This is a genomic window from Kitasatospora sp. NPDC029312 (genome assembly GCF_055569215.1).
Genome location: NZ_JBVHXY010000003.1, coordinates 214,902 through 271,785, shown reverse-complemented (window position 1 = coordinate 271,785; position 56,884 = coordinate 214,902). Strand labels below are relative to the sequence as shown.

Sequence of the window (56,884 nt, the reverse complement as noted above, 5' to 3'; positions counted from 1 at the left end):
GGGGGCCCCACTTTCTCCCTCCCCAACAGGACCCCCGAAGAAAAGAGGGGACGGTGTGGTCACCCAACCGGGGGGGGGGGGGGGGGGGGGGGGGGGGGGGGGGGGGAGCCCCCCCCCCCCCCGGGCCGGCCACCCTCGTACCCGCACGCGCACGCACCACCCGGCCGTCACCTCACGACGATGGAGAGAGCAGCGCCCATGGCCCGCGACCTCACCCCCGGCACCGTGTACCGCAGCGGCCGGCTGAGGGTGTACCTCGGTTCCGCCCCGGGGGTCGGCAAGACCTACCGGATGCTGGACGAGGCCCGGCGCAGACAGCAGCGCGGGGCCGACGTCGTGGTCGGCTACGTCGAGTGCCACGGCCGCCGCCACACCGAGGCCATGCTGGCCGGCCTGGAGATCCTGCCGAGGGCCCGCCGCTCCTACCGGGGCGCCGAGTTCGAGGAGATGGACCTCGACGCGGTGCTCGCCCGCCGCCCGTCCGTGGTGGTGGTCGACGAACTGGCGCACACCAACATTCCCGGCGGCCGGCACGCCAAGCGCTGGCAGGACGTCGAGGAACTGTTGGCCGCCGGGATCGACGTCATCACCACCGTCAACGTCCAGCACCTGGAATCGCTGAACGACGTCGTCCAGAAGATCACCGGCATCCCGCAGCGCGAGACCGTCCCGGACGAGGTGGTCCGCCGGGCCGACCAGATCGAACTCGTCGACATGGCCCCGCAGGCGCTGCGCCGCCGCATGGCCCACGGCAACGTCTACAAAGCGGAGAAGGTGGACGCCGCGCTCTCCAACTACTTCCGGGTCGGCAACCTCACCGCCCTGCGCGAACTCGCCCTGCTCTGGGTCGCCGGGCGCGTGGACGAGGGCCTGCGCGACTACCGGGCCGACCACGACATCGACCGGGTCTGGGAGACCCGCGAACGCGTCGTGGTCGCCCTCACCGGCGGCCCCGAGGGCGAGACCCTGATCCGCCGCGCCGCCCGGATCGCCGACCGCACCGCCGGCGGTGACCTGCTGGCCGTCCACGTCTCCCGCAGCGACGGCCTGGCCGGCGCCTCCTCCGGCGCCCTCGCCCAGCAACGACAGCTGGTCGAGACCCTCGGCGGCAGCTACCACGTGGTGGTCGGCGACGACATCCCCACCGCGCTGCTCGTCTTCGCCCGCGCCCACGACGCCACCCAACTGGTGCTCGGCACCAGCCGCCGTGGCCGGATCAACCGCTTCCTCACCGGCCCCGGCACCGGCCAGACCACCGTCGACGCCTCCGAGGACATCGACGTCCACATGGTCACCCACGAGTTCACCGGCCGCGGCCGGCTGCCAGCGCTCGGCCGCCGCCACTCCAGGCGCCGCACCATCGTCGGCTACCTGGCCGGGTTCGTGCTGCCCTGGCTCCTCACCGCCGTGCTCTCCCAGGTGCACGCCACCGTCAACCTCACCACCGACGCCCTGATCTTCCAGCTCGGCGTGGTCATCGTCGCCCTGCTCGGCGGCGCCGTGTCCGCGCTGCTGGCCGCCGTCATCGCCTCGGTGCTGCTGAACTACTACTTCATCCCGCCGGTGCACAGCCTGACCATCGGCGAGACCAACAACATCGTCTCCCTGGTGGTCTTCGCCGCCATCGCGCTCGCCGTCTCCACCGTGGTCGACCACGCCGGCCGGCTCACCACCCGGGCCGCCCGGGCCACCGCCGAGGCCGAGACCCTCTCCACCCTGGCCGGCAGCGTGCTGCGCGGCGCCGACGCGCTGCCCGCCCTGATGGAGAAGTCCCGCACGGCCTTCGGCATGCGGACCGTCGCACTGCTCTCCCGCACCGGCGGCGAGGTGCTCGCCCACAGCGAAGCCGCACACCCGGACGACGGCGACGGACCGAACGAGACCACCGAGGTGCCGGTCGGCGCCGACGCCCTGCTGGTGCTCACCGGCCGCCGGCTGCCCGCCGCCGACCAACGCGTGCTCACCGCCTTCGCCGCCCACGTCGGCGCCGCACTGGAACGCGACCGGCTGGCCGTGGCCGCCGCCGAGGTCGAGCCGATCAAGGCCGCCGACCGGATGCGCACCGCCCTGCTCGCCGCCGTCAGCCACGACCTGCGCACCCCGCTCGCCGCCGCCCGCGCCTCGGTCGGCTCGCTGCGCAGCCCCGACGTCGAGTTCTCCCCCGACGACCAGTCCGAACTCCTCGCCACCGCCGACGAATCGCTGGCCAAGCTCACCCGCCTGGTGGACAACCTGCTCGACATGAGCCGCCTCCAGGCCGGCGCCCTCACCCTGCACCTCACCGAGACCCACGTGGACGAGATCCTGCCCAGGGCGCTCGACAGCCTCCCCGACCCGTACCCGCGGATCCGGCCGCCGGACCTCACCGTCGACCTCGACGAGGGCACCCCACCGGTGCTCGCCGACCCGCCGCTGCTGGAACGCGTCCTCGCCAACGTCATCACCAACGCGCTGCGCCACAACGCGCCCGGCGCCCCCGTCGTGGTCACCGCCAGCCACCACGCCGACCAGGTCGAGATCCGGGTGATCGACCGCGGCCCCGGCATCGCCCCCGAGGACCGCGACCGGGTCTTCCTGCCCTTCCAGCGGCTCGGCGACACCGACAACACCACCGGGGTCGGCCTCGGGCTCGCCCTCTCCCGCGGCCTCGCCGAGGCGATGGGCGGCAGCCTGGAGGTCGAGGACACCCCGGGGGGCGGCACCACCATGCTGCTCACCCTGCCCGCCGCCACCGAACCGGCCGCACCCGCGGAGGAGCCGCCGAACCATGAGTGAACGAGACGCCCGAGACGCCCGAGACGGCTGGGATGCACAGGACGGCTGGGACGGACAGGGCGGCTGGGATGGCCGAGACGTCCGGGACGAGTCCGGCGAGCGGGCGGCCGACCGGCGCGAGGTCCTGATCGTCGACGACGAACCGGCCCTGCTGCGCACCCTGCGGATCAACCTCAGCGCCCGCCGGTACGCCGTCCGCACCGCCGCCGGCGGCGCCGAGGCGCTCGACCGGGCCGCCTCCTCGGCCCCGGACGCCGTCCTGCTCGACCTCGGACTGCCCGACATCGACGGCATGGACGTACTGCGCGGCCTGCGCACCCGCAGCGCGGTGCCGATCATCGTGCTCTCCGGCCGGGCCGACGCCGCCGACCGGATCGGCGCCCTGGACGCGGGCGCCGACGACTACCTCACCAAGCCGTTCCTGATGGACGAACTCCTGGCCCGGCTGCGCGCGGTGCTCCGCCGCCCGTCGGGCGGGGTCCCGCTGAGCCGACCGGTGATCGGGGACCACACCGTCGACCTCGGGGCCACCGTGGTGACGGGCCCGGCCGGCCCGGTGCGGCTCACCCCGACCGAGTGGCGGATCCTCAGCCTGCTGCTCGCCAACCCCGGCCGGCTGGTGTCCGGACGGCAGATCCTGCGGGAGGTGTGGGGCCCGGCCCAGGAGGCGCGCGGCAACTACCTGCGGGTCTATCTGGCCGGCCTGCGCCGGAAGTTGGAGCGCGACCCGGCCCGCCCGCGCCATCTGATCACCGAGCCGGGGATCGGCTACCGCTACGTGCCGTGAGGCGTCAACGAACCGTCAACAGCGTCCGGCTGAGCGATAGGAGGATGTCAAGGACGGCCTGCCGGGGTGTTCCGGGGGCGTAGCGTCGATGCCGAACGAGCGGTCCTGCTCCGTGTGGGGGAGGCCGGGGCCGCTCCAGCCGCCGCCCGAGGCGGCCGGCAGGTGGGGAAAGGGGCGCGCGACGCACGTTGCGCGCCCCTTGGCCGTCCTCGGTGCCGGCCTCAGCCGTCCGCGCCACCCGACTGCCGGGGAAGCGCCAGTGCCACCGTGTCCGCGAACTCCCGTACCGCGCTGGTCCGGCTGACCACCCGGCCGCTGTGCACCACCAGCCGGCTGTGCCCGCCCGCGAGCGCCCCGGCCAGGCTGTCCCCGCGCACCGCCAGCAGCTCCGCGGGGAAGCCCGCGTCCACCCGGACCGGCGGCAGCCCGAGCAGTCCCCGGGCCTGGTTCGCCACCGCGTCGTACGCCTCCTCCGGGTCCAACTCCCCGCCCGCCGCGAGCAGATAGGCCGACTCCAGCGGATCGGCCCGGCCGACCGGATTGGACTGGTCCCGCAGCGCGCCGCTGCCCGCCGCCAGCGGCACCCGGGCCGAGGCCAACTCCCTTACCAGACCGGGCCGCAGACCGGTCGCCCGGCCCTCCAGCCCGGTGCAGCCGCCGTTCTGTGGCAGGCAGATCACCCGAACCCCGCTGGTCGCCAGCACGGTGGAGGCGCCCCGGGGTAGTGCTCCGCACGGGCCGAGCGCCACCCGTGGCCGCAGCGGCGCCAATGCACCCGTCAACCGGGCCAGTTGGGCGGCGTCGGCGGCCGTGGTGTGGAGGTCCACCGGGCAGTCCAGCTCCCGGGCGGCCTCCAGCAGCAGCTGCACATAGCCGGCCGGGTCCGGGTCCAGCTCGGGGCAGCCGCCTGCCGCCGTGGCGCCCAGTTTGAGCGCCTCGCGCAGCTGCGCCCGCCCGTCCGCGCCGGCCCGGCCGGTGAGCAGCCTGGGCATCGCCACCGCCTGGAGCTCGGCGAGGCCCCGGAGCGCCTGCCGGGCGGTGAGCACCGCCTCCAGTCGGCTCAGTCCGTGCACGTCGCCGATCCGGACGTGGGTGCGCTGGGCGGTGGCGCCGTAGCCGAGCGAGGTGAGCGCGGCCTCGGTGACCCGTCGGGTGAGGTCGGAGGGGGTCTCCGACGGTGGGGTGGGCAGGGCGGCGGAGAAGGCGGCGTCGTAGTGCGCGTGCGCCTCGGCGGGGGCCGGGAGCAGCAGGTAGCCCTTGAGGTCGATCCGGGCGCCGGTGGTGACGGTGGGCGCGCCGGGCAGGGCGGGCAACGGACCGAGGCTGCCGACGGTGCCGACCGCCTGGATCCGGTCGCCGCTGATCCGGACGTCCACCACCCGTCCGTCGGCCAGCCGGGCGCCGGTGAGCAGCAGGACCGGGCCGTGCCCGAGCGGGTTGGCCGCCGGGCCGGGCCCGGAGTGCGGCCCGTCGGCGGCTTCGCTGTCCATCGCCGGCTCCTCTCGCGCTGGGCAGTGGGGTCCGGTGGGATCGACCGCGGGATCGACCCCGGCGGGGATCGGCCGGGGTCCCGACCAATGAGGGTCGAGCCTATGGCGAGTGGTGGCGGGGCGCCGGGAGGCGGGCAATAGTCGTATCGGCTCGGGGCGTGGGCTTCGCGGGCCGGTCGAACGTCCGGCCTTGGATCGACTGCCCGTGCACCTCGCCGACCTGCGGTCTTCGCCGCGGGATACGGATTTCACCTCTGGGCGCGGAACGTGTAATCTCTTCCTCGTTCGCCCCTATAGCTCAGTCGGTAGAGCGTCTCCATGGTAAGGAGAAGGTCTGCGGTTCGATTCCGCATGGGGGCTCTGGTGAGAAGTGGTCAGCTCCGGCTGTGCTGCGGATCACTGTGGCGGTGTAGCTCAGTTGGTAGAGCAAGCGGCTCATAATCGCTGTGTCACCGGTTCAAGTCCGGTCACCGCTACCCCGCGTAGTCGGTCGGGAGATCGCACTCCCGGTCGGCTACTCTTGTCGTGTTCTTATTCGTTGTCCAAGGAAGGCACTCCCGTGGCTGCCACCGATGTCCGCCCGAAGATCACGCTGGCCTGCGTGGAGTGCAAGGAGCGGAACTACATCACCAAGAAGAACCGGCGTAACGACCCGGACCGTCTTGAGATGAAGAAGCACTGCCCCCGCTGCAACTCGCACACCGCGCACCGCGAGACCCGCTGACCCTGTCGCAGGGCGTCGGGCCTGTGTGAAACCAGGTCATCTGCTCCGGGCCGCATCCCTCAACGGGGGTGCGGCCCGGAGCTTTTTTCGTATCCACCCCGCGTTTCGAGGAGCTGCCATGGCGCTCGACCCCTCCTTCATCGGGCGTAGTTACCCGCCCACCGAGCCGTACGAGGTCGGCCGGGAGAAGATCCGCGAGTTCGCGATCGCGATCGGGGACGCCAACCCCGCGTACACCGACGCGGAGGCGGCGAAGGCCTTCGGCCACCGGGACGTGATCGCCCCGCCGACCTTCCCGTTCGTGATCACCTACCGCGCGGCCGGCCAGGTGGTCGAGGACCCGGAGCTGGGTCTGGACTACAGCCGGGTGGTGCACGGTGACCAGAAGTTCGTCTACACCCGCCCGGTGCAGGCCGGCGACCGGCTGACGGTCGCGGTCACCATCGACAACATCAAGTCGCTGGCGGGCAATGACGTGCTCACGGTGCGTGGTGAGGTGGCGGACGAGAGCGGCGAGCACGTTGTGACGTCCATCATGACGCTGGTGGCCCGGGCCGCCGACGAGGCGGGGGAGTGAGCGGCATGGCGGTCAACTACGACGAGGTCGAGGTCGGCACCGAGCTGCCGGCGCAGTCCTTCCCGGTGACCCGCGCCACGCTGGTGCAGTACGCGGGCGCCTCGGGCGACTTCAACCCGATCCACTGGAACGAGAAGTTCGCGCTGGAGGTCGGCCTGCCGGACGTCATCGCGCACGGCATGTTCACCATGGCCGAGGCGATCCGGGTGGTCACCGACTGGGTCGGCGACCCGGCCGCGGTGGTCGAGTACGGGGTCCGGTTCGTCCGCCCGGTGCCGGTGCCGAACGACGGTGTCGGCGCGGTGATCGAGGTCTCCGCCAAGGTCGCCAAGAAGCTGGACGACCGCCGGGTACAGGTCGACCTGCTGGCCACCACCGGCGGGCAGAAGGTGCTCGGGATGTCCAAGGCGGTCGTGCGGCTCGTCTGAGCCGCGGTCTTCCGCCGGCCGGCCGCCCCGGGGCCCGTTCGACGGGCTCGCGGGGCGGCTTCCGCCCTTGCCGGGATAGTGATTGGTCACTAAACCCGTCGGCGGCTACACCCCCCAGGAGGCGGGCATCCGGATGCTGCCGTGGACGGGCATGCCGCCGACGGTCGCGCCGATCGCCGGCGTCCTGGCCGACCGGTTCGGCGGCCGCCCGATCGTGGTCACCGGGCTGGTCCTCCAGGGCCTCGGCCTCGCGCTGTACGGGGCGATCACCGGCTCCCACGCCCACTACGAGTACGGCCCGGTGGTGCCCGCCGTGGTGCTCTGCGGCATCGGCATGTCGCTGTACTTCACCCCGACCGCCGGAGAACGAGCCGGCCAAGGCCTGAGGTCGAACGGAGCCGCTTCCCGGACGGCCCCCCGGAGGGCCTTCCCACGGGAAGCGGCTCCCCGCCGTCCCCGTACGCTGGTGGGCGTGCTGGTAGAAAACGACGCCCCCCTCGCCCCGCTGACCACGCTCCGGCTCGGCGGCCCGGCCCGCCGCCTGGTGACGGCCCACACCGACGACGAGGTGATCGCCGCCGTCCGCGAGGCGGACGCGGCCGGTGAGCCGCTGCTCGTCCTCGGCGGCGGCTCCAACCTGGTGATCGGCGACGCCGGCTTCCCCGGCACGGTCCTGCGGATCGCCACCACCGGCTTCGCCCTGGACGGCACCGTGCTGGAGCTGGCGGCCGGCGAGGTGTGGTCGGAGGCGGTCACCCGCACCGTGCGCGCGCACGGCCTGGCCGGCATCGAGTTCCTGGCCGGCATCCCCGGCTCGGCCGGTGCCACCCCCGTGCAGAACGTCGGCGCGTACGGCCAGGAGGTCGCCCAGACGATCACCGAGGTTGTCGCGTACGACCGCACCGCCGACCAGGTGGTCACCCTGACGAACGCCGAGTGCGTGTTCTCCTACCGCCACAGCCGCTTCAAGGCCAGCCCGGACCGCTACGTGGTGCTGCGGGTGCGGTTCGCCCTGGCGGACCACGCCGGGTTCTCCACCCCGGTCAAGTACGCCGAGGTGGCCCGGCACTTCGGCGTCGAGCAGGGCGAGCGGGTGCCGCTGGCGGAGGCGTACGAGGCGGTGCTGCGGCTGCGCTCCGGCAAGGGCATGGTGCTGGACCCGGCGGACCACGACACCTGGTCGGCCGGCTCCTTCTTCACCAACCCGGTGCTCACTGCCGCGCAGTACGAGTCCTTCCGCACCCGCCCGGGCGCCGAGAACGCCCCCGCCTACCCCGCGCCGGAGGGCTGCACCAAGACCTCGGCCGCGTGGCTGATCGACAAGGCGGGCTTCGGCAAGGGCTACGGCAGCGGCCCGGCGACGCTCTCCACCAAGCACACCCTGGCGCTCACCAACCGGGGCTCGGCCACCGCCGAGGACCTGCTGGCGCTGGCCCGGGAGATCCGGGACGGGGTCAGGGAGGCCTTCGGGGTGGAGCTCGTGAACGAGCCGGTGATGGTCGGCGTCAAGCTCTAAAGCCCGGGGGCGGTGGCGTGGGCGTCCGCCAGCCAGCCGTCGATGTCCGCGAGCAGCTCCTTGCGGACGGCTTCCGGCGCGCGCGAGCCGCGCACCGACTGCCGTGCCAGCTCGGCGAGTTCGGCGTCGCTGAAGCCCAGCACGCGACGGGCCAGGTCGTACTGGTCGGCGAGCCGGCTGCCGAACAGCAGCGGGTCGTCCGCGCCGAGCGCCAGCGGCACCCCGGCGTCGAACAACCGGCGCAGCGGGACGTCCTCGGGGCGCTCGTAGACGCCGAGCGAGACGTTGGAGGAGGGGCAGACCTCGCAGGTGATCTGCCGGTCCGCCAGCCTGGCCATCAGTCGCGGGTCCTCGGCGGCCCGCACACCGTGGCCGATCCGGCCGGCGCCCAGGTCGTCCAGGCAGTCCCGGACGGACTCCGGCCCGGCCAGCTCGCCGCCGTGCGGGGCGGCCAGCAGCCCGCCCTTGCGGGCGATGGCGAAGGCCCGGTCGAAGTCCCGGGCCAGGCCGCGCCGCTCGTCGTTGGAGAGGCCGAAGCCGACCACCCCGTGGTCGGCGTACCGGACGGCGAGCCGGGCCAGTGTCCTGGCGTCCATCGGGGACTTCATCCGGTTCGCCGCGACCAGCACCCGGATGCCCACCCCGGTGGCGGCGGCGGCGTGCTCCACCGCGTCCAGGATCAGTTCCAGCGCGGGGATCAGCCCGCCCAGCCGTGGTGCGTAGGACGTCGGATCGACCTGGATCTCCAGCCAGCGGGAGCCGTCCCGCTTCTCGTCCTCCGCCGTCTCCAGGACCAGCCGGCGGATGTCCGACTCGTCCCGGAGCACGGAGCGGGCGGTGTCGTACAGGCGCTGGAAGCGGAACCAGCCGCGCTCGTCGGTGGCCCGCAACCGGGGCGGCTCGGCGGAGCTGAGCGCCTCCGGCAGCCGGACGCCGTGCTTGGCGGCCAGCTCCAGCAGGGTGGCGGGCCGCATCGAGCCGGTGAAGTGCAGGTGCAGGTGGGCCTTCGGGAGGCCCCTGACGTCTCGCGGGTTCAACAGGCGTTCCATTCGCCGATACTGCCGTATGCGGCCCCCAAACGGGAACCGCCCCCTTCCCGTCCCCCGAAGGGGTGAAAGGGGGCGGTGCGCCGGGTGAATCCCGTACGTCGGATTGACGTCCCTACCGGCGCCACTCCGGGAGCGGAGCTCAGTCGCGGGCCTCGCCGAGCAGCTTCTGGATCCGGCTGACGCCCTCGACCAGGTCGGCGTCGCCGAGCGCGTAGGAGAGCCGCAGGTAGCCGGGGGTGCCGAAGGCCTCGCCGGGGACGACCGCGACCTCGGCCTCGTCCAGGATCAGGGCGGCCAGCTCGCCGGAGGTCTGCGGGCGCTTGCCGCGGATCTCCTTGCCCAGGAGGCCCTTGACCGACGGGTAGGCGTAGAACGCGCCCTCGGGCTCGGGGCAGTAGACGCCCTCGATCTCGTTGAGCATCCGCACGATGGTCTTGCGGCGGCGGTCGAAGGCGGTGCGCATCTCGGCCACCGCGTCCAGGTCGCCCGCGACGGCGGCCAGCGCGGCGCGCTGGGCGACGTTGGAGACGTTCGAGGTGGCGTGCGACTGCAGGTTGGTGGCGGCCTTGATCACGTCCTTGGGGCCGATCACCCAGCCCACCCGCCAGCCGGTCATCGCGTAGGTCTTGGCGACGCCGTTGACCACGATGCACTTGTCGGCCAGCTCGGGCAGCAGGGCCGGCAGCGAGGTGAAGGTGGCGTCGCCGTAGACCAGGTGCTCGTAGATCTCGTCGGTGAGCACCCACAGGCCGTGCTCCAGCGCCCAGCGGCCGATCGCCTCGGCCTCGGCCTCGGTGTACACCGCGCCGGTCGGGTTGGACGGCGACACGAAGAGCACCACCTTGGTGTTCTCGGTGCGGGCGGCCTCCAGCTGCTCGACCGAGACCTTGTAACCGGTGGTCTCGTCGGACACGACCTCCACCGGGACGCCGCCGGCCAGCTGGACCGACTCCGGGTAGGTGGTCCAGTACGGGGCCGGGATGATGACCTCGTCGCCCGGGTCCAGGATCGCGGCGAAGGCCTCGTAGATCGCCTGCTTGCCGCCGTTGGTGACCAGCACCTGGGAGGCGTCCACCTCGTAGCCGGAGTCGCGCAGCGTCTTCGCGGCGATCGCGGCCTTCAGCTCGGGCAGGCCACCCGCCGGGGTGTAACGGTGGTTCTTCGGGTCGCGGCAGGCCTCGACGGCCGCCTCGACGATGTAGTCCGGCGTGGGGAAGTCGGGCTCGCCGGCACCGAAGCCGATCACCGGACGGCCGGCCGCCTTGAGGGCCTTGGCCTTGGCGTCCACGGCGAGGGTCGCGGACTCGGCGATCGCACCGATCCGGGCGGAGACCCGGCGGTCGGCGGGGCGGATGGACTGGTCGGGCTGCGGGGTGGAAGCGCTCATGCCTGCATCGTCGCAGAACCGGGACGGACCGGGCATCGCGGTTTCAGCATCCGTACGGCCCCGTCCGCATCCCGGCCGACGACGATCCGCCGGTGACGCCCGCGCCCGGCCGCAGATCCGTCGGGCGGGGCGCGGTCGTGGAAGAAGAGGTTCGACCAAACACCCCTGGACCACGTACACTCGCTGCTCGACGGCCCACCGAAAACGACCGGAGCTTTCACCGCCTGTACGGACGGCGGGGGGAGATGCGGTAGGTTGGTCGCCACAGGAGCCGCGAGGTTCTGTAGGGCAATAGCTCAATTGGTAGAGCACCGGTCTCCAAAACCGGCGGTTGGGGGTTCGAGTCCCTCTTGCCCTGCTGCTTGATCCGTTATCAGCCCGTTCGCTCCACAGAGCGAGCGGGCTTGATGCGGAGAGGGCACCGATCAGCACCGCTTAAGCCGACCGCTCGTGCCTCAAACGGGTACGCAGGTGATGTTGGCCGGACCCGGATTCAGGTGAGGACGAGTGACGGAGACCACGGGCTCCACCGCAACGCCTGAGAGCGGCAACCCCGAGGGGACCGACGGCGCCGCCGAGACCACGCCCGTCGAGGGCGGCAAGTCCGGCAAGAAGAAGTCCGGCAAGCGGGCCAAGAAGGGCCTGTTCGCCCGGATCGGCCTGTTCTACCGCCAGATCATCGCGGAGCTGCGCAAGGTCGTCTGGCCCACCCGGAGCGAGCTCACCAACTACACCGCCGTCGTGGTGACCTTCGTCGTGGTCGTGATGGGCTTCGTCTACGGCCTCGACTACGGCTTCGCCAAGCTGAGCCTGTTGGTCTTCGGCTGATCCGGCCGCCCCAGCTCCGAAACGACTCCCGACCCGGGCCGAATCCTCGGCCCGGGTCGAGCTGTCGGCGGTGGACGTACGCGCGCGTACCGTGGACTCGGTACTGTTGAAGTCTCCGAGGCCTGTCCTGGCGCCCGCGCGAGCGGCCGCTCGCCGGTCCGGTTTCGGAGCGCGCCACCTTCACCATCTCCAGGAAAGAAGCAGCCACCGTGTCTGAGTCCCCCCTGTACGACGCCGACGAGACCGTCCGCGAGGCGGATGTCGCCGCCGAGCTGGACGCGGCCGAGCTGGCTGACGACGCCGACTCCGCCGAGCAGATCGTGGACGCCTCGGACAGCGACGAGGACGAGGCCGAGGCGTACGACGAGGCCGAGGCCGGCGAGCCGGCCGAGGAGGCCGCGCTGCACGTGGAGGGCGACGAGGAGCCCGCCGCCGGCGAGCCGGTCGCCGGGGAGTCCCTCGAGGAGCCCGCCGAGGCCGAGGTCGAGGCGGAGCCCGAGGTCGAGGTCGACCCCGTCGCCAAGTTCCGCGAGGACCTGCGCTTCATGCCGGGCGAGTGGTACGTGATCCACACCTACGCCGGCTACGAGAACCGGGTGAAGCAGAACCTGGAGCAGCGCGCCGTCTCGCTGAACGTCGAGGAGTACATCTTCCAGGCCGAGGTGCCGCAGGAGGAGGTCGTCCAGATCAAGAACGGCGACCGCAAGACCATCCGCCAGAACAAGCTCCCCGGCTACGTCCTGGTGCGCATGGACCTCACCCCCGAGTCCTGGGGCGTCGTCCGGAACACCCCGGGTGTCACCGGCTTCGTCGGCAACGCCTACGACCCGTACCCGCTGACCCTGGACGAGGTCGTCAAGATGCTCGCCCCGGACGTCGAGCGCCAGGCCGCCAAGGAGGCCGGCAAGCCGTCGCCGGTCAAGCCGAGCGAGATCCAGGTGCTGGACTTCGAGGTCGGCGACTCGGTCACCGTCACCGACGGTCCGTTCGCGACCCTCCAGGCGACCATCAACGAGATCAACCCCGACTCGAAGAAGGTCAAGGGCCTGGTCGAGATCTTCGGCCGGGAGACCCCGGTCGAGCTCTCCTTCGACCAGATCCAGAAGAACTAGCCCAGTCTTCGGATCCGGGGCGGGGCCGAGGGCCCTGCCCCGGATCCGTTTTGGTCCAGCGGCGCGAACGCGTTAGCCTGGTCCGATGTGTGTGCTGGCGGCCGGGTGTCGCCCCGGTTCCGCACGCACCAGCAATCACCTCTCGGAAGGACCCGGAGAGACATGCCTCCCAAGAAGAAGAAGGTCACGGGGCTTATCAAGCTCCAGATCAACGCCGGTGCGGCCAACCCGGCGCCGCCGGTCGGCCCCGCGCTGGGCCAGCACGGCGTCAACATCATGGAGTTCTGCAAGGCCTACAACGCCGCGACCGAGTCGCAGCGCGGCATGATCGTGCCGGTGGAGATCACGGTCTACGAGGACCGTTCCTTCACCTTCATCACGAAGACGCCGCCGGCCGCGCGCCTCATCCTGAAGGCCGCCGGCGTGGACAAGGGCTCCAGCGAGCCGCACAAGACCAAGGTCGCCAAGCTCACCAGCGCCCAGGTCCGCGAGATCGCCACCACCAAGATGCCCGACCTCAACGCCAACGACCTGGACGCGGCGGAGAAGATCATCGCCGGCACCGCCCGGTCGATGGGCATCACCGTCGAGGGCTGATCCCCCCGTCCCGTCAGGGGCAAATCGGCTCAGCCGTCCCTGTGGTAGGGCCTGCGCAGGCCCGTGACACCACAACTCCAATCACCATTCAGGAGCAGCAGTGAAGCGCAGCAAGGCTCTGAAGGCCGCGGACGCCAAGGTCGACCGCGAGCGCCTTTACGCCCCCCTCGAGGCCGTCCGCCTCGCCAAGGCGACCAGCACCACCAAGTTCGACGGCACCGTTGAGGTCGCCATGCGTCTGGGCGTCGACCCGCGCAAGGCCGACCAGATGGTCCGCAGCACCGTGATCCTCCCGCACGGCACCGGTAAGACCGCTCGGGTCCTGGTCTTCGCGACCGGCGAGCGTGCCGAGGCCGCGCGTGCTGCGGGTGCCGACATCGTCGGTGCCGACGAGCTGATCGACGAGGTCGCGAAGGGCAAGCTGGACTTCGACGCCGTCGTCGCCACCCCGGACCTCATGGGCAAGGTCGGCCGCCTCGGCCGCGTGCTCGGTCCCCGTGGTCTGATGCCGAACCCGAAGACCGGCACCGTGACCCCGGACGTCGCCAAGGCTGTCAACGACATCAAGGGCGGCAAGATCGAGTTCCGCGTCGACAAGCACTCGAACCTGCACTTCATCATCGGTAAGGTCTCCTTCACCGACGAGCAGCTGGTCGAGAACTACGCCGCCGCGCTGGACGAGGTGCTCCGCGCCAAGCCGTCCGCCGCCAAGGGCCGCTACATCAAGAAGACCGCGTTCTCGACCACCATGGGCCCCGGTGTCCTGGTGGACCCGAACCGCACCCGCAACCTCCTCGTCGAGGAGGACCCGGCCGCGGTCTGAGCGCCAGCGCTCTGAAGCAGTCCGCACGGCGGGCCCGTACCCCCTTCACCGGGGGTGCGGGCCCGCCGTCGTTGTGGGGCCGCCGAAACGGTTGCCGGATCGGGACACGGACGAATGGGAACGTTTGCCCGAGCCGTCGTACGCTCTGCCGGTCAGATCATGTGGGGAACCTGTGACCGCAGGAGTGTGCCGTGCCGTCCGCCCTTCGCCCCGCCGCGCTCGCGGCGGCCCTGCTGCTGCTCGGCACCGTCACCGGCTGCAGCGTCCTGGCCGTCCCCGGCACCGCCGTCCCCGGTGAGCCGGCGCCGGTGCCGCCCAAGCAGGTGGTGCTCACGGCCGCCCAGGCGCTGGACGACGCCGGCGGCGCCCGGATCGACGTGGTGCGGGAGGGGCCGGACGGCAAGCGCACCGCCGGCGGCACCCTGGCCTGGGGCGACCGGGACGAGGCCGAGCTGACCGTCACCGACGAGCTGGGCGCCGGACGGCTGACCCTCCGGGACGGCGCGATCGACCTCTCCTACCAGGGCGGCGCGGACAAGCACGCGGACCGCGCCACCGCCGAGTCGCTCGACCCGGCGGCCGGCGGCGACCCGGACGGCTACGCCGGCGGCTGGACCACCGCGCTGATCACCGACCCGGGCAGCCGGGCGTACGCGATCGCCCAGACCGGCCGGCTCGGCTCGCTCGGCGGCGAGCAGCTGGACGGGGTGACCGTCGCCCACTACCGGGGCTCCGCGCCGGTGGCCGAACTCTTCGACGCCGAACGGGAGCTGAGCCCGCAGCGGCTCGCCGCGACGGTCGACTGGTACCGGCAGCGCGGGGTGGCGGAGATCGACTACGACCTCTGGATCGGGCCCGGCCAGCGGTTGCTGAGGCTGCGTGAGACGGTCCGCGGCAGTGCCGGAACCACGGTGACCACGACCGATGTCTCAGCCTCCGGTGCAGGGGGCGCGACCACCGCCGCGGCCGGGTGACGGGAGCGGGATATCCGGTGCGGAGCGGACCCGGGCATCCGTTAGAGTCCGCGTGAGAAGAAGCTGAGGATCGGCTCTTCCGAAGAACAGATCTCAACGGGGGGTACCTTCCATGCGCGCTGCGCGCCTCGCCTCGACCGTCGCCACCGCCGCGGTCCTGCTGGCCGCCCTCACCGCCTGCGGCGGCAGCAAGGGCAACGGCGCCAAGAGCGCCGACACCAAGAGCGCCGAGGCCAAGGACCCGGGCTCGCTGGCGGCCGCGCTGACCGGCGACCCGAAGGCCGCGCTGGCCGCCGCCGCCCTGGTGATGCAGAAGGCCGGCAACGGCAAGGTCACCATGACCTCGCCGGACAGCTCCAACCCCAGCGGTGCCGGCACCGCCGACTGGAAGGACCCGGGCAAGGTGTCCGTGGACCTGTCCAGCGACATGGAGGGCAAGAAGCTCAAGATCCGGGTGATCGGGACCGACGCCTACCTCGGCGGCGACGACACCGCCGCCCCGGCCCTCGGCGGCAAGCACTGGGTCAAGGTGCCCTCCTCCGAGGAGATGGGCGGCACCTTCCTGGTGGTGGGCCAGATGATGAACCCCGTCGCCCAGCTCACCGTCGCCGGCCAGAGCGGCAAGCTGAGCAAGGTCGGCCAGGAGACCGTGGACGGCGTCCAGACCACCCACCTGCGGGCGGTCGAGGACACCTCGGTCCTGGTGGCCGGGATGACCTCGCTCTCGGCCGAGCAGCGCCAGTCCGTCCAGAAGTCGCTGGAGGAGGACGGCAAGACCCTCACCATCGACTTCTGGCTGAACGGCAAGCAGGAGCTCGTGAAGTACCAGGAGTTCGGCGACACCAACGGCGAGTCGAAGGCCGTCACCGTCGCCTACTCGGACCTCGGCAAGGGCGCGAAGATCGAGGCGCCCGCCGCCGGCGACCTGGGCTCCGAGGCGGACCTGCTCAAGCTGCTCGGCTGACGCAGGGCCACCGGCCCGCCCGCACCGACAACCGGCTGACGCCCCGGGCGCACCACGCGCCCGGGGGTTCTCGAGGGGGGAACCCATGGCTGGAACCCGCAAGACCGCCGTAGCCGTCGTGCTCGCCGCACTGGCGCTGACCGCGACAGCCTGCAACAACGACGACAGCAAGACCGCCGCCCCGGCGGCCCCGGCCGCGCCGAGCGCGGCCTCCGCCGCGAACACCCCGTCCGCCGCGCCGACCTCCGCCGCCCCGGCCAAGGTGAGCCCGGCGGCCTACCTGGAACAGGTCACCCAGAAGACCAGCGCCGCCAAGTCGGCCAAGGTCACCGAGGCGATCACGATCGGCCCGATCGCCATGAAGGGCGCCGGCGCGATCTCCTGGGCCGACGGCCTCCAGGGCGAGCTCACGATGGACATGTCCGGCTCCGCCATGGGCCAGGCCATCGCGAAGATCACCGGTAGCGAGTCCGCGCCGTACCGCTTCGCCAAGGACGGCATGTACCTGCGCCTCGGCGGCGAGGCGGTGGACGCGCTGGGCGGCCGCCACTGGATGCACTACAGCCAGGCCGACCAGGCCAAGGCCACCGGCGGCGGCTCCCAACAGCTCAAGGACGCGGACCCGGTCGAGGGCGTGCGGGCACTGATCGCCACCGGCAAGGTGACGGAGGTCGGCCAGGAGACCGTGGCCGGCAAGGCCACCACCCACTACTCCGGTGTGCTCGACCTCAACGACATCACCGCGGCGGCCGGCAAGGGCATGACCCAGCAGCAGCTCGACCAGCTCAAGGACAAGCTGACGACCGCCGGCATCAGCAAGGAGACGATCGACGTCTGGGTCGACGCCGACCAGCTGGTCGTCCAGCGCACCGAGACGGGCGACACCAAGGCCGGCGCGTTCAAGGCCTCCGTCCTCTACTCGGACTACGGCCTGGCGGTCGACACCACCGTGCCGGACCCGTCCGACACCGTGGAGGCGTCCGACCTGCAGAAGCTCGCGGGCGGCGCGAGCTGACCACGGCCGGACGTACGGCGTTCCGGACGCGGTCGAATCGCTGAGGTTTCCCCAGGGGGCCACCACCCCCTGGTCCCGGTCCGGATGGCAAGGTGGCCGGGTGAGAGAGGAACGGACGATGGCGGGACGGCAGCGGCTGGCGGCGCTGGCCGCCGTCGCCGTGCTCGCGGCCGGGCTGGCCGGGTGCGGCGGGGGCGGCGGCGCCGCCGGGACGCCCTCCGGCAGCCCGACCTCCGCCGACGCCCCGTCGACCGGTACGACCCCGAGCGGCCCGGCCAAACCGACCGACCGGTCGCCGCACGGGGTGCTGCTCTCCGCCGAGCTGACCATGCAGACCGCCCGCCGGGCCAAGGTCACCTACCGGCTGGGCGCGGGCGCCGGCTCCGGCCCGCTGTTCTGGGCGCCCAAGACGGCGCTGCAGATCAAGCGCTCCACCCCGGCCGACGCCGAGCAGCTGATCGTCGTGGACACCACCGCCTACCAGGGCGGCGACGCCGCGACCGCTGCCCGCAACGGCGGCCGGCACTGGGAGCGCTTCTCCGTCCCGCCCGGACCGGACGGCCACAAGGAGGTCCCGTACGCGGGGCTGATCGACCTGTTGAACCCGGTCGAGGCACTGGCGGCGGCCACCGCCGACGGCGTGGACCCGACCTTCGTCGGCGAGGAGAAGTACGAGGACTCGACCGTCGAGCACTACCGGGTGACCACCACCGCCGAGAGGTACGCGGCCGCCCAGACCCAGCTGAGCCAGGCCCGCCGGGACGGCCTGCGGGCCGCCCTCGCGCCGGGCGGCTCGCTCTCGCTCACCGTGGACCTCTGGCTGAACGACAAGGACCAGCTGGTCCGGCTCCAGCGCACCGGCACCGGGGACAGCGGCCGGGCCGACGACTCGGTGCTCTACACGGACCTCGCCGGGCCGCTGCTCTCGGCCCAGGCCCCGGCCGAGACCGACACCGTGGACACCGGGGTCCGGACGGTCTCCCCGCTGGCCCGCTGACCGGCCCGCCGGCCCGCCCGGTGTTCACCCGTCCGAGGGCGATTTGCGCCGTACGAGCGAGTCCGGCTACTGTGGCGGAAGCCAAAGACCGCTGGTTGTCACCGTGCGCCCGTCAGGGAGCCGGTGGCCGAAGGATCTGTGCTTAGCGCAGGCAGCCCGCGCAGGTGTGTTTGGAGCTTGGACTTCCGGGTCCCGCGTTCGCGTGGTCGCCCGTCGAGGTCGTGAAGAGCCCCGTGCGCCCCTGCGCACCGGGGCTCGTTGCATTTCGCAGGAGCTTTCCTTCCGTCCCGGCCGGTTCGAGGCGTGAATGGTCGACTTTCGCGGTCGGCCGGACTTCGACATCACGGAAGGAGGCGTAAGCCTATGGCCAGGCCCGACAAGGCTGCCGCCGTCGCCGAGATCACGGACAAGTTCCGTGGCTCCGCCGCGGCGCTGCTGACCGAGTACCGCGGTCTCTCGGTGAAGCAGGTCAAGACCCTGCGTCGCTCGCTCGGCGACAACGCCGAGTACGCCGTGGTGAAGAACACGCTGACCAAGATCGCGGCCAATGAGGCCGGGATCTCCGAGCTCGACGACCTGTTCAACGGTCCGACGGCTGTCGCCTTCGTCACCGGTGACCCGGTGGAGTCGGCGAAGGCTCTGCGTGACTTCGCCAAGGAGAACCCCGCTCTCATCATCAAGGGCGGTGTCCTTGACGGCAAGGCGCTGTCCGCCGATGAGATCAAGAAGCTCGCGGACCTCGAGTCCCGCGAGGTGCTGCTCGCCAAGCTGGCGGGTGCCCTGAAGGCCAAGCAGTCCCAGGCTGCCGCGCTCTTCCAGGCCCTCCCGTCGAAGCTCGTCCGCACCGTGGACGCGCTGCGCGACAAGGTCGAGCAGGGCGGTGCCGGTACGCCGGCTCCCGCCGCCGAGGACGCGGCCGCCGAGTAGTTCGGCAGGCTCACGCCTCGCTGCGGGCCCGTACGCCCGCCAACCCGTACATCCGGCACCACCTGCCGATTTAGTGGAAGGACGCCAATCATGGCGAAGCTGTCCCAGGACGAGCTGCTCGCGCAGTTCGAGGAGCTCACCCTCATCGAGCTCGCTGCCTTCGTGAAGGCCTTCGAGGAGAAGTTCGACGTCACCGCCGCCGCCCCGGTCGCCGTGGCCGCCGCCGGCGTTGCCGGCCCGGCCGCCGAGGCCGAGGCCGAGCAGGACGAGTTCGACGTCATCCTCGAGGGTGCTGGCGACAAGAAGATCCAGGTCATCAAGGAGGTGCGCACCCTGACCTCCCTCGGCCTGAAGGAGGCCAAGGACCTCGTTGACACCGCTGGTGCCAAGGTTCTCGAGAAGGTCGCCAAGGACGTTGCCGAGAAGGCCAAGGCTGCCCTCGAGGGCGCCGGCGCCAAGGTCACCGTCAAGTGATCCCGCGCCCCCGCTGAGGGGGCTCAGGGCCGGGCCGATCACCCTTGCGGGTGGTCGGCCCGGCCTTTTGGCGTTCCGGGGCCGGCCGGAACCACCGGTGTGGCCGATCGCGCACTCGGCAGCGTCGGCGGTGAGGAGTATGGTGATCACCGTCGTCGACGGTGGCCCCCACCACGGCTTCTGTAACGCCCGAGGGGTTCCGGCCGATAGACGGGTCGAGGTCCGCACCGCCGGCGGGCCCTTGACGAACCCGGCGAGGCGCGCGATTCTCAAGGCGCGAGTCCGCCCGGTTGGTTTGCTGCTGGATGCATAACCAGCGGCTCGGGCGGGAAATGACTCCACGTGAGTTAGAGCAGTACCCGGTGGGCGCCCCGCGTCCGCCGGCTACCGGGAGGAGTCTCCGATTCGGTCTCCGAATCAGAGCTGGACAGCAGTGTGGCCTTTGGCTACACTGTCCCTTTGCGCTGCCTGTTAGCTGCTCCGTGACTCGTCGCCCGGAGTTTGCGTTGCCCTGAAGGGGTCTGGCACCGCCTCCGCAAAGCGGCTCTGACCTGGGGTTTCGACCCCGGCAGAGGCCGGTGGCGATGGAGGCGGGACCACGGCTCAAGCAGGCCCGGCTGGTACGCGCGTAGTGAGCTCCGAGCCCTCGGAAGGACCCCCCTCTTGGCCGCGCCGCGCAACGCCTCGAACAATTCCGCCGCATCCACCGCCCCGCTTCGCGTCTCCTTCGCGAAGATCAAGGAGCCCCTCGAGGTCCCGAACCTCCTGGCCCTGCAGACCGAGAGCTTTGACTGGCTGCTCGGCAACGCGGCCTGGAAGTCCCGGGTCGAGGAGGCGCTGGAGTCTGGTCAGGACGTCCCCACCAAGTCCGGTCTGGAGGAGATCTTCGAGGAGATCTCGCCGATCGAGGACTTCAGCGGGTCGATGTCCCTGACCTTCCGCGACCACCGTTTCGAGCCGCCGAAGAACTCCATTGACGAGTGCAAGGACCGCGACTTCACGTACGCGGCTCCGCTCTTCGTCACGGCCGAGTTCACCAACAACGAGACCGGTGAGATCAAGTCTCAGACGGTCTTCATGGGCGACTTCCCGCTCATGACCCACAAGGGCACGTTCGTGATCAACGGCACCGAGCGTGTCGTCGTGTCGCAGCTCGTCCGCTCCCCGGGTGTGTACTTCGACTCCACCCTGGACAAGGTGTCCGACAAGGACATCTACTCCTGCAAGGTCATCCCCTCGCGTGGTGCCTGGCTGGAGATGGAGATCGACAAGCGCGACATGGTCGGCGTCCGCATCGACCGCAAGCGCAAGCAGTCCGTCACTGTGCTGCTCAAGGCGCTCGGCTGGACCAACGAGATGATTCTCGAGGAGTTCGGCGAGTACGAGTCGATGCGCAACACCCTGGAGAAGGACCACACCCAGGGCCAGGACGACGCGCTGCTGGACATCTACCGCAAGCTGCGCCCGGGCGAGCCGCCGACGCGCGAGGCCGCGCAGACGCTTCTGGAGAACCTGTACTTCAACCCGAAGCGCTACGACCTGGCTAAGGTCGGCCGGTACAAGCTCAACCGCAAGCTGGGCAACGCCGAGTCGCTGGACTCCGGCGTGCTCACCGAGCCCGACATCATCGGTGCGATCAAGTACCTGGTGAAGCTGCACGCCGGTGAGACCGAGTGGCGCGACGAGACCGGCCGCGACATCGTGGTCGAGGTCGACGACATCGACCACTTCGGCAACCGCCGCCTGCGCAACGTCGGCGAGCTCATCCAGAACCAGGTCCGTACGGGTCTGGCCCGCATGGAGCGCGTCGTGCGCGAGCGCATGACGACCCAGGACGTCGAGGCGATCACGCCGCAGACCCTGATCAACATCCGGCCGGTCGTCGCCTCCATCAAGGAGTTCTTCGGCACCAGCCAGCTGTCGCAGTTCATGGACCAGACGAACCCGCTGTCGGGCCTGACCCACAAGCGTCGTCTGTCCGCCCTCGGCCCCGGCGGTCTCTCCCGTGAGCGCGCCGGCTTCGAGGTCCGTGACGTGCACCCCTCGCACTACGGGCGCATGTGTCCGATCGAGACCCCTGAAGGCCCGAACATCGGTCTGATCGGGTCGCTGGCCTCGTACGGCCGGGTCAACGCCTTCGGCTTCATCGAGACCCCGTACCGCAAGGTCGACGAGACCGGCCTCGTGACGGACCAGGTGGACTACCTGACCGCCGATGAGGAGGACCGCTTCGTCATCGCCCAGGCGAACGCTCCGCTGACCGCGGACAACCACTTCGCCGAGCCGCGTGTCCTGGTCCGCCGCCGTGGCGGCGAGATCGACTACGTGCCGGGCTCCGAGGTCGACTACATGGACGTCTCGCCGCGCCAGATGGTGTCGGTCGCGACCGCCATGATCCCCTTCCTCGAGCACGACGACGCCAACCGCGCGCTCATGGGCTCGAACATGATGCGCCAGGCGGTGCCGCTGCTGAAGAGCGAGGCCCCGCTGGTCGGTACCGGCATGGAGTACCGCTGCGCCGTCGACGCCGCCGACGTGATCACCGCCGAGAAGCCCGGTGTGGTCCAGGAGGTCTCGGCCGACTACGTCACCGTGGCCAACGACGACGGCACGTACACCACGTACCGCGCCGCCAAGTTCACCCGCTCCAACCAGGGCACCTCCTTCAACCAGAAGGTGCTCGTGGACGAGGGTGCCCGGGTCGAGGCCGGCCAGGTCCTGGCCGACGGCCCCTGCACCGACGCGGGCGAGATGGCCCTCGGCAAGAACCTGCTCGTGGCGTTCATGTCGTGGGAGGGTCACAACTACGAGGACGCGATCATCCTGTCGCAGCGCCTCGTGCAGGACGACGTCCTCTCCTCGATCCACATCGAGGAGCACGAGGTCGACGCCCGTGACACCAAGCTCGGCCCCGAGGAGATCACCCGGGACATCCCGAACGTCTCCGAGGAGGTCCTCGCGGACCTCGACGAGCGCGGCATCATCCGGATCGGCGCCGACGTCGTCACCGGTGACATCCTCGTCGGCAAGGTCACCCCGAAGGGTGAGACCGAGCTGACCCCCGAGGAGCGCCTGCTCCGCGCGATCTTCGGCGAGAAGGCCCGTGAGGTCCGCGACACCTCGCTGAAGGTCCCGCACGGTGAGTCCGGCAAGGTCATCGGCGTGCGCGTCTTCGACCGCGAGGAGGGGGACGAGCTTCCCCCGGGCGTGAACCAGCTGGTCCGCGTCTACGTGGCCCAGAAGCGAAAGATCACCAACGGTGACAAGCTCGCCGGCCGCCACGGCAACAAGGGTGTCATCTCCAAGATCCTCCCGGTCGAGGACATGCCCTTCCTTGAGGACGGCACCCCGGTCGACATCATCCTCAACCCGCTGGGTGTCCCGTCCCGAATGAACCCGGGACAGGTCCTGGAGATCCACCTCGGGTGGCTCGCCAAGCAGGGCTGGGACGTCTCCGGCCTCGCCGACGAGTGGGCCCAGCGCCTGCAGGCGATCGGCGCCGACCAGGTCACGGGTGGCACCAACCTCGCCACCCCGGTCTTCGACGGCGCCCGCGAGGACGAGATCACCGGCCTGCTGGACAACACCACCCTCACCCGTGACGGTGAGCGCCTGGTGAACTCCACCGGCAAGGCCCGGCTGTTCGACGGCCGCTCCGGCGAGCCGTTCCCGATGCCGATCTCGGTCGGCTACATGTACATCCTCAAGCTGCACCACCTGGTCGACGACAAGCTGCACGCCCGTTCGACCGGTCCGTACTCGATGATCACCCAGCAGCCGCTCGGTGGTAAGGCGCAGTTCGGTGGTCAGCGCTTCGGTGAGATGGAGGTGTGGGCCCTGGAGGCGTACGGCGCTGCGTACGCGCTGCAGGAGCTGCTCACCATCAAGTCCGACGACGTCCTCGGCCGAGTCAAGGTCTACGAGGCCATCGTCAAGGGCGAGAACATCCCCGAGCCCGGCATTCCCGAGTCCTTCAAGGTTCTCATCAAGGAAATGCAGTCGCTCTGCCTCAACGTGGAGGTGCTGTCCTCGGACGGCCAGTCCATCGAGATGCGGGACTCCGACGAGGACGTGTTCCGCGCCGCCGAGGAGCTCGGCATCGACCTGTCCCGGCGCGAGCCGAGCAGCGTCGAAGAGGTCTGACGGAGGTCGGGCCGGCTGCCCCGAGCAGTCGGCCCGCCCCCAGGCCCCCCTCAGACCACAGATAAGACTCTCGAATTACGAAAGAGGGCTTGACGACCAGTGCTTGACGTCAACTTCTTCGACGAGCTCCGCATCGGCCTGGCCACCGCCGACGACATCCGCCAGTGGTCGCACGGCGAGGTCAAGAAGCCGGAGACCATCAACTACCGCACCCTGAAGCCCGAAAAGGACGGACTCTTCTGCGAGAAGATCTTCGGCCCCACCCGGGACTGGGAGTGCTACTGCGGTAAGTACAAGCGCGTCCGCTTCAAGGGCATCATCTGCGAGCGCTGCGGCGTCGAGGTGACCCGCGCCAAGGTGCGCCGCGAGCGGATGGGCCACATCGAGCTCGCCGCCCCGGTGACCCACATCTGGTACTTCAAGGGTGTGCCGTCCCGCCTCGGCTACCTGCTCGACCTGGCGCCGAAGGACCTCGAGAAGGTCATCTACTTCGCCGCCTACATGATCACCTGGGTCGACGACGAGCGCCGCCAGCGCGACCTGCCGTCCCTGGAGGCGCACGTCTCGGTCGAGCGCCAGCAGATCGAGAACCGCCGCGACGCCGACCTCGAGGCCCGCGCCAAGAAGGCCGAGACCGACCTGGCCGAGCTGGAGGCCGAGGGCGCCAAGGCCGACGTGCGCCGCAAGGTGCGCGAGAGCGCCGAGCGCGAGATGAAGCAGCTGCGCGACCGCGCGCAGCGCGAGCTCGACCGCCTCGACGAGGTGTGGGCCCGCTTCAAGAACCTCAAGGTCCAGGACCTCGAGGGCGACGAGCTGCTCTACCGCGAGCTGCGCGACCGCTTCGGCACCTACTTCTCCGGCTCGATGGGCGCCGCGGCCCTCAAGGACCGCCTGGAGACCTTCGACCTGGCCGAAGAGGCCGAGCGCCTGCGCGAGATCATCCGCACCGGCAAGGGGCAGAAGAAGACCCGTGCGCTGAAGCGCCTCAAGGTCGTCTCCGCCTTCCTGCAGACCAGCAACAAGCCCAACGGCATGGTGCTGGACTGCGTCCCGGTCATCCCGCCGGACCTGCGTCCGATGGTGCAGCTGGACGGCGGCCGCTTCGCGACCTCCGACCTGAACGACCTGTACCGCCGCGTCATCAACCGCAACAACCGCCTGAAGCGCCTGCTCGACCTCGGTGCCCCCGAGATCATCGTGAACAACGAGAAGCGCATGCTCCAGGAGGCCGTCGACGCGCTGTTCGACAACGGCCGCCGCGGCCGTCCGGTCACCGGTCCGGGCAACCGCCCGCTGAAGTCCCTCAGCGACATGCTGAAGGGCAAGCAGGGTCGTTTCCGTCAGAACCTGCTCGGCAAGCGAGTCGACTACTCGGCCCGTTCGGTCATCGTCGTCGGCCCGCAGCTCAAGCTGCACCAGTGCGGTCTGCCGAAGGCCATGGCGCTGGAGCTCTTCAAGCCGTTCGTGATGAAGCGCCTGGTCGACCTGAACCACGCGCAGAACATCAAGTCGGCCAAGCGCATGGTCGAGCGTGCCCGCCCGGTCGTGTGGGACGTGCTCGAAGAGGTCATCGCCGAGCACCCCGTCCTGCTGAACCGTGCACCCACCCTGCACCGCCTCGGCATCCAGGCCTTCGAGCCGCAGCTGGTCGAGGGCAAGGCCATCCAGATCCACCCGCTCGTCTGCACCGCGTTCAACGCGGACTTCGACGGTGACCAGATGGCCGTCCACCTGCCGCTCTCCGCGGAGGCGCAGGCCGAGGCCCGCATCCTGATGCTGTCCTCGAACAACATCCTGAAGCCGGCCGACGGTCGCCCCGTCACCATGCCGACCCAGGACATGGTGCTCGGTCTGTTCTTCCTCACCTCGGACCGCGACGAGGTGAAGGGCGCCGGCCGCACCTTCTCGTCGACCGCCGAGGCGATCATGGCCTTCGACGCCCGCGAGCTGGACGTCCAGGCCCCGATCGAGCTGCGCCTCGGCGCCGGCACCGTCCCGCCGCGCGGCTGGACCGCTCCGGTGGACGAGGACGGCCAGCCGACCTGGTTCGAGGGCGAGCCCTTCCGCCTGAACACCACCCTGGGCCGCGCGCTCTTCAACGAGCTGCTGCCCGAGGACTACCCGTTCGTCGACTACGAGGTGGGCAAGAAGCAGCTCTCCGCGATCGTCAACGACCTGGCGGAGCGCTACCCGAAGGTCGTCGTCGCGGCGACCCTGGACAACCTGAAGGCGGCCGGCTTCCACTGGTCGACCCGCTCGGGTGTCACCGTCTCGATCTCGGACGTCATCGTCCCGCCGAGCAAGCCCCAGATCCTCGAGGGCTTCGAGGCGAAGGCGGAGAAGGTCCAGAAGCAGTACGAGCGCGGTCTGATCACCAACGACGAGCGCAAGCAGGAGCTCGTCGGCATCTGGACCCAGGCGACCAACGAGGTCGCGGACGCCATGTCCGCGAACTTCCCGAAGACGAACCCCATCTTCATGATGGTCGACTCGGGTGCCCGTGGAAACATGATGCAGATGCGCCAGATCGCCGGTATGCGTGGTCTGGTGTCGAACGCCAAGAACGAGACCATCCCGCGACCCATCAAGGCGTCGTTCCGTGAGGGTCTGTCCGTGCTGGAGTACTTCATCTCCACCCACGGTGCCCGTAAGGGTCTGGCCGACACCGCCCTCCGTACCGCCGACTCCGGTTACCTCACCCGTCGTCTGGTCGACGTCTCCCAGGACGTCATCATCCGCGAGGAGGACTGCGGCACCGAGCGCGGCCTGAAGCTCGCGATCGGCCACGTGGGCGCCGACGGCGTGCTGCGCAAGGCCGACGACGTCGAGACCAGCGTGTACGCCCGCATGCTCGCCGAGGACATCACCGTCGACGGCAAGCTGCTGGCCACCGCCAACACCGACCTCGGTGACGTCCTGATCGACGAGCTGATCCGCCACGGTGTGGGCGAGGTCAAGGTCCGCTCGATCCTGACCTGCGAGTCGGCCGTCGGCACCTGCGCCATGTGCTACGGGCGCTCGCTGGCCACCGGCAAGCTGGTCGACATCGGTGAGGCGGTCGGCATCATCGCCGCCCAGTCCATCGGTGAGCCCGGTACCCAGCTGACCATGCGTACCTTCCACACCGGTGGTGTGGCGGGTGACGACATCACCCAGGGTCTGCCGCGTGTCGTCGAGCTCTTCGAGGCCCGTACCCCCAAGGGTGTGGCCCCGATCTCGGAGGCCTCCGGCCGGGTCCGCATCGAGGACACCGAGAAGACCCGCAAGCTGGTCGTCACGCCGGACGACGGCAGCGACGAGATCGCCTACCCGGTCTCGAAGCGCGTGAAGCTGCTCGTCAGCGAGGGCGAGGCGGTCGAGGTCGGCCAGAAGCTGACCATGGGTGCCACCAACCCGCACGACGTCCTGCGCATCATGGGCCAGCGTGCCGTTCAGATCCACCTGGTCGCCGAGGTCCAGAAGGTCTACAACTCGCAGGGCGTGTCGATCCACGACAAGCACATCGAGATCATCATCCGGCAGATGCTCCGCCGCGTGACGATCATCGAGTCGGGCGACGCCGAGCTGCTGCCGGGCGAGCTGGTCGAGCGCGGCCGCTTCGAGCAGGAGAACCGTCGTGTGGTCGCCGAGGGCGGTCACCCCGCCTCCGGCCGTCCGCAGCTGATGGGTATCACCAAGGCCTCGCTGGCCACCGAGTCCTGGCTGTCGGCCGCCTCCTTCCAGGAGACGACCCGGGTCCTCACCGACGCGGCGATCCACGCCAAGTCGGACCCGCTGCTGGGTCTCAAGGAGAACGTCATCCTCGGTAAGCTCATCCCGGCCGGTACGGGTCTGCCCCGCTACCGCAACATCCGGGTCGAGCCGACCGAGGAGGCCAAGGCCGCGATGTACTCGGCCGTCGGCTACGACGACTACGACCTGTCGCCCTTCGGCGCCGGCTCCGGCCAGGCGGTCCCGCTGGACGACTACGACTACGGCCCGTACACCGGCTGAGTCGCTCCCTCCCGCCCGGCACCGGGCGGAAGCGGTGGGTCCCACCACTGATCGCAGGGCGGTCACCCCTCACGGGGTGGCCGCCCTGCGGCGTTCCCGGCCGACGGGCGCGCTCAGCGCGCCGTGGCGGCCGCGGCCGCGCGCCAGTCCTCCAGGCGGCGGATCCGGGTGTGGGTGTCGGGGTGGCTGGAGAGCAGCCGCTGACCGAGGCCCGGCCGGACGGCCCGGCCGCCGTTCTCCCGCTCGGCGAGCTCCAGGGCCTGCGCCTCGTCCCTCAGGAAACCGTGGAACACCTCGATCATCGCGTCCGCGAAGCCGAGTTCCGCCGCCTGGATGTCCGCCCGCAACTCGGACCGGCGGCCGACCGCGGCGAGCAGGTACGGCGTGACGAGGACCAGGAGGAGCGGGGGGAAGGCGAAGGCCACGGCCACCGCCAGCACCACCGCGGCCAGCCCGACCGCGAGCGCGCCGAGCACCGAGAACACCGAGGCGATCTGGACCGCGATGACCGCGACGAACCGGAAGACGGCCCAGCTGATCCGGGCCGGCAGCGAGTACCAGTAGCCCAGCAGGGTCGCCCAGGCGTGGCCGCCGCGGTGGTGGCCGAGCTCGTGGGCGAGTACGGCGGCCAGCTGCGCGTCGGGCAGGGTCTCCAGCGCGTACCGGGTCACGCCGACGATGTGCCCGGCGGCCGCGGTGGCGTTGATGCTCTTGTGGTCCTCGATCCACAGGTCGTACGACGACGGGTCCACCCCGGCCTTCGCGGTCACCTGGTGCCAGACCGGCTCCAGGCGGACCAGCTCGGAGTGCAGCGCCGGGCGCATCCGGAACAGGTAGCGGGCGAGGACCTTCTCGGTGGGGCGGTGGAAGACCAGTGCGCCGGAGGCGATCCAGAGGCCGATCAGCAGCAGGTTCGCGGGCGAGGGCAGGAACAGCGAGACCATCGCGACCACCCCCAGGCTGCAGAGGAAGTGCGGGAGCTGGAACAGCAGTTGGCCGATCGTGGTGGCGTCGGCGCCGCGCTGGCGGGCGGCCAGGTGGATCCGGCCGGTGTGGGGGTCGATGTCGACGGTCGGGTCCAGTGCGGGCGGCTGCACCGGTGCGGGCGGCGGGGCGAAGCCCTGGGCGGGGACGCGGGGCGGCTGCTGCGGGGGCTGCTGGTGCCGGGGCGGGGGCGGCGCGTACTGCGGCGGGACGGCGGCGGGGTACTGCGGGGCCGGGTGCTGCGGTGCGGCGGCCGGGTACTGGGGTGGCGGGGGTGCGGCCGGGTACCGGGGGGCGCCCTGCGGGCGCTGCGGCGGGACGGTCGGATACTGCGGCGGGGCCGCGGTGGGGTACTGGGGTGGCGGTGCGGCGGCGGGGTACTGAGGGGGCGGCGCGTCCGGATAGGTCGGTTCGGTCATGACGGATTCCTTCGGGGACGGGACGGACGGTTGGGCGGCACGGACGGTTGGGCGGGACGCGCGCGGCAGCGGCGTCCGTACGGGGGTGGTCGTGGACTGGTGCGCGGCCCGGGTCAGCCCAGGAGCAGGGCGATGACCAGCGGGAACAGGCCGAGGCCGAAGGCGAGGATGCCGGTCCTGACCCAGGAGTGCTTGCGCGAGACGATCAGGCTGTTCTCGGCGAGCGCGGTGCGGACGGCCTCGGCGGCGAGCTGCTCGCTCTCGGCCAGGGCATCGGCGAGCAGGCCCTGCTCGGCGGCCCGGCGGATGTCCCCGAAGTACCCGAGCGGGCGCCCGGGACGCCAGGTGCTGCGGCGGTAGCGGGGCAGCACCGCGAGCAGCAGCGAGACCAGGGACACGGCGATGCCGAGGCCGCCGACGGCGAGCAGGACCTTGGCGGGGGCGGAGAGTTGCTGCGGCGCCCAGCCGTTGCTCGTGAGCAGGCCGCCGAGCACTCCGACGATGACGCCGAGCGCGGCGACCAGCACGGCGGCCTTGCTGTCCGCACGGGCGATCTCGGCACGGAGCTCGGCGAGCAGGGCCGTACCGGGCGGTGGGGTCGGGGCGGATGGGTTCGGAGCAGGCGGGTTCGGAGCAGGTGGGGCGGGAGCAGGCGGGGCCGGAGCAGGCGGGGCGGGAGGGTCGGACACGGTGGGGCTCCTCGGGGTCACTGGGTGAGGGGCGGGTTCGGGCCCTTGTCGAGCCGGGGCGTTCCCGGGGCACCGGGCCGGTGACGCAGGATGGCCTCGAACGCGGCCTTGGCGTCCCGGCGCGGGCCCTCCAGCTCGAAGTCCTCCAGGGCGTCCTGGTCGAGCAGCCGTTGGATCACGGTGAGCTGGCCCTGGACCAGTTCCTGCTGCTCGTCCTTCAGGTAGCCGAGCGCCCGCGGCAGGTCCTCGGGGTGTGCGGCCAGTTGGAGTGCCCAGGCGGTGACCCCGCCCTGCTCCAGGTGGTACTGGTAGAACTTCGCCTTCGCGGCGAGGACCTCGTTCGCCTCCTGGACCTGCCGGAGGGCGTGCGGATGGGCCTGGGTGTCGAAGTGGTAGCCGCGCAGCCGCTCCTTCTGGTCGCGGGCGGCCTGGTCGATGTCCAGCTGGACGGCGCAGCCCACCCGCAGGCCCTCGGCCCCGGCGAGGGGGTGTTCGTCCAGCGCCTGCTGGACGGCGAGTTCGGCCTCGCCGCTCTGGTCGGTGGAGAGGGTACGGGCGACGGCGCGCATCCGCTGCCGGATGCGGGGCACGAGCAGGGCCGGGACGTCGCCGATCCGGCTGGTCACCACCAGCTCGGGGGCCGAGACCTGCCAGTCGATCTCCACCACGGCCTCGAAGGCGCCGACGTCGTCCCGGCCCGGCAGCCGTTCCTCCATCCGGAGGTGGTGCAGGCCGAGGTCGATCTCGTAGGCGGCCTGGTAGCCGCGGCCGACCAGATCGCTGAACCCCGGGCGGTGCGGCGGCAGGAAGACCTGGTGCTCGCCGGTGGGCGAGGTCAGCACCAGCGCGGAGTCGGCCCGGGCGGCCGGCCGTTTGGGCAGGCCGAGCGAGCGGCCCAGGGGGTGGACCTTCAGGACCGGGTCGGTGAGGTCCCCGGCGGGGAGGTGTCGTGCCGACATGCGCGGATGCTCCAGGATCGGGACGGGCCGGTCAGTTGGTTCGTTCGGGCGGGGTGGTCGAACCGCCCTCGCGGACGGTGCGGACGAGGTGGTCGAGCCGCTGGCGGTCGCGCTCGGTGACCGCCAGGTCATCGAACATCTCGGTGAGGCGGGCGCTGGTCTCGGGCTGGTCGGCGGCGCCGACCAGCCAGCCGCGCAGCACCCCGAGGGCGACGGTGCCGTAGCGGCGGTCCGTGAGCGCCGTACGCCACAGGACGGCCAGCAGCGCGCGGACGGGCAGCGGCTCCTCGGGCGCCGACAGCACCGTCACGCTGACCACGGCGCCCGGCTCGGGGCGCGGGCTCCGGGCGTACCAGTCGAGCAGCAGCGGTCGGCCGACGACGGTGTCCTCGGTGCGCTGCGCGGCGGTGAGGAAGGTGGCCAGGGCGAGCTGCCGCAGGGCGGGCGGGCCGGACAGCCAGCGGACCAGGGTGCGCAGGGCCTGCTCGGCCTCGGGGGAGAGCAGCAGCAGTTCGGCCGCCTCGACCAGCCCGATCGCCTGGTAGCGGTCGGCCTGGCCGACGGTCGCCGCCTGGTCGCCGAGCCGCAACCGGTCGGCGAGCTGGTCGAGTTCAGCGGTGCTGAGCCGTTCGGCGGCCAGCGCGAAGGCCTCCAGGGCCTGGGCCGGGAGGAGCGGGCCGAGCAGGGCGTAGCAGCGGATCGCGGTCCACCGGCGGTGGGCGTTGTCGTCGGAGGCCCAGCTGCGCAGGATGCGCGGGACGGCGGCGGTGCCGGCGTGGTAGGCGAGGGCCAGGCTGTTGGCGGCCTGGACGCAGAGCCGGAAGTCCTTGGCGCCGGACCACGGGCCGAGCAGTCCGCTCATCGTGGCGGAGAGGTCGACGGAGGCCAGCAGGGCGGTGGCGGAGGCCACCCGGGTGCGGACCAGGGCGCGGGCGTCGGTGGCCAGCGCGTGCAGCCAGCCGGTGATCGCGGGGCGGGCGGAGGGGTGGCTCGCCCAGACCTCGCGCAGCAGGGTGTGGGAGGTGCGGGGGTCGAGGAAGGAAGCCATCCGCTGCGGCACCGGGCCCCAGGGGGTCTGCTCGGTCTCCTCGGTGAGCTCGGCCCGGGCGAGGGCGAGCCGGTCCTCGATCGAGCTGCCGAAGGGCGGGATGCCGTCCGGCTCGCCGGCGGTGCGGATGGTCTCCAGACGGCGGAACAGGCGGTCGGCGCACTCGGCGGCGAGGGCGTACGGGGCGTGGTCGAAGACGGCCAGGGAGATCAGGAACGCCTTCTCCCGGAGGTGGAGTTCGGGATCGCCGAACCACCGGCCGACCTGCTCCTGGACGATGCCGTGGCCGAAGTCGACGAGGTCTGCCGAACCGCCCGTCCCGGGCACGTAGGCGGACAGCGGGTCGGCGAACTCGGCGATCTCCCGGATCGGACGGGGCTTGGCGAGGAACTGGCGGACGGGCTCCTGGGCGAGCAACTCCTCGATGCGCTCGGCCGGCTCGCCGTCCAGCAGCAGGGCGTCCAGGTGGGCGGCGAGTACGGCCCGGGGTTCGGGCGGCCGCCAATCGACCGTGGGCAGTTCCCGGACCGAGCCGGAGCACACGGTCGTGATGACCAGGTAGCCGTCCTGCTTGGCGAGGGTCTCGCGGAGGCGGTCGAGGTCGGAGCGGCGCAGCGGGCGGGTACGGGAGGTGGTGTAGTCGGCGAGCAGGTAGCCCTCGGCCTCTTCGGCCCCGTTGAGCAGGGCGGCGGGGGAGACGTCGGGGTCCAGGTTGCGGATCCGGCTGCGTCCCAGGGCGCTCAGCAACATCAGTCCGGCGGAGCGTCGCCCCGTGTCGGCACGGCCGGTGAGGACCAGAACGCGCTGCTCGCGCAGCCGGCGGAGCGCCTGTTCGAAGACCGGTCCGCGCTGGAAGACCGCGGCCAGGGCGGCGAGTTCCTCGGCCGCGACCTCACCCGAGGCGTGCAGCGGCGCGCCGAAGGCGGAGCCGAGCTGGTAGACGGTGGTCTTGTGGCCGGTGACGACGTCGCCGTGGACCCGGCCGCCGGAGACCACGTGTTCGTCTCCGCCGACGAGGTTCCCGCCGAAGCGGGGGGTGCCGCCGGCGAAGAGGAAGCCGCGGTCGGCGAAGGCGTCGGGCACGTGCTCCAGGAGTTCCCGGGCGGCTTCCCAGGCGTTCTGCGGCTCCTCGGGCGGAGCCTCCTGGAGGCCGTCCTCGCGGTCGGGGTCGACCGGCTGGGCGGCGGCCTCCGGTTCGGCGGTGGCGGTCATCGGTCACCGCCGAAGGTGTTGCCGGTGTTGACGTCGCCGTGGACCCGGCCGCCGGAGACGGTGTGCTGGTCGCCGCCGATCAGGTCGCCGCCGAAGGACGGGGAGCCGCCGAGGAACTGGAAGGTGGCGGGGGTCCGGCTCCCGGCCGGGGCGGCGGCGGGGGCGGCAGCCGCAGCGGGTGCGGGCTGGTCGGGGGCGGCGGCCGGGGCCGGTGCGGGCTGGTCCGGCGTGGCGGCCGGGGTCGGGGCGGGTTCGCCGTGGAGCCAGGCCGGGAAGTCGCCCTCCTTGCCGTGGACGGTGATCCGGTGGAACTCGCCGGTCGGCAGTCCGCCGTGGCCGTGCCGGACGATGCCCTGGTAGACCGGGTCGGACACGCTGAGCACGCACGGGCCGTCCCGGTGCTTCAACGCCTCCCGCAGGGCCGTCGAGTCGAGCAGCCGGAAGGCCTGGTTGAGGTCCCAGCCGACCGCGCCGCCGAGTGCTCCGCCGAGCTCCTGCACGGCGACCTCGCCGGAGGCGAGCACGATGCGCAGCCGTACCCGGGCGCTGTCGGCGGCGAGGCGGTTGTTGGCGTGCAGTAGGGCGGGGGTCTCGTTGATCAGCGCGTGCAGCAGTTTCGATTTGGGGACGGTCGGGTTGATCAGGGCCATCACCGAGTCGCCGCGGTCCTCCAGCCGTTGTTCGGCGGCCTCGACGCCGGCGCTGCGCAGCGTCTCGTGCAGGACGGAGTAGAGCATCCGGCGCATGAAGGCCTGCTCGACGTCGTCCCGCCGGCCGAACTGCTCGATGTCCAGCAGCAGGATGGTGTGGTTCACCGGCTCGGTCATGGTCGCCTCTCGGTTCGTCGTCGGGGCCCAGCCTGCCCGCCGCGGGCGTGGTGGCGTGAGCGCGGGTGAAGCACTTGTTCTGTGACGGTGTGCACAGAACGCCTGTACGGGTCAGCGGAGTTGACCGGGCCTCCGGAGCAGGTCGGGGCGCGCGATGACCAACGAGCGGCGGCTGGTGGCGACGATGCCGCGGTCCCGCAGGGACTTGAGCAGCCGGGCGACGGCCTCCCGGGAGGCGCCGACGGAGCCGGCCAGCTCCTGCTGGCTGAGCGGGACGGAGACGACGATGCCCGCGTCGGTCCGGCGTCCGTGGGTGCGGGCCAGCTCCAGCAGGAGGTCGGCGAGCCGTTCGCTGACGCTGAGCGAGGCGAACTTCAGCCGGTGGTGGTCGGCCGCGCGCAGCCGGTCGGTGGAGAGCGCCAGCAGTTGCATCGAGGCAGCGGGGGTGCGCCGCAGGTAGGCGGTGAAGGTGGCGCGGTCGACGACGGCGGCCTCGACCCGTTCCAGCGCGGTGACGGTGGCGGCCCGGGGCCGTCCGCTGAGGGCGGCGGACTCGCCGATGATGTCGCCGGGGCCGCGCAGCGCGAGCAGCGCCTCGTAGCCGTTCTCGGCGGCGGCGGTCACCTTCAGCCAGCCGTGCAGGACGAGCAGGACGTGGTCGGAGGGTTCGCCCTCGCGCAGGGCGGTGGACCGCGCGGGGTAGCTGAGCCGGCGGCCGAGGGCGAGCAGTTCGCCGCGGTCGGCGTGGTCCAGCCTGGCGAGGAAGGGCACCCGGTCGTCGAGGCCGTGGCCGGTCGCGGAAGGGGGTCCGCCGGACGGCGTGTTGGCCATGCCTGATCAGCCCTCGCTGTGTTTCGCCTCGGCAGGGGTGGGCGCGGGAGGTTGAGCGCGGGCAAACAAGCTACTCGTGAACCGGCTGCTCCGCCGGTGAATCCGGGAATTTCCCCCACTGTCCCTCCCCCTTGAGGGGGAGCCGCGGGAACCGTTCCGACGGGGGAGGCGGCGCGGGGGCGGCCGCGGGAGGCTGCTCGGTGACGGATCAAGGGGCTCGTGAAGGGGGCGGACGTGAAGCGGTTGCTGGGCGCGGTGGCGATCACGGCGGTGGTGGTGCTGGGGATGCAGGGGTGCATACCGGTCTGGGAGTCGGACGAGCACCGGACGGTCGGCTACGGGGTGGCCGAGCAGGTCAAGGAGCTGGTGGTCGAGGGACGCAATGGCGGGGTGGTGGTGACCGGCGGCGGTGACTCGGTGGAGGTCGTCGAGAGGCAGAGCTACCGGGGGGACGCGCCGGAGAGCAGGCACGAGGTGAAGGACGGCGTGCTCACGCTGGGGTACACGTGCGACTCCTGCGGGGTCGGGTACACGGTGCGGGTGCCGGCCGGGACGAAGGTGCGGGTCACGGAGGGCAACGGCGGCATCAAACTGTCCGGGCTGGCCGCCGAGGTGGACGCCACGGTGGGGGACGGCGGGATCGAGGCCACCGGGCTGACGTCCCCGACGGCACACCTCAGCGCGACCGACGGCGGGGTGCGGGCCGACTTCACGGCGGCGCCGAGCACGCTGGACGCCGAGGTCGGCAACGGCGGGATCCGGCTGACGGTGCCGGGCGGCGAGGCGTACACGGTGGACGCCCGGACGCAGTCCGGCGGGACGGACGTGGGCATCCCCTCGCAGCCGGGCGCGGCGCACCACATCACGGCGGTGACGAAGACCGGCGGTGTGACGGTCAAGGGTGCCTGACCGGGCGGTGCCGGAGGTCCTGCCGGTAGGGCATGATCTTCTCCGCGGGGGCGGAGTCCCCGGCCGTGGGGGAGGTACGACGGTGGAGCGCGCGGCGCGTTGGCGGAGCTGGACGGCCGGGCTGAGCCCGTACGTGCTGGACACCTTTCTGACGCTCTGCTCGGTGGCGGTGTCGGTCTGGTCGGTCCACAACGACGACACGGACTGGCCCTGGTGGGTGTACCTGCTGGCGGTGTCCACCTCGCTGTTCCTGCCGTGGCGGCGCCGCGTCTCGCTGGCCGTCCTGGCCGTCGCCAGCGCGCCCTCGCTGGTGCTGTCGGCGGTGGCGCACTCGGCGAATCCGCAGGTGCCGCTGTACGTGGTGATCGGGATGTACACGGTGGCGGAGCGTTTCCCCGACCGGCAGCGCTGGACGGTGCTGGCGGTGGTGGTGGTCGCCAACGTGATCGGCACCCACTCCCCGAACGGCGCGCTGTTCAGCGTGCTCACCTCGGCCGGCTCGTTCGTCTTCGGCTCCCTGGTGCGCGCCCAGCGGCAGTTGGCCCAGGTGCAGGCGGAGCGGGCGCGGGAGGCGGGTGAGCGGGCGGCCACCGAGTCGGCGCGGGCGGTCGCCGTGGAGCGGGCCCGGATCGCCCGGGAGATGCACGACATCCTGGCGCACGCCGTGTCGCTGATGGTCATCCAGGCCGAGGCCGGTCCGCTGGTGGTGCGGGACGATCCGGACCGGGCGATCCGCGCCTTCGACGCCATCGCCGACGCCGGCCGCGATGCGATGGTCCAACTGCGGCGGGTGCTCGGTGTGTTGAAGGACCCGGAGGCGGGGCAGCAGCTGGCCCCGCAGCCGAAGCTGAGCGAGCTCGCCGACGTGGCCGAGCGGGTGCGCCGGGCCGGCCTGGACGTGGAGTTCGAACTCGCCGACGGGCTGGGTGCGCTGCCCGCCGACGTGGAGGCGGCGGCCTACCGGATCGTGCAGGAGGCGCTGACCAACACGGTCAAGCACTCCGGGGCCGACCGGGCCGCCATCCGGGTGCGGCGCTCCCGTGACGTGCTGGAGGTCATGGTCTCCGACAACGGGCGCGGCGTGCCGCTGGGAGCGGACCGTACGGTGGCGGGCTGGTCCGGCGGGCGCGGGCTGGTCGGCATCCGCGAGCGGGCGGCGGCCTGCGGGGGCCGGGCCGAGGCCGGTCCGGGGCCGGAGGGCAGGGGTTTCCTGGTGAGTGTCCGGCTGCCGTTGGGGCCGGCGGGCGTGCTGGAGAGGGTGGGCGGATGACGCCGATACGGGTGGTGGTCGCGGACGACCAGGAGCTGGTGCGGGCCGGCTTCGGGATGATCCTGGACGCGCAGCCGGACATCGAGGTGGTGGCCGAGGCCCGCGACGGCGCCGAGGCGGTCGAGGCGGTGCGCCTGCACGGCCCGGACGTGCTGCTGCTGGACGTCCGGATGCCGGTGATGGACGGGCTGGAGGCGGCCCGCCGGGTGTGCGCGGAGTTCCCGTCCACCAAGGTGATCATGCTGACCACCTTCGACATCGACGACTACGTCTTCGACGCGCTGTACGCGGGCGCCAGCGGCTTCCTGCTCAAGGACGTCCGCCGGGACGACCTGGCGCACGGGGTGCGGATGGTCGCCTCGGGGGAGGCACTGCTCGCGCCGTCCGTGACCAAGCGGCTGATCGGCGAGTTCGCCGCCCGTCGGCCGGGCGGGCTCGAGCGGGCCGTGCGGCCGCCGTCCCGGCTGCTGGAGCAGCTGACCCTGCGCGAGCAGGAGACGCTGCGGCTGATCGCGCGCGGGATGTCCAACGCGGAGATCGCGGCCGAGCTGGTGGTCAGCGAGCACACCGTGAAGACGCACGTCAGCAATGTGCTGGCCAAGCTCGGGCTGCGCGACCGGGTGCACGCGGTGGTGTTCGCGTACGAGGCCGGGGCGGTGGTGGCCGGGGAGTCCTGAGGGCTCCCTCGTACGGGGGAGGGGGAGAGTTCGCCGGTGCGGGCGATCCGTGACGAGGCCCTGGGCCGGGAGGCTTCGAGTGTCGGAACGGACACCACGACCGCCACGAACGCCACGGACACCACGGGAGAACTCGCATGAACGCCCTCCGGGACAGCCGCCTCACCTGCTACGCCGCCGTCGGCGCCCCCGCCCTGATGGCCCTCTACGGCGGCATCCGCCTGGTGCCCGGCTCCCGCGCCCCCGGCCTCGGCTGGACCGCCGGGCACACCGCGATGTTCGCGGGCCTGCTGCTGTTCGTCCCGGTGCTGTTCGGCCTGCGCCGGCTCCTCGCCCCGCGCGGCACCACGGCCGGGCGGCTGGCCGCCAACACCGCGCTGGCGACGGCGCTCACCGGCCTGGCCGCCTCCCTGGTGCAGATCGGGATCGACCTCTGCGTCGGTCTGGCCGCGGCCGGCAAGGAGGAGCAGTCGCGGCTGTTCGACCGCATCCAGAGCGTGCCCGGGGTGCTCCCCGCCGTCTACCAGGTCGGCCCGCTGCTCTTCTACGTCGGCCTGCTGGCCCTGCTGGTCGCCGCCTCGGTCGGCCGGAGCCGGACGCTGCGCTGGTGGAGCCCGGCGCTGATGCTGCTCGGCACCGTCGCCTCGGCCGCCGACCTCGCCTTCATCCCCCTCGCCGCCGCCTGCTACCTCGGCGCCCTCGCCCCGCTCACCCGCCCGGCCCCGGCCCCCGCGCGGCTCGCCATGGCGGCCTGACGGGTCGCTAGGGCGGCCCCTGCCCGTACACCGCGGTGGAGTTCGGTGCGAAGCTGATCATCCTGAACGCCGAGCCGACGCCCTGCGACGAGGCCGCGGCCGAGGTGATCCGGGAGCCGATCTCCGCCGCGCTGCCGGAGCTGGTGCGGCGGCTGGTGGGGAAGGGGCCTGAGAGGCGGGCCGTCGCAAGGGTCTTAAAGCGGGCGCACCGCGTGCGTACGATGACCGTTCCGCCCTCCCCCTCACGGCCTGGAGTGATCGAGCGATGACGACGACGCCGAAGTTCGACCCCTGGTCGGCGGCTTTCGTGGCCCACCCGTACGACGCGTACACCGAGTTGCGCGAGCACGCGCCGGTGACGTACTTCGAGCCGACGAACCAGTGGCTCGTCTCGCGCCACGAGGACGTCAGCGCCCTGCTGCGCGACCGACGGCTCGGCCGCACCTACACCCACCGCTTCAGCCACCAGGAGTTCGGCCGCCCCGAACCCGACCCGGCGCACGAGCCCTTCCACACCCTCAACGACCACGGGCTGCTCGACCTGGAGGCGCCCGACCACACCCGGATCCGCCGCCTCGTCTCCAAGGCCTTCACCCCGCGGATGGTCGAGGGGCTGCGGCCGACCGTCCGGCGCCTCGCGGGCGAACTGGTCGACGGGCTGCTCGCGGCCGGCGGCGGCGACCTGATCGCCGCCGTCGCCGAGCCGCTGCCGGTCGCCGTGATCGCCGAGATGCTCGGCGTCCCGGAGGGCGACCGGCACCTGCTGCGCCCCTGGTCCGCCGACATCACCGGGATGTTCGAGCTCAACCCCACCGAGGAGGCCGCCCGTCGGGCCGTCACCGCGAGCATCGAGTTCTCCGACTACCTGCGCACCCTGATCCGCGAACGCCGCACCACCCCCGGCACCGACCTGATCAGCGCGCTGATCCAGGCCCAGGAGGGCTCCGACGCGCTCAGCGAGCAGGAGATGATCTCCACCTGCGTGCTGCTGCTCAACGCCGGCCACGAGGCGACCGTCAACACCACCGGCAACGGCTGGTGGGCGCTGTTCCGCAACCCCGGCGAACTCGCCCGGCTGCGCGGCGCGGTGGACGAACTGCTGCCCACCGCCGTCGAGGAGCTGATGCGCTGGGACACCCCGCTGCAGATGTTCGAACGCTGGGTGCTGGAGGACATCGAGGTCCGCGGCGTCACCATCCCGCGCGGCGCCGAGATCGCCCTGCTCTTCGGCTCCGCCAACCGCGACCCGGAGCGCTTCGCCGACCCGGACCGCCTCGACCTCGCCCGTAACGACAACCCCCACATCACCTTCGGCGCCGGAATCCACTTCTGCCTCGGCGCCCCCCTTGCCAGACTGGAGCTCACCGAGTCCTACGGCACGCTGCTGCGCCGGGCCCCGGGCCTGCGGCTGGTCCGCGAGCCCGAGTGGAACCCGGGCTACGTGATCCGCGGGCTCAAGGAACTGCTGGTCGAGGTCTGAGACCTGAGGGGGAAAGCCGTGGGCAAGGCGACGGGGGCACTGCTGGGCCTGGCGATCGGGGACGCGATGGGCCGGGTGACCGAGTTCAAGAGCGTCGAGCAGATCGCCGCCGACCACCCGGACTGGCGGCAACTCCCGCTGCCGAAGAAGGCGTTGGTCACCGACGACACCCAGATGACACTCGCCCTCGGCCGCGGTCTGCGCACCGCCCTGGCGCGCGGGCCGCTGACGCCGCTGCGGCTGGAGCGGCCAGTGCGGGAGGAGTTCGTCGACTGGTGGCGCTCCCCGGCGAACAACCGCGCCCCCGGCATGACCTGCCTGCGCGCCTGCCAGCGGCTCAGCCACCCCGAGTACCGCTGGCAGCGGGCCAGCGACACCGGCTCCAAGGGCTGCGGCGCCAACATGCGGGTCGCCCCGGTGGGGCTGATCCGCGACCTGGACGCCCGTCAGCTCTCCGGCGCCGCCCAGCTGCAGTCCGCGCTCACCCACGGCCACCCGACCGCCCTCGCCGCGAGCGACCTCACCGCCTACGCCGTCCGCAAGCTCGCCGAGGGCGTCCCGCCGGCCGAGCTGCCCGCGGCGCTGCGGGCCTACGCGCTGGCGAGCCGCGAACGGTACGACGAGTTCTGGCTCGGCGACCTCGCCACCCACTGGCACGACAGTTCCCCGCAGGCCGCCATGGCACGCGGCTGGGACGACTGCCTCGCCGTCCTCGACCGGTTGGACGCCGGGCTCGCCGCGCCCGACACCGAGGCCGATCCGTGCCTGGCCACCGGCGAGGGCTGGATCGCCGAGGAAGCCTTCGCCACCGGTCTGCTCTGCTTCCTCCTGCTGCCGGACGACCCGGTCGCCGCCGTCCGCCGAGCCGCCTACTCCAGCGGCGACTCCGACTCCCTGGCCTGCCTGACCGGCGCCTTCGCCGGCGCCCACCACGGCGAGGCGGTCTGGCCGGGGGAGTGGGTCGAGCGCATCGAGTACCGGGACGAACTGCTGGCCCTCGGAGCGCTCTGGGACTGATACGCGTCCCGGCGGGAACCCGGGTGCGGGGCGCTGCGTCGAAAGGCCATGACGAACCGCAGCACGCTCGGAAACCACTGCCGTCGCCCGGCGGCGCTGCTCCTCGCCGCCGGGCTCGCCGCACCGCTGGCCGCCGGTTGCGGCAGCACCGGGGCCGCCGCCGGCGGCGAACTGCGGGCCTCCGCACCGGCGAGCCGGCCCGCGGTGGATCCGGCCCAGGTGGCCGCCGCCGCCAGGGGCACCAACGCCTTCGGGCTGGACCTCCTGCACAGCCTCACCGCGGCGCCGGACGGCGCCGGGCGCAACACGGTGGTCTCGCCCGTCGGGCTGGCCACCGCGCTCGCGATGCTGCTCCCCGGGGCCCGGGGAGCGACCGCCGAGGAACTCGCCAAGGCCCTGCACACCGAACTCGACCCGAAGCAGTACGCGCTCGTAGTCGGAGCACTCGACCAGCGGACCGGGAACACTGACCTGCACCAGGCCGACGAGGTCTGGACGCAGCAGGGCTTCCCCGTGGAGCCCGATTACCTGGCGGCGCTCGCCGCCGCCTTCGACGCCGGAGTGCACACCACCGACTTCAAGAAGGACCCGGACGGCAGCCGCAAGGCGGTCAACGCGGCCGTGGAGAAGTCCACCGAGGGGCGGGTCAAGGACCTCTTCGCCTCGGGCCAGATCAACGGTGCCACCCGGCTGGTCCTCACCGACGCGCTCTTCCTCAAGGCGAAGTGGGCCTCGGAGTTCAAGCCCGCGAACACCGCCGACCGGCCCTTCCACAAGCTCGACGGCTCCACCCCGGCCGTCCCGTCGATGAGCCAGACCGGTGAGTTCAAGTACGCGGACGGCTCCGGCGGGATCGCCGGCGAGCCCTGGCAGGCCGTGGAACTCCCCTACGCGGGCGGCACCTTGGCGATGGACCTGATCGTCCCCGCGCAGGGCGGCTTCGCGGCCTTCACCAAGGGGCTGGATCAGCCCCAGCTGGACCGGATCCTCGGCGCCCTCGCCGAGCGGCCCGTCGACCTCCAGCTGCCGCGCTTCCACTTCGACACGTCCAACGAGCTGAGCCCCGCGCTGCGCTCGCTCGGCGTCCACACGGCCTTCGACCAGGCCGACTTCGGTGGCATCGCCAAGGAGCCGCTCGCCGTCAGCGCGGTGGTGCAGAAGGCCACCGTCGAGGTCGACGAGGGGGGTACGGTCGCGGCGGCCGGCAGCGGTGTCGGGGTCGGAGCCGGGGCGGTGCCCGCCCCGCGCGAGCCCGCCCAACTGCACATCGACCGGCCGTTCCTGTTCCTGATCCGGGACACCGCCACCGGCCGGCCGCTGTTCCTCGGCCAGGTCACCGACCCCGGGGCGAAGTAGCCGCTACCAGAATCAGCCCCCACCAAAGGCCAGAAGTAACCCCTACCAGGCGGGGTAGCGTCCGCCGAGCGCCGGGTGCCCCGGGTCGCGGCTGCCGAACAGCACCAGCAGGTCGTCCGCGACCGTCAGCAGCTCGGCCCGGCCCTCGACCGCCCCGGCCCACTCCTCGGGCAGCGCCGAGGCGCCGTACGCGGCCCCGACCAGGTTGCCGCAGACCGCTCCGGCGGAGTCGCTGTCCCCGGAGTGGTTCACCGACAGCAGCAGCGCGGTGCGCACCGGGTCGGGGTCCAGGGTGGCCGCCAGCAGCGCGTACACGGCGATGGCCAGGCACTCCTCGGCGATCCAGCCCAGCCCGACCCGCTCCACCGTCTCCGCCGAGGGCTCCGCCTCCTGGGCCAGCCGGACCGCCCGGGCCAGCGCCTGGACGGTCTCCTTGGACTGCGGCAGCTCGCGGATCTGCTCCACCGTCTCGCCGACCGCCGCCCACGGCTCCGCCCCGGCCGCCAGCCGCTCGACCAGCGCCGCGAAGGCGCCCGCCGCGAGGTAGCCGGTCGGGTGCCCGTGGGTGAGCTGGGCGCACTGCACGGCCAGCCCGAAGGACTGCTCGACACCCAGCCTGGCCAGCCCGAACGGCGCCGAGCGCATCACCGTGCCGCAGCCCTTGGACCCGGGGTTGATCGGCCCCGGGCGCCCGATCGCGGACGGCGTCTCGAACGCCGGGTGCTCGGACACCCCGCTCAGACAGGCGTTGCCCGGCGCCCGCCGCGCGTACAGGAACGGCCGGCCCAGCAGCCAGCCGTCGTACGGGCGCGGCTGCGGTCCGGTGTCCGGAGCGTCCTGGTACTGGGTCCGCAGCCAGCGCCGGTAGGCCCCGTGCACCGCCTCCGGCACGGAGCCGCCGCCGCCCGACCACCCGCGGACGAAACCGCGGATCAGGCCCTCGGCGGTGAACAGCGTCATCTGGGTGTCGTCGGTGACCTGCACCGGGCCGCCGTCCGCGGCCGGCAGCGCCGTCACGCCCTGCGGCCCGAACCGGTCCTGGATCTGGTGGAGTTGCAGGAACTCCACCGGCCAGCCCAACGCGTCGCCGATCGCGCCGCCGAGCAGCGCCCCGCGCACCCGGTCCCGGTATCCCGACTCCGCTGCCGACTCCGTCACGGCGGATCCCCCTTCGTTCGTGGCGGGGTACGTTCTATCAGCCAGGACGTCAGGTGCGGATCTCACCCCGCCCGTGCAGCGCCGCCCGGTCGGCGGCGGCCCGTCCGGCCGCCCAGCCCTCGCCGTCGCTGACCCGGACCCGCTGCGAGACCAGCTTCGGGAACAGCCGGCCCACCTCCTCGTCCACCGCCGCCGAACGGGCGGCCAGCGCGGGCAGCAGCCGCTCGTCCGGCAGCACCTGCTCCTCGGTGCCGTCCTCCCTCAGGTGGCGGCCGGCCGCGGCGGCGCTGGTGGTCCGCTCGGTGGCGGTGGTCAGCCGCTCGCGGATCCGCGCCGCGTACGCGACCAGGAAGGACTGCCGGAACGCCTTGCTGCGCGAATCCCTGCCGGAACCGGCCTTGTTGAGCGCGTGGGTGGCCTGCACCAGCAGCGAGGTGTAGAGCAGCTCGACGCCGTCCAGGTCGCCGTCGAAGCCGATCACGGTGCAGAAGCCGAACTCCTTCGCCCACACCGCCCGGCACCGGTTCGCCGCCGCGACGGCGTCCAGCAGCATCGTCTTCGGGCCCTCGTACGGGTTGTCCACGCCGATCCGCAGCGCCGCCGGGGTGTTCCGGTCGGCCCCGGCCGCGGCCAGCAGCGCCTCGTCGATGCTGTGCTGGGCCATCAGCTGCTGGGCCTTGGCGGTCAGCGCCTCGGCCTCCTCCGGATACTCGGTGGACTCCGCCTTGGCCAGCAGCGCCCGGATCCGCGCCAGCATCCGCGGCTCCCCGGTGACCGGCCCGACGGGGCGCTGCGCTCCCACGGACCGGCCGGGCGCCGGGCCGACCGGGGCGATCGGGGGCAGCCGGCCCCAGCTGCGCAGCAGTTCCAGGACGGCGGTGGCGAGCGCGAAGCGGTCCAGCCGGTGCCGGTGGGCGAAGGCGCCGAGGTACTGCTCGTCGGCCGGCCACCAGACCTCGGTCTCCAGTTCGCGCAGCTGCTCCTGCCAGCGGCGGTCCAGGGCGGCCGCGGGGTGGCGGCGCCCCTCGGCGGCGATCAGGTCCACCGCGAGCGCCAGGTGGACGGGCTTCAGCTGCCGCCGCACCACCCGCACCAGGTCGGCCGGGCGCCAGCCCGCCGACCAGCACCGGCCCACGGCGGTGTCCGCGTACCCGAGCAGCGCCCGGCTGACCGCCGGCCACTGCCCGGCCGAGGCGGCCAGCAGCGAGGCCCCGGTGTCCAGCGCGAGGTCCAGCCCCTCGTCCGGGGCGGTGAGCACCGACCGCACCGCCTGCTCCAGCAGCGGCTCGGCGTCCCCGCCCTGCTGCGCGCGCTTGCCCACGGTGTGTCCCTGCTCTCCTCGACGGCCCGGCCGCTCCGGCCCGACCTCTCCGGCCCATGATGCCGGAGCGGCCGTGGTGAGCGGCGAGGCCGCCGTGGTGACCGGCGACGCCGTCGGGGTCCCCGGCGAGGCCGCCGGGGGGGGGTGACCGCTAACGCTCGATCGCCTTGGCCAGGATCTCCGGGGTGCGCTCCAGCAGCCGGGCGGCCGCCAGCCGGATGCCCAGGACGGCGACCAGGCCGCCGTAGAGCGGGCCGAGCGGCAGCACCGGCCAGGTCGGTCCGTCCGAGCTCAGCGCCCACAGCAGGTAGCCGCCGACCGGCAGGGCGAGCAGTGCGACGCCGACCATCGAGCCGAACTGGTTGAGCAGGATCAGCCCGCCCTGCCCCGGGGCGGCGTTGCGCATCGGGTTGCTGTCGGCGGGCATGGTGTACGGCGCGAGCACGCTGAACACCGAGCCGAGCGCGACACCGCAGCCGAGCATCGCCAGCGCGAGGCCGAGGGCGGACGGCAGCCCGGCCCAGTCGCTGGTGACGGTGGCCAGCACCAGCCCGAGCACCGCCGTGACCGGCACGGCGTACGAGAGCACCGCGTACGCCCGGCCGCGCAACTCGTCCCGGGCGTCGGCCGGGGTGCGCAGGGTGGCGGCGACCATCCAGAACGCCGAGCCGTCCATGCCGAACAGGTTGAGCATCTGCAGCCCGAGGAAGGTCCCGGTCATCGCCAGCAGGTAGACGCTCGACCAGCCCTGGACCATCGACAGCACGGAGATCACCAGCGTCATCCCGATGCTGGTGAACAGCGCGGCCTTGGCCCGCGGCTCGCGCCAGGCGTACCGCAGGTGACGCTGCATCACCGCGCCGGTGCGGCCCTCGGGCAGGAAGCGCGGGCCGCGCGACGCCTGCACTCCGCGGGCCACCTCCAGGGTGGAGGAGTCGGCGGTGACCATCAGCTCCTGCAGGCTGCCGCGCCACCAGCGCAGCAGCAGGCCCAGCAGCACCCCGGCCGCGACCAGTTGCAGCAGCGCCAGGGCGTAGCGGCCCTCGCCCGCGGTGTGGGTGGCGTCGGCCGCGCTGATCGGCGGTATCCAGCGCAGCACCGCGGCGATGGGCTTGAGCGGGCTGAGGTCGAGCGGCCCGCCGTGGCGGCCGAGGATGCTCTGCGAGCCGACGTTGGCGGCCTGGACCAGCAGCGCGAAGGCCAGTCCGCCGAAGATCGCGAAGTCCTTGCCGCGCCGGCTGGAGAGCATCCGGGCGTTGCCGGCCGCGACCGCCCGGGAGAGCGTGACCAGGCAGAGCACCGCGAGCGGCACCCCGACCACCGCAGCCGCGGCCGAGGCGCGCCCCTGGGCGCCGGACAGCGCGGCGCCGGTCACCAGCACCAGGCTGATCAGCGGACCGGGCCCGATCAGCGCGGCCAGCAGGGAGCCGCGCAGCAGCGGTCCGGGCCGCAGCGGCAGCATGGTGAGCCGGGTCGGGTCGGCGCTCTCGTCGCTGGAGAACAGGAACAGCGGCAGGGCGGCCCAGCCGAGGGTGAGCACACCGAGCAGCACCACTCCGGCGTCCGCGGAGCCGGTGTAGCGCCCGTTGAGCATCGCCATCGCGAAGGCGATGCCGCCGGCGAAGGCCAGGCCGACGACGCCGCCGATCACGTACACGGCGGTACGGCCGGGGCTGCGGCGCAGCCCGTTGCGCAGCAGGCGCAGCTTGAGCGCCACCAGGGCGCGGACCACCGTCCGCCCGTCGGGCACCGCGGCCGCGGTCACCGGGTGCCGCCGGGCCGGCCGTCCACGGACTGCCCGTTTCTGGCCGTACCGCTGTCGGTCTGGGCGGTCTGCGCGGTCTGCGCGGTCTGCCCGCCGCCGAGCCAGCCGAGCGCCAGGCCGTCGTCCTCGCGGACGCCGATCAGGTCGAGGAAGGCCTCGTGCAGGCTGCGCCCGCCCCGGACGGTGTCCAGCGGGCCCTGGGCGATCACCCGGCCGGCGTTGATCACCGCGACCCAGTCGCAGAGCTGCTCGACCAGCTCCATCACGTGGCTGGAGAAGACCACGGTGGAACCCGCCGCCGCGTACCGCTTGAGCACGCCCCGGATGGTCTGGGCGGAGACCGGGTCGACGCCCTCGAAGGGCTCGTCCAGGAACAGCACGTCGGGGTTGTGCAGCAGCGCGGCGGCCAGGCCGATCTTCTTGCGCATGCCGGTGGAGTAGTCGGCGACCAGCTTGTCGGCGTCCCGGCCGAGGTCCAGGACGGTCAGCAGTTCCTCGGCGCGGCGGTCGACCTCGGCGCCGGGCAGGCCGCGCAGGCGGCCGGTGTACTGCAGCAGTTCGCGCCCGCTGAGCCGCTCGAACATCCGCAGGCCCTCGGGCAGGATGCCGATCCGGGCCTTGACCGTGACCGGGTCGGCCCACACGTCGGTGCCGTGTACCAGCACGGTGCCCTGGTCGGGCCGGAGCAGGCCGGTGACCATGGACAGCGTCGTGGTCTTGCCCGCGCCGTTCGGCCCGACCAGGCCGACGAACGCCCCGGCGGGCAGTTCGAGGCTGAGGCCGGCCACGGCGGCCTGACTGCCGAAGTGCTTCCACAGTCCCTGGATGCTGACGGCGGACGGGGTGCCCGGTCCGGGGTGTCCGGAGGGCGGCGGTACTGACGCCTGCATGGCGGCCTTCTTTTGTCTGCGCTCGTGAGCGGCTGGTCGGACGGTCGTCCGGGGGCCAGCCTGTCACCGCCCGAACGGGCTGTCGCCCACTTTGAGGATCCCCTGAGCGTGTCCGCCGAACGGGTGAGCACCCGCCCGGTCCGGGCCGCGGAGGCCGGTGGGCCGATTCGGCAACTACTCAGCACCCGCTGTCGTCCTGCACTATGAGGAACAGTGAGCGCGCGCCGGGGCGCCGCGGTGCGGGAGGTGGCGGATGTCCGTTCAACCGTGGGGCGAGTCCCGTCCCGGGCATCGGCACGGTCAGCCGCCGCGGGTGCCCGGCTGGCAGCAGCCGGCGCCCTCCCCGCAGGCCGCGATGCGGGCGAGCCACACGGACCGTGACCGGACGGTCGACGTGCTGAAGGCCGGCTTCGCCGAGGGGCGGCTGTCCGCCGAGGAGTACGAGGAGCGCCACGAGGCCGCGTCCCGGGCGCGCACCTACGGCGAGCTGGCCGCGCTGGTGGCCGACCTGCCGGCCGGCCCGATGGTGGCGCCCCCGCTCCTGGCCGCGAAGCCCGTCCCGGCGACCTTCCTGCCGCCGCCCCCGGTGCCGCAGGTCCGCCCCACCAGCGTGCTGGCGGTGGTCTCCGTGGTGTGCAGCCTGACCTTCCTGTCGCTGCCCGCGGTGGTCACCGGCCACATCGCCCGGGCGCAGATCCGCGAGCGCCACCTGAACGGGGACGCGGCGGCCGTCGTCGGCCTGGTCCTCGGCTACCTGGGCTGCGCGTTCTGGACGCTGATGATCCTGCTCGGCACCGCGTAGCCCGCCGGGGTGCCGCCGCCGGGCGGGTGGCGTGGCCGCCGTCCGCTGGCGGGTGGTCGCCGGCTGTGGTAGAGCGGGTGGAGGCGGCCCGACACCGGCCGGTCGCGTACGGGACACCGGGGCGACACCCGGCCGAAGGCCGCGACCTGCGGCGTTGCATTTGTTTTGACCGAGCCCGATGCGCTAGGTACGCTCTGACCTTGTGCCTGGGGTGTCCCCGGGTCCTTGTGCGTGCATGCACACCGGTCGCCGCGCCGAGCCGGAGCGCCTCCCAGCGCGCCGCGCGTAGAGCGCCGTCGCTGTACATCAGCTCATGGGATTCCGTGTCGGAATAGCCCAACACACCCGACCGCGTGGGTCGACCACGGGGCCGTGTGTGAAGGAAGACACCGCAGGTTAGTTCCACCAAGCCTTGGCACACAGAAAACGGAGAAACGGTGCCTACGATCCAGCAGCTGGTCCGAAAGGGCCGGCAGGACAAGGTCGAGAAGAACAAGACTCCCGCGCTGAAGGGTTCCCCGCAGCGCCGTGGGGTCTGCACGCGTGTGTACACGACCACCCCGAAGAAGCCGAACTCGGCTCTTCGTAAGGTCGCCCGTGTGCGCCTCACCAGCGGGATCGAGGTCACCGCTTACATCCCGGGCGAGGGCCACAACCTGCAGGAGCACTCCATCGTGCTGGTGCGCGGTGGTCGTGTGAAGGACCTTCCTGGTGTCCGCTACAAGATCATCCGCGGTTCGCTCGACACCCAGGGTGTCAAGAACCGCAAGCAGGCTCGCAGCCGCTACGGCGCCAAGAAGGAGAAGTAAGAATGCCTCGTAAGGGCCCCGCCCCGAAGCGCCCGGTCATCATCGACCCGGTCTACGGCTCCCCGGTCGTCACCCAGCTGGTCAACAAGATCCTGCTGCACGGCAAGCGTTCCACCGCCGAGCGGATCGTGTACGGCGCCCTGGAGGGCGTCCGCGAGAAGACCGGCTCGGACCCGGTCGTCACGCTGAAGCGTGCGCTGGAGAACGTCAAGCCGGCCCTCGAGGTCAAGTCCCGCCGTGTCGGTGGCGCGACCTACCAGGTTCCGGTCGAGGTCCGTCCGGGCCGCGCCAGCACCCTGGCGCTGCGCTGGATGGTGGGCTACTCGCGCGCCCGTCGCGAGAAGACCATGACCGAGCGCCTGATGAACGAGATCCTCGACGCCAGCAACGGCCTGGGCGCTTCCGTGAAGCGTCGTGAGGACACTCACAAGATGGCCGAGTCCAACAAGGCCTTCGCGCACTACCGCTGGTAGTCCGTACCCCGTCACTAGACAGAGAGAGAACGAGCCACCATGGCTGCAACCTCCCTTGACCTCGCCAGGGTCCGCAACATCGGGATCATGGCGCACATCGACGCGGGCAAGACCACCACCACCGAGCGGATCCTGTTCTACACCGGTGTCTCGTACAAGATCGGTGAGGTCCACGATGGCGCTGCCACCATGGACTGGATGGAGCAGGAGCAGGAGCGCGGCATCACGATCACGTCGGCCGCGACGACCTGCCACTGGACGGTCGACGGCGTCGACAACACCATCAACATCATCGACACCCCGGGTCACGTCGACTTCACCGTCGAGGTGGAGCGTTCGCTGCGCGTCCTCGACGGTGCCGTGACGGTGTTCGACGGTGTCGCCGGTGTCGAGCCCCAGTCCGAGACCGTGTGGCGGCAGGCTGACCGCTACGGCGTCCCGCGCATCTGCTTCATCAACAAGCTGGACCGCACGGGCGCGAACTTCTTCTTCTGCGTGAAGACCATCGTGGACCGCCTCGGCGCGACCCCGCTGGTCATGCAGCTCCCGATCGGTGCCGAGGCGGACTTCAAGGGCGTTGTCGACCTTGTCCGCATGAAGGCGCTGGTCTGGTCGGCCGAGGCCGCCAAGGGCGAGATGTACGACGTCGTCGACATCCCGGCCGACCTGGTGGACCAGGCCGAGGAGTACCGCGAGCAGCTGATCGACACCGTCTCGAACGTCAGCGACGAGGTCATGGAGCTCGCCCTGGAGGGCGAGGAGATCCCGATCGAGCTGCTGCAGGACGCGATCCGCAAGGGCACGCTGAACTCGGACTTCACCCCGATCTTCTGTGGCACCGCGTTCAAGAACAAGGGCGTTCAGCCCCTGCTCGACGCCGTCGTCAAGTACCTGCCGTCGCCGCTGGACATCGAGTCCATCGAGGGCACGAAGCCGAACGACCCGGAGACCAAGATCTCCCGTAAGGCTTCGGACGACGAGCCGCTGGCCGCGCTGGCGTTCAAGATCATGTCCGACCCGCACCTGGGCAAGCTCACCTTCGTCCGGATCTACTCCGGTCGCCTGGAGTCCGGCACCTCCGTGCTGAACGCCGTGAAGGGCAAGAAGGAGCGCATCGGCAAGATCTACCGCATGCACGCCAACAAGCGTGAGGAGATCGAGTCGGTGGGCGCCGGCGACATCGTCGCCGTCATGGGCCTGAAGCAGACCACCACCGGTGAGACGCTGGCCGACGAGAAGAACCCGGTCATCCTGGAGTCCATGGACTTCCCGGCCCCGGTCATCCGCGTCGCCATCGAGCCCAAGTCCAAGGGTGACCAGGAGAAGCTGGGTGTCGCCATCCAGCGTCTCGCCGAGGAGGACCCGTCCTTCCAGGTCAACACGGACGAGGAGACCGGCCAGACCATCATCGCGGGTATGGGCGAGCTGCACCTCGAGGTGCTGGTCGACCGTATGAAGCGTGAGTTCAAGGTCGAGGCCAACGTCGGCAAGCCGCAGGTCGCGTACCGCGAGACGATCCGTCAGGCCGTCGAGCGCATCGACTACACCCACAAGAAGCAGACCGGTGGTTCCGGTCAGTTCGCCAAGGTGCAGATCGCGATCGAGCCGCTCGAGCAGGCCGAGGGCTACGAGTTCGTCAACAAGGTCACCGGTGGCCGCGTGCCGAAGGAGTACATCCCCTCGGTCGACGCCGGTTGCCAGGAGGCCATGGAGTTCGGTGTCCTCGCCGGTTACCCGCTCCAGGGTGTCCGCGTGAGCCTGCTCGACGGCCAGTCCCACGACGTCGACTCCTCCGAGCTCGCGTTCAAGATCGCCGGTTCGATGGCCTTCAAGGAAGGCGCCAAGAAGGCCAAGCCGGTCCTTCTTGAGCCGATGATGGCCGTCGAGGTCACCACGCCCGAGGACTACATGGGCGACGTGATCGGTGACATCAACTCTCGCCGTGGCCAGATCCGGTCCATGGACGAGCGTCACGGTGCCCGCGTCGTCACGGCGCTGGTGCCCCTCTCCGAGATGTTCGGCTACGTCGGTGACCTGCGCAGCAAGACCTCTGGTCGCGCCAGCTACTCGATGCAGTTCGACTCGTACGCCGAGGTCCCCAAGGCCGTGGCTGAGGAGATCATCGCCAAGTCCAAGGGCGAGTGAGGTCCGGCACTGCCGGCTTCAGGATCAGTCCGACATTCGGGATGATTCCGACCCCTTAGGCTATTAGGAGGCGACCCGGGAGGATCCGCACGGATTCTCCCGGGGCCTCCGGCCCCCACCCGCGGGACGGTACGAGGTGCTTGCGGCACCACGGACCCAGCCCGATCAAAGACCAACTGACGTCAGCACGGCGTACAGGAACTGTCCTCAGGAGGACTGCAGTGGCGAAGGCGAAGTTCGAGCGGACGAAGCCCCACGTCAACATCGGCACCATCGGTCACATCGACCACGGTAAGACGACCCTTACCGCGGCCATCACCAAGGTGCTGCACGACGCGTACCCGGAGATCAACCCCTTCACGCCGTTCGACCAGATCGACAAGGCGCCGGAGGAGCGGCAGCGCGGTATCACCATCTCGATCGCGCACGTCGAGTACCAGACCGAGGCGCGTCACTACGCCCACGTCGACTGCCCGGGTCACGCGGACTACATCAAGAACATGATCACCGGTGCGGCCCAGATGGACGGTGCGATCCTCGTCGTCGCCGCCACCGACGGCCCGATGCCGCAGACCAAGGAGCACGTCCTCCTGGCCCGCCAGGTCGGCGTCCCCTACATCGTCGTCGCCCTGAACAAGGCCGACATGGTGGACGACGAGGAGATCCTGGAGCTCGTCGAGCTCGAGGTCCGCGAGCTGCTCTCCGAGTACGAGTTCCCGGGCGACGACCTGCCGGTCGTGCGCGTCTCCGCCCTGAAGGCCCTCGAGGGCGACAAGGAGTGGGGCGAGAAGCTCCTCGGCCTCATGCACGCGGTCGACGAGAGCATCCCCACCCCGGCCCGCGCCGTGGACCAGCCGTTCCTGATGCCGATCGAGGACGTCTTCACGATCACCGGTCGTGGCACCGTCGTCACCGGTCGCATCGAGCGCGGCATCCTCAAGGTCAACGAGACCGTCGACATCATCGGCATCAAGACCGAGAAGACCACCACCACGGTCACCGGCATCGAGATGTTCCGCAAGCTGCTCGACGAGGGCCAGGCCGGCGAGAACGTCGGTCTGCTCCTCCGTGGCATCAAGCGCGAGGACGTCGAGCGCGGCCAGGTCATCATCAAGCCGGGTTCGGTCACGCCGCACACCGACTTCGAGGCCCAGGCCTACATCCTGTCGAAGGACGAGGGTGGCCGCCACACCCCGTTCTTCAACAACTACCGCCCGCAGTTCTACTTCCGTACCACGGACGTGACCGGCGTCGTGACCCTCCCCGAGGGCACCGAGATGGTCATGCCGGGCGACAACACCGCCATGACCGTCGCGCTGATCCAGCCCGTCGCCATGGAGGAGGGCCTGAAGTTCGCCATCCGTGAGGGTGGCCGCACCGTCGGCGCCGGCCAGGTCACCAAGATCGTCAAGTAATTGACGCTCTGACCTGTCCTACCTCGTCAGGCCAGTCCGAAGGGCCCCACGCACCGCGGGTGCGTGGGGCCCTTCGGCGTCTCACACGGCGCTCACCTGCGTGCCCTTGCTCTTACGGACAGCTCATGGCCGACTGTTATGGTCGGCTCACCATCCAGCCCCGCCGTCGCGGAAAGTGGGACCCAAGTCATGTCTACGGCACCGCTGCTCTCGGTCGTGATGCCGATCTACAACGAGCAGGAGGCGCTTCCGCTGACCGTCGAGCGGCTGCGTCCGATCCTGGACGGGCTGGGGGTCTCGTACGAGGTCGTGGGCGTCGACGACGGCAGCCGGGACGCCACGCCCGTCCTGATGCAGAAGATCCGGCAGGACTGGCCGGAGTTCCGCATCGTCCGCTTCGCCCGCAACTCGGGGCACCAGGCGGCGCTCACCGCAGGTATCCACCGGGCGCTCGGCGACTACGTGGTGAGCATCGACGCCGACCTCCAGGACCCGCCGGAGAAGATCCCGGAGATGCTCGGCCTCGCCCGTGAGCAGAGCCTCGACGTGGTCTACGGCGTGCGCGGGGACCGCGGCACCGACACCGTGTTCAAGCGCCGCACCGCCGGCGCGTACTACTGGCTGATGCGCAAGCTCGTCGGCAAGCGGATGCCCAACCAGGCCGGCGACTTCCGGCTGCTCAGCCGCGCCGCCGTGGACGCCCTCAAGCAGCTGCCCGAGCACCAGCCCGTCTACCGGCTGCTGGTGCCGTGGCTGGGCTTCCCCAGCGGCGAGGTGGTGTACGTCCGCGAGGAGCGGGTGGCCGGCGGCACCCACTACCCGCTCTCCAAGATGGTGCGGCTCGCGCTGGACAGCATCACCAACTTCTCCGCCGCCCCGCTGCGGCTGGCCACCTACCTCGGCCTGGTCAGCTTCGTGGTCTGCATCGCTCTCGCGATCCACGCCACCGTCTCGTACGCGTTCGGGTCGACCGTGCCCGGCTGGTCCTCGCTGTACATAGGGATGCTCTTCCTCGGAGGCGTCCAGCTGATCTGCGTCGGACTGCTGGGGGAGTACGTCGGCCGGATCTACTCGGCGGTACAGGCCCGGCCGACCTACTTCGTCGGGTACGACTCGGCCGAGGACGACGAGCGGGGGCCCGGGCGGTGACGCTGACCGGGGAGCCCGCCGAGCCCGCCCCGGGGAGCCGTCGGCAACTGCCGTCCTTCCTGGTCATCGGCGTCCTCAGCACCCTCTTCTACCTGGGGCTGTTCGTCGCCGCGCGGTGGTTCACCGATCCCCAGGCGGCGAACCTGATCGCCCTGGCGGTCAGCGCGGTGGCCAACACGGCGGCCAACCGCCGCTTCACCTTCGGCGTCGTCGGCTCCCGGGGCATGGTCCGCCACCAGTTGCAGGGCGCGGTGGCGTTCCTCATCGGGCTCGGCCTCAGCTCCGGGGTCCTCGCCCTGCTGGCGCGGGTGCTGCCGGACGCCTCCCGGCCGGTCGAGGTGGCCGGGCTGATCGCCGCCAACGGGCTGGCCACGGTGGCCCGCTTCGTGCTGCTGAAGGTCTGGGTCTTCCGGGCCCGGGAGTCCGGCCCGTCCCAGTCCTGAGCAGTAGACGTCCCGCGGGGAGCGCGAGGCCGGCCGGTGGCGCGCGGGCGGCCCGAGCGCGGGCCCTGGACCGTCGGCGCCGACGGCACCCTCGGTATGCTGGGCGCTTGCAGCCTGCCCGCAGACGGTAGAGGAAGTCCGGACCCGTAAAGGGGGGAGACGGGCGGCAGGGACTTGACCGGAGGGGCACGGCACGTGTCGACCGTACACAGCTCGCCCGACAGCGGGATCCATCGTCCGACCGCCCCGCCCGGGCCACGGCCCTCCGGCCACGGACGGCCGCGGCGAAACCCGCTCGTCCTGCTCGGTGGGCTCGCCCTGTCCTGGCTGCTGCCGACCGGCCTGATCGCGCTCCACCTGGGCGTGGTGCTGCTGCCGCTGCTACTGCTCGCCGTCGCCGCCGTGATCCGGGTCGGCGGCGTGCTGCTCGACCGGCTCTTCGTCGCGGGGCTGATCCTGGCCGGCGCCGTGCTGACCTTCGGCCTGGTCTTCTCGCTCTGGCCCTGGGGCCTCTCGCCGGTGGCCACCACGGGCGTGATGTTCACCGTCCTCACGACGGTGGCCTGGGCCGCCCGGCGCGCCCCCAGGCTGCCGCTGCGCTTCCGCTGGTCCGACCTGCTGCTGCTGGGCACCTTCGCCGGTTTCTGCCACTACCTGTTCCACCCCGTCGCCGGGGCCTCGGCGGCCGAGCGGGTCGCCTACTTCGCCACGTCGGAGGACCGGCTCGCGCACTTCTCCTTCTTCTCCGGCATCGAGGGCGTCGGCGGCTTCAACTTCCTCCACCAGGAAGCCGCCAGGGCCTACCTGATCCCGCCGTCCGAGGTGACGTACCCCCAGGGTTCGCACTTCCTGCTGGCCTGGACCGACACGCTGGTCCACTCCGCCGCAGACCCGGGCGAGATGCTCCAGACCATGAACCGGTACTTCCTGTACCTGCTGGTGGCGTACGCGCTGTTCTGCACGGCGCTGGTCTGGGCGGCCCGGTGGATCGGCGGGCCGCGGCTGCGCGGCTGGCGGGCCGCGTTGGTCTGCGCGACCGTCGGCTCGATCATGCTCGCCAGCAACTACCTGGACCTGCTGACCCACGGCTTCGACTCGACGTTCATCGGGCTGCTGCTGATCGCGCTCGCCCTGGCGGTGCTGATCCGGCCGGCGATGGGCTTCACCGAGTTCCTGCTGGTCGCCGCCGCCGGACTGATCACCGTCACCTACACCTACAACATCTACGGCGCGTTCGTCGGCGTGGCGCTGCTGGGCGCGCTGGTCGTACACCGGCGCAGGTTCGCCGGGCGCTGGTGGTGGACGCTCGGCACGCTGGCCTGCGCCCTGGGCGTGGCCGCGCTGCCGAGCGCCCTCTCCGTGCTGGGCGACCTCGACGTGGCCAGCGCCTCGAACATGAGCGGCCCGAGCGTCAGCGCGGACCGCTCGATCCTGATCGGCGGCGGGCTGCTCGGCCTGCTGGCCGCGGCCATGCCGCGCAACCGCCGCACCGCCACCGGCCAGGCGCACCTGGCGGTGCTGCTCGGCACCGGCGCGCTGCTGAGCGCCTTCGCCGCCTACCAACTGCACACCATCGGCAGGTACTCGTACTACTTCCACAAGATGACGGCCGTCGGCGTCGTGGTCGCCCTGATCTCGATCGGCGCGGTCGGGGCCGTCCTGCAGACGTCGTACCGGGGAGCCGGCCGGGCCCTGACCCGGCGGCTGGGCGAGCTGGTGCTCTCCGGCCTGGGCGTCGCCGCCGCGCTCAGCCTCTTCGCCAACGTGCAGTGGGGCTTCCTGACCACCGACGACGCTCCGTCCGCCTGGTCCGGCAACCCGCTGGTGGTCTGGGGCCGTGGCGAGTTCGAGAGCGACATGGGCCCCGAGGGCGCCGAGGCGCTGACCGCCCTGCGCAGTGACGGACCGGTGGTCGCGCTGGTCTCCAATGACGACTACAAGAACCTCAAGGCCACCTGGCTCGCCTCGCTGCTGAACCGGCGCGGTGGCGACATGAAGGCGCTGTACGACGTCCACTGGGTCGACATCGGCGGCCCGCAGGTGAAGGAGGAGGACTACCAGCGCTCGTTCGCCAAGCTCAAGGGCGCACTCCAGCAGCTCCCCGCGGCGCGCACCGCGCCCAAGATCCTCACCGCCGACCGGTCCGTGGGTGACCGGATCAAGCGGGACCTGGCCAAGCAGGGGCTGACGGTCAACGTGGTGAGCGATCCGGGCATCCTCTGGACCCAGCCGTGGGGCCGCACCTTCCCCGGCGGCTGATATGTCGTCGGATGCGGGGTCCGCGGGCACCGGGCGTTCACGGCCACCCGCTACTATTCACAGCAATCGCACGGCCTGGCCGGCCTCGTGCGGAAACGTGTGGCTCGGCCGGCCGGTGAATTCGGTGGTCATGTGATGAAGAACCCGATCGCCAAGCTGCTTGGGGTACTTCCCCCGGGGGCGCGGCTCGTGGTCGGTGGCACGGTCGTGCTCGGAGCCTCGGCGTACGTGTACATGGCGCT

At 71.7% G+C, this 56,884-nt stretch carries 47 protein-coding genes and 3 tRNA genes (1 of these 50 running past the window's edge); 37 read left to right on the top strand and 13 right to left on the bottom strand.

The annotated features are described in order from the left end of the window. Positions 1–180 precede the first annotated feature (180 nt). The gene (locus ACZ4WV_RS04230; protein WP_465742550.1) at positions 181–2,775 is read left to right on the top strand and encodes an ATP-binding protein; all 2,595 of its coding nucleotides are present in this window, start codon (positions 181–183) and stop codon (positions 2,773–2,775) included. After that, a complete protein-coding gene (locus tag ACZ4WV_RS04225) occupies positions 2,768–3,562 on the top strand; it encodes a response regulator (RefSeq protein WP_465742548.1) in 795 nt (264 codons plus the stop codon). Before ACZ4WV_RS04230 ends, ACZ4WV_RS04225 begins: the two co-directional genes overlap by 8 nt. Positions 3,563–3,783: 221 nt before the next feature. On the opposite strand, the gene ACZ4WV_RS04220 is transcribed toward ACZ4WV_RS04225, so the two are convergent. Continuing rightward, positions 3,784–5,052, bottom strand: a complete 1,269-nt coding sequence (locus ACZ4WV_RS04220; RefSeq protein WP_465742546.1) for an amidohydrolase family protein — start codon at positions 5,050–5,052, stop codon at positions 3,784–3,786. A gap of 287 nt (positions 5,053–5,339) precedes the next feature. On the opposite strand from ACZ4WV_RS04220, the gene ACZ4WV_RS04215 reads away from it, so the two are divergent. The 6 genes from ACZ4WV_RS04215 (at position 5,340) to ACZ4WV_RS04190 (ending at position 8,297) form a co-directional block, all read left to right on the top strand. Beyond that, a tRNA-Thr gene (locus ACZ4WV_RS04215) sits at positions 5,340–5,412 on the top strand. Positions 5,413–5,455: 43 nt separating this feature from the next. Continuing rightward, positions 5,456–5,528 (top strand) — tRNA-Met (locus ACZ4WV_RS04210). A gap of 83 nt (positions 5,529–5,611) precedes the next feature. Next, a complete protein-coding gene (gene rpmG, locus ACZ4WV_RS04205) occupies positions 5,612–5,776 on the top strand; it encodes a 50S ribosomal protein L33 (RefSeq protein ID WP_006604855.1) in 165 nt (54 codons plus the stop codon). A 118-nt stretch (positions 5,777–5,894) separates the two neighbouring features. Next, positions 5,895–6,353, top strand: a complete 459-nt coding sequence (locus ACZ4WV_RS04200) for an FAS1-like dehydratase domain-containing protein (RefSeq protein WP_465742544.1) — start codon at positions 5,895–5,897, stop codon at positions 6,351–6,353. Positions 6,354–6,358: 5 nt separating this feature from the next. Then, the gene (locus ACZ4WV_RS04195; protein ID WP_465742542.1) at positions 6,359–6,781 is read left to right on the top strand and encodes a MaoC family dehydratase; all 423 of its coding nucleotides are present in this window, start codon (positions 6,359–6,361) and stop codon (positions 6,779–6,781) included. Positions 6,782–7,115: 334 nt separating this feature from the next. Then, positions 7,116–8,297 carry a UDP-N-acetylmuramate dehydrogenase gene (locus ACZ4WV_RS04190; RefSeq protein WP_465742685.1) on the top strand — a complete coding sequence of 394 codons (1,182 nt, stop codon included), beginning with the start codon at positions 7,116–7,118 and terminating at the stop codon, positions 8,295–8,297. Here ACZ4WV_RS04190 and ACZ4WV_RS04185 read toward each other — a convergent pair. Together ACZ4WV_RS04185 and ACZ4WV_RS04180 are read right to left on the bottom strand one after the other, a co-directional pair. Continuing rightward, complete coding sequence (locus ACZ4WV_RS04185; RefSeq protein WP_465742540.1) at positions 8,294–9,346, bottom strand: adenosine deaminase; 1,053 nt, start codon at positions 9,344–9,346, stop codon at positions 8,294–8,296. The two genes, ACZ4WV_RS04190 and ACZ4WV_RS04185, sit on opposite strands and share 4 nt — an antisense overlap. Before the next feature lie 139 nt (positions 9,347–9,485). Beyond that, on the bottom strand, positions 9,486–10,733 hold the full coding sequence (locus ACZ4WV_RS04180) for a pyridoxal phosphate-dependent aminotransferase (protein WP_465742538.1): 1,248 nt from the start codon (positions 10,731–10,733) through the stop codon (positions 9,486–9,488). Between the two features lie 285 nt (positions 10,734–11,018). Here ACZ4WV_RS04180 and ACZ4WV_RS04175 point away from each other — a divergent pair. The 13 genes from ACZ4WV_RS04175 (at position 11,019) to ACZ4WV_RS04115 (ending at position 27,580) form a co-directional block, all read left to right on the top strand. Next, positions 11,019–11,091: transfer RNA gene (locus ACZ4WV_RS04175), tRNA-Trp, on the top strand. A 149-nt stretch (positions 11,092–11,240) separates the two neighbouring features. After that, positions 11,241–11,561 carry a preprotein translocase subunit SecE gene (secE, locus tag ACZ4WV_RS04170; protein ID WP_465742536.1) on the top strand — a complete coding sequence of 107 codons (321 nt, stop codon included), beginning with the start codon at positions 11,241–11,243 and terminating at the stop codon, positions 11,559–11,561. Between the two features lie 209 nt (positions 11,562–11,770). Then, a complete protein-coding gene (gene nusG, locus ACZ4WV_RS04165; protein WP_465742534.1) occupies positions 11,771–12,673 on the top strand; it encodes a transcription termination/antitermination protein NusG in 903 nt (300 codons plus the stop codon). 162 nt (positions 12,674–12,835) lie between these two features. Beyond that, positions 12,836–13,270, top strand: coding sequence for a 50S ribosomal protein L11 (rplK, locus tag ACZ4WV_RS04160; RefSeq protein WP_030290442.1), 435 nt, complete (start codon positions 12,836–12,838; stop codon positions 13,268–13,270). Between the two features lie 100 nt (positions 13,271–13,370). Then, the gene (rplA, locus tag ACZ4WV_RS04155) at positions 13,371–14,093 is read left to right on the top strand and encodes a 50S ribosomal protein L1 (RefSeq protein ID WP_465742532.1); all 723 of its coding nucleotides are present in this window, start codon (positions 13,371–13,373) and stop codon (positions 14,091–14,093) included. 191 nt (positions 14,094–14,284) lie between these two features. Beyond that, on the top strand, positions 14,285–15,067 hold the full coding sequence (locus ACZ4WV_RS04150) for an SCO4651 family lipoprotein (protein ID WP_465742530.1): 783 nt from the start codon (positions 14,285–14,287) through the stop codon (positions 15,065–15,067). A 112-nt stretch (positions 15,068–15,179) separates the two neighbouring features. Continuing rightward, positions 15,180–16,031 (top strand): SCO4651 family lipoprotein, encoded by an 852-nt coding sequence (locus tag ACZ4WV_RS04145; protein ID WP_465742528.1) that lies wholly within the window; start codon positions 15,180–15,182, stop codon positions 16,029–16,031. Between the two features lie 85 nt (positions 16,032–16,116). Continuing rightward, entirely contained in the window at positions 16,117–17,046 is a 930-nt protein-coding gene (locus ACZ4WV_RS04140; RefSeq protein WP_465742526.1) for an SCO4651 family lipoprotein, read from the top strand. 118 nt (positions 17,047–17,164) lie between these two features. Further along, a complete protein-coding gene (locus ACZ4WV_RS04135) occupies positions 17,165–18,043 on the top strand; it encodes an SCO4651 family lipoprotein (RefSeq protein ID WP_465742524.1) in 879 nt (292 codons plus the stop codon). Positions 18,044–18,406: 363 nt separating this feature from the next. Further along, a complete protein-coding gene (gene rplJ, locus ACZ4WV_RS04130) occupies positions 18,407–18,970 on the top strand; it encodes a 50S ribosomal protein L10 (RefSeq protein ID WP_350747787.1) in 564 nt (187 codons plus the stop codon). Positions 18,971–19,060: 90 nt separating this feature from the next. Next, on the top strand, positions 19,061–19,444 hold the full coding sequence (rplL, locus tag ACZ4WV_RS04125) for a 50S ribosomal protein L7/L12 (RefSeq protein ID WP_465742521.1): 384 nt from the start codon (positions 19,061–19,063) through the stop codon (positions 19,442–19,444). 663 nt (positions 19,445–20,107) lie between these two features. After that, entirely contained in the window at positions 20,108–23,587 is a 3,480-nt protein-coding gene (gene rpoB, locus ACZ4WV_RS04120; protein WP_465742519.1) for a DNA-directed RNA polymerase subunit beta, read from the top strand. Positions 23,588–23,686: 99 nt separating this feature from the next. Continuing rightward, complete coding sequence (locus ACZ4WV_RS04115) at positions 23,687–27,580, top strand: DNA-directed RNA polymerase subunit beta' (RefSeq protein WP_465742517.1); 3,894 nt, start codon at positions 23,687–23,689, stop codon at positions 27,578–27,580. 113 nt (positions 27,581–27,693) lie between these two features. On the opposite strand, the gene ACZ4WV_RS04110 is transcribed toward ACZ4WV_RS04115, so the two are convergent. The 6 genes from ACZ4WV_RS04110 to ACZ4WV_RS04085 all read right to left on the bottom strand — a co-directional run bounded on the left by ACZ4WV_RS04110 (position 27,694) and on the right by ACZ4WV_RS04085 (position 34,549). Continuing rightward, complete coding sequence (locus ACZ4WV_RS04110; protein WP_465742515.1) at positions 27,694–28,983, bottom strand: M48 family metalloprotease; 1,290 nt, start codon at positions 28,981–28,983, stop codon at positions 27,694–27,696. Positions 28,984–29,096: 113 nt separating this feature from the next. Continuing rightward, complete coding sequence (locus ACZ4WV_RS04105) at positions 29,097–29,672, bottom strand: Pycsar system effector family protein (protein WP_465742513.1); 576 nt, start codon at positions 29,670–29,672, stop codon at positions 29,097–29,099. A 17-nt stretch (positions 29,673–29,689) separates the two neighbouring features. Beyond that, entirely contained in the window at positions 29,690–30,631 is a 942-nt protein-coding gene (locus tag ACZ4WV_RS04100) for a hypothetical protein (RefSeq protein WP_465742512.1), read from the bottom strand. 31 nt (positions 30,632–30,662) lie between these two features. Then, on the bottom strand, positions 30,663–32,891 hold the full coding sequence (locus tag ACZ4WV_RS04095) for a hypothetical protein (protein WP_465742510.1): 2,229 nt from the start codon (positions 32,889–32,891) through the stop codon (positions 30,663–30,665). Continuing rightward, positions 32,888–33,718 (bottom strand): hypothetical protein, encoded by an 831-nt coding sequence (locus ACZ4WV_RS04090; protein WP_465742508.1) that lies wholly within the window; start codon positions 33,716–33,718, stop codon positions 32,888–32,890. The genes ACZ4WV_RS04095 and ACZ4WV_RS04090 overlap by 4 nt, the downstream gene beginning before the upstream one ends. A 111-nt stretch (positions 33,719–33,829) precedes the next feature. Continuing rightward, positions 33,830–34,549, bottom strand: coding sequence for a Crp/Fnr family transcriptional regulator (locus ACZ4WV_RS04085; protein WP_465742506.1), 720 nt, complete (start codon positions 34,547–34,549; stop codon positions 33,830–33,832). Between the two features lie 234 nt (positions 34,550–34,783). Between ACZ4WV_RS04085 and ACZ4WV_RS04080 the strand changes: the two genes are divergently transcribed. From ACZ4WV_RS04080 to ACZ4WV_RS04050, 7 genes are all read left to right on the top strand, one after another. Further along, complete coding sequence (locus ACZ4WV_RS04080; protein WP_465742504.1) at positions 34,784–35,458, top strand: DUF4097 family beta strand repeat-containing protein; 675 nt, start codon at positions 34,784–34,786, stop codon at positions 35,456–35,458. An 82-nt stretch (positions 35,459–35,540) separates the two neighbouring features. Next, on the top strand, positions 35,541–36,728 hold the full coding sequence (locus ACZ4WV_RS04075) for a sensor histidine kinase (protein WP_465742502.1): 1,188 nt from the start codon (positions 35,541–35,543) through the stop codon (positions 36,726–36,728). Next, the gene (locus ACZ4WV_RS04070) at positions 36,725–37,405 is read left to right on the top strand and encodes a response regulator (RefSeq protein WP_465742500.1); all 681 of its coding nucleotides are present in this window, start codon (positions 36,725–36,727) and stop codon (positions 37,403–37,405) included. The genes ACZ4WV_RS04075 and ACZ4WV_RS04070 overlap by 4 nt, the downstream gene beginning before the upstream one ends. 137 nt (positions 37,406–37,542) lie before the next feature. Continuing rightward, positions 37,543–38,160 (top strand): hypothetical protein, encoded by a 618-nt coding sequence (locus tag ACZ4WV_RS04065; RefSeq protein ID WP_465742498.1) that lies wholly within the window; start codon positions 37,543–37,545, stop codon positions 38,158–38,160. A 265-nt stretch (positions 38,161–38,425) separates the two neighbouring features. Then, on the top strand, positions 38,426–39,640 hold the full coding sequence (locus tag ACZ4WV_RS04060) for a cytochrome P450 (RefSeq protein ID WP_465742496.1): 1,215 nt from the start codon (positions 38,426–38,428) through the stop codon (positions 39,638–39,640). 18 nt (positions 39,641–39,658) lie between these two features. After that, the gene (locus ACZ4WV_RS04055; protein ID WP_465742494.1) at positions 39,659–40,657 is read left to right on the top strand and encodes an ADP-ribosylglycohydrolase family protein; all 999 of its coding nucleotides are present in this window, start codon (positions 39,659–39,661) and stop codon (positions 40,655–40,657) included. Positions 40,658–40,705: 48 nt separating this feature from the next. Then, positions 40,706–42,013, top strand: a complete 1,308-nt coding sequence (locus ACZ4WV_RS04050; protein ID WP_465742492.1) for a serpin family protein — start codon at positions 40,706–40,708, stop codon at positions 42,011–42,013. Positions 42,014–42,055: 42 nt separating this feature from the next. On the opposite strand, the gene ACZ4WV_RS04045 is transcribed toward ACZ4WV_RS04050, so the two are convergent. From ACZ4WV_RS04045 to ACZ4WV_RS04030, 4 genes are all read right to left on the bottom strand, one after another. After that, on the bottom strand, positions 42,056–43,171 hold the full coding sequence (locus tag ACZ4WV_RS04045) for an ADP-ribosylglycohydrolase family protein (protein WP_465742490.1): 1,116 nt from the start codon (positions 43,169–43,171) through the stop codon (positions 42,056–42,058). A 49-nt stretch (positions 43,172–43,220) separates the two neighbouring features. After that, on the bottom strand, positions 43,221–44,492 hold the full coding sequence (locus ACZ4WV_RS04040; RefSeq protein WP_465742488.1) for a DUF2786 domain-containing protein: 1,272 nt from the start codon (positions 44,490–44,492) through the stop codon (positions 43,221–43,223). A gap of 151 nt (positions 44,493–44,643) precedes the next feature. After that, entirely contained in the window at positions 44,644–46,257 is a 1,614-nt protein-coding gene (locus ACZ4WV_RS04035; protein ID WP_465742486.1) for a transporter, read from the bottom strand. Further along, a complete protein-coding gene (locus tag ACZ4WV_RS04030; RefSeq protein WP_465742484.1) occupies positions 46,254–47,147 on the bottom strand; it encodes an ABC transporter ATP-binding protein in 894 nt (297 codons plus the stop codon). The genes ACZ4WV_RS04035 and ACZ4WV_RS04030 overlap by 4 nt, the downstream gene beginning before the upstream one ends. A 253-nt stretch (positions 47,148–47,400) precedes the next feature. Here ACZ4WV_RS04030 and ACZ4WV_RS04025 point away from each other — a divergent pair, with 253 nt between their 5' ends. The 9 genes from ACZ4WV_RS04025 to ACZ4WV_RS03985 all read left to right on the top strand — a co-directional run. Continuing rightward, a complete protein-coding gene (locus ACZ4WV_RS04025) occupies positions 47,401–47,949 on the top strand; it encodes a DUF1707 and DUF4190 domain-containing protein (protein WP_465742482.1) in 549 nt (182 codons plus the stop codon). A gap of 437 nt (positions 47,950–48,386) precedes the next feature. Continuing rightward, entirely contained in the window at positions 48,387–48,758 is a 372-nt protein-coding gene (gene rpsL, locus ACZ4WV_RS04020) for a 30S ribosomal protein S12 (protein WP_014144289.1), read from the top strand. Between the two features lie 2 nt (positions 48,759–48,760). Further along, entirely contained in the window at positions 48,761–49,231 is a 471-nt protein-coding gene (gene rpsG / locus ACZ4WV_RS04015; protein ID WP_030055803.1) for a 30S ribosomal protein S7, read from the top strand. Positions 49,232–49,270: 39 nt separating this feature from the next. Then, complete coding sequence (gene fusA, locus ACZ4WV_RS04010) at positions 49,271–51,376, top strand: elongation factor G (protein ID WP_465742480.1); 2,106 nt, start codon at positions 49,271–49,273, stop codon at positions 51,374–51,376. Between the two features lie 221 nt (positions 51,377–51,597). Beyond that, a complete protein-coding gene (gene tuf / locus ACZ4WV_RS04005; protein WP_465742478.1) occupies positions 51,598–52,791 on the top strand; it encodes an elongation factor Tu in 1,194 nt (397 codons plus the stop codon). Positions 52,792–52,980: 189 nt separating this feature from the next. Then, entirely contained in the window at positions 52,981–53,940 is a 960-nt protein-coding gene (locus ACZ4WV_RS04000) for a glycosyltransferase family 2 protein (protein ID WP_465742476.1), read from the top strand. Then, positions 53,937–54,383 carry a GtrA family protein gene (locus tag ACZ4WV_RS03995; RefSeq protein WP_465742474.1) on the top strand — a complete coding sequence of 149 codons (447 nt, stop codon included), beginning with the start codon at positions 53,937–53,939 and terminating at the stop codon, positions 54,381–54,383. Before ACZ4WV_RS04000 ends, ACZ4WV_RS03995 begins: the two co-directional genes overlap by 4 nt. 195 nt (positions 54,384–54,578) lie before the next feature. Then, complete coding sequence (locus ACZ4WV_RS03990; RefSeq protein ID WP_465742472.1) at positions 54,579–56,642, top strand: hypothetical protein; 2,064 nt, start codon at positions 54,579–54,581, stop codon at positions 56,640–56,642. Positions 56,643–56,777: 135 nt separating this feature from the next. Then, positions 56,778–56,884: the 5' end (the start) of a hypothetical protein gene (locus ACZ4WV_RS03985; protein ID WP_465742470.1), read on the top strand. It continues 1,216 nt past the right edge of the window; 107 of the gene's 1,323 nt are visible here — the first part of the coding sequence; the start codon lies at positions 56,778–56,780; the stop codon falls past the right edge of the window.

Bases quoted from the DNA above. Each gene is read 5' to 3' on its own strand.
- ACZ4WV_RS04230 (WP_465742550.1), top strand. From the start codon at position 181: ATGGAGAGAGCAGCGCCCATGGCCCGCGACCTCACCCCCGGCACCGTG.
- ACZ4WV_RS04225 (WP_465742548.1), top strand. From the start codon at position 2,768: ATGAGTGAACGAGACGCCCGAGACGCCCGAGACGGCTGGGATGCACAG.
- ACZ4WV_RS04220 (WP_465742546.1), bottom strand. From the start codon at position 5,052: ATGGACAGCGAAGCCGCCGACGGGCCGCACTCCGGGCCCGGCCCGGCG.
- ACZ4WV_RS04200 (WP_465742544.1), top strand. From the start codon at position 5,895: ATGGCGCTCGACCCCTCCTTCATCGGGCGTAGTTACCCGCCCACCGAG.
- ACZ4WV_RS04195 (WP_465742542.1), top strand. From the start codon at position 6,359: ATGGCGGTCAACTACGACGAGGTCGAGGTCGGCACCGAGCTGCCGGCG.
- ACZ4WV_RS04190 (WP_465742685.1), top strand. From the start codon at position 7,116: ATGTCGCTGTACTTCACCCCGACCGCCGGAGAACGAGCCGGCCAAGGC.
- ACZ4WV_RS04185 (WP_465742540.1), bottom strand. From the start codon at position 9,346: ATGGAACGCCTGTTGAACCCGCGAGACGTCAGGGGCCTCCCGAAGGCC.
- ACZ4WV_RS04180 (WP_465742538.1), bottom strand. From the start codon at position 10,733: ATGAGCGCTTCCACCCCGCAGCCCGACCAGTCCATCCGCCCCGCCGAC.
- rplK (WP_030290442.1), top strand. From the start codon at position 12,836: ATGCCTCCCAAGAAGAAGAAGGTCACGGGGCTTATCAAGCTCCAGATC.
- ACZ4WV_RS04145 (WP_465742528.1), top strand. From the start codon at position 15,180: ATGCGCGCTGCGCGCCTCGCCTCGACCGTCGCCACCGCCGCGGTCCTG.
- ACZ4WV_RS04140 (WP_465742526.1), top strand. From the start codon at position 16,117: ATGGCTGGAACCCGCAAGACCGCCGTAGCCGTCGTGCTCGCCGCACTG.
- ACZ4WV_RS04135 (WP_465742524.1), top strand. From the start codon at position 17,165: ATGGCGGGACGGCAGCGGCTGGCGGCGCTGGCCGCCGTCGCCGTGCTC.
- rplJ (WP_350747787.1), top strand. From the start codon at position 18,407: ATGGCCAGGCCCGACAAGGCTGCCGCCGTCGCCGAGATCACGGACAAG.
- rplL (WP_465742521.1), top strand. From the start codon at position 19,061: ATGGCGAAGCTGTCCCAGGACGAGCTGCTCGCGCAGTTCGAGGAGCTC.
- ACZ4WV_RS04110 (WP_465742515.1), bottom strand. From the start codon at position 28,983: ATGACCGAACCGACCTATCCGGACGCGCCGCCCCCTCAGTACCCCGCC.
- ACZ4WV_RS04100 (WP_465742512.1), bottom strand. From the start codon at position 30,631: ATGTCGGCACGACACCTCCCCGCCGGGGACCTCACCGACCCGGTCCTG.
- ACZ4WV_RS04095 (WP_465742510.1), bottom strand. From the start codon at position 32,891: ATGACCGCCACCGCCGAACCGGAGGCCGCCGCCCAGCCGGTCGACCCC.
- ACZ4WV_RS04090 (WP_465742508.1), bottom strand. From the start codon at position 33,718: ATGACCGAGCCGGTGAACCACACCATCCTGCTGCTGGACATCGAGCAG.
- ACZ4WV_RS04085 (WP_465742506.1), bottom strand. From the start codon at position 34,549: ATGGCCAACACGCCGTCCGGCGGACCCCCTTCCGCGACCGGCCACGGC.
- ACZ4WV_RS04070 (WP_465742500.1), top strand. From the start codon at position 36,725: ATGACGCCGATACGGGTGGTGGTCGCGGACGACCAGGAGCTGGTGCGG.
- ACZ4WV_RS04065 (WP_465742498.1), top strand. From the start codon at position 37,543: ATGAACGCCCTCCGGGACAGCCGCCTCACCTGCTACGCCGCCGTCGGC.
- ACZ4WV_RS04060 (WP_465742496.1), top strand. From the start codon at position 38,426: ATGACGACGACGCCGAAGTTCGACCCCTGGTCGGCGGCTTTCGTGGCC.
- ACZ4WV_RS04050 (WP_465742492.1), top strand. From the start codon at position 40,706: ATGACGAACCGCAGCACGCTCGGAAACCACTGCCGTCGCCCGGCGGCG.
- ACZ4WV_RS04030 (WP_465742484.1), bottom strand. From the start codon at position 47,147: ATGCAGGCGTCAGTACCGCCGCCCTCCGGACACCCCGGACCGGGCACC.
- ACZ4WV_RS04025 (WP_465742482.1), top strand. From the start codon at position 47,401: ATGTCCGTTCAACCGTGGGGCGAGTCCCGTCCCGGGCATCGGCACGGT.
- rpsG (WP_030055803.1), top strand. From the start codon at position 48,761: ATGCCTCGTAAGGGCCCCGCCCCGAAGCGCCCGGTCATCATCGACCCG.
- fusA (WP_465742480.1), top strand. From the start codon at position 49,271: ATGGCTGCAACCTCCCTTGACCTCGCCAGGGTCCGCAACATCGGGATC.
- ACZ4WV_RS04000 (WP_465742476.1), top strand. From the start codon at position 52,981: ATGTCTACGGCACCGCTGCTCTCGGTCGTGATGCCGATCTACAACGAG.